48 protein-coding genes (1 of these 48 running past the window's edge) are annotated in these 57,671 nt (G+C 60.1%); 26 read left to right on the forward strand and 22 right to left on the reverse strand.

The features are described from left to right. Nucleotides 1–155: 155 nt before the first annotated feature. Nucleotides 156–1,322: an FAD-dependent oxidoreductase gene (locus EDC38_RS00005; RefSeq protein ID WP_123636783.1), complete on the forward strand. Its 1,167-nt coding sequence runs from the start codon at nucleotides 156–158 to the stop codon at nucleotides 1,320–1,322. Here EDC38_RS00005 and EDC38_RS00010 read toward each other — a convergent pair. Further along, nucleotides 1,309–2,214 carry a DUF2971 domain-containing protein gene (locus EDC38_RS00010; RefSeq protein WP_123636784.1) on the reverse strand — a complete coding sequence of 302 codons (906 nt, stop codon included), beginning with the start codon at nucleotides 2,212–2,214 and terminating at the stop codon, nucleotides 1,309–1,311. The genes EDC38_RS00005 and EDC38_RS00010 overlap by 14 nt on opposite strands. Before the next feature lie 156 nt (nucleotides 2,215–2,370). Here EDC38_RS00010 and EDC38_RS00015 point away from each other — a divergent pair, with 156 nt between their 5' ends. Further along, nucleotides 2,371–3,387, forward strand: coding sequence for an aspartate carbamoyltransferase (locus tag EDC38_RS00015; protein ID WP_123636785.1), 1,017 nt, complete (start codon nucleotides 2,371–2,373; stop codon nucleotides 3,385–3,387). Between the two features lie 11 nt (nucleotides 3,388–3,398). Here EDC38_RS00015 and EDC38_RS00020 read toward each other — a convergent pair whose 3' ends face one another. Further along, the gene (locus EDC38_RS00020) at nucleotides 3,399–4,682 is read right to left on the reverse strand and encodes a diguanylate cyclase domain-containing protein (RefSeq protein WP_123636786.1); all 1,284 of its coding nucleotides are present in this window, start codon (nucleotides 4,680–4,682) and stop codon (nucleotides 3,399–3,401) included. Nucleotides 4,683–4,911: 229 nt separating this feature from the next. On the opposite strand from EDC38_RS00020, the gene EDC38_RS00025 reads away from it, so the two are divergent. Genes EDC38_RS00025 through EDC38_RS00035 form a run of 3 tightly spaced genes read left to right on the forward strand, consistent with a single transcriptional unit; the run spans nucleotide 4,912 to nucleotide 8,515 of the window. Further along, nucleotides 4,912–6,063, forward strand: a complete 1,152-nt coding sequence (locus EDC38_RS00025) for a 1-acyl-sn-glycerol-3-phosphate acyltransferase (RefSeq protein WP_123636787.1) — start codon at nucleotides 4,912–4,914, stop codon at nucleotides 6,061–6,063. Between the two features lie 2 nt (nucleotides 6,064–6,065). After that, nucleotides 6,066–8,189, forward strand: coding sequence for an ATP-dependent DNA helicase DinG (gene dinG, locus EDC38_RS00030; protein WP_123636788.1), 2,124 nt, complete (start codon nucleotides 6,066–6,068; stop codon nucleotides 8,187–8,189). After that, complete coding sequence (locus EDC38_RS00035) at nucleotides 8,186–8,515, forward strand: YqcC family protein (protein ID WP_123636789.1); 330 nt, start codon at nucleotides 8,186–8,188, stop codon at nucleotides 8,513–8,515. Before dinG ends, EDC38_RS00035 begins: the two co-directional genes overlap by 4 nt. Here the strand turns inward: EDC38_RS00035 and argS are convergent. Continuing rightward, nucleotides 8,499–10,238: an arginine--tRNA ligase gene (gene argS / locus EDC38_RS00040; protein WP_123636790.1), complete on the reverse strand. Its 1,740-nt coding sequence runs from the start codon at nucleotides 10,236–10,238 to the stop codon at nucleotides 8,499–8,501. The genes EDC38_RS00035 and argS overlap by 17 nt on opposite strands. A gap of 124 nt (nucleotides 10,239–10,362) precedes the next feature. Here argS and EDC38_RS00045 point away from each other — a divergent pair, with 124 nt between their 5' ends. From EDC38_RS00045 to EDC38_RS00055, 3 genes are all read left to right on the forward strand, one after another. Then, nucleotides 10,363–11,175, forward strand: coding sequence for an SDR family oxidoreductase (locus EDC38_RS00045; protein ID WP_123636791.1), 813 nt, complete (start codon nucleotides 10,363–10,365; stop codon nucleotides 11,173–11,175). Nucleotides 11,176–11,288: 113 nt separating this feature from the next. Continuing rightward, nucleotides 11,289–11,630, forward strand: coding sequence for a 4a-hydroxytetrahydrobiopterin dehydratase (locus tag EDC38_RS00050; protein ID WP_123636792.1), 342 nt, complete (start codon nucleotides 11,289–11,291; stop codon nucleotides 11,628–11,630). Between the two features lie 202 nt (nucleotides 11,631–11,832). Next, nucleotides 11,833–12,702 (forward strand): diguanylate cyclase, encoded by an 870-nt coding sequence (locus EDC38_RS00055; RefSeq protein WP_123636793.1) that lies wholly within the window; start codon nucleotides 11,833–11,835, stop codon nucleotides 12,700–12,702. A 75-nt stretch (nucleotides 12,703–12,777) separates the two neighbouring features. On the opposite strand, the gene EDC38_RS00060 is transcribed toward EDC38_RS00055, so the two are convergent. Continuing rightward, on the reverse strand, nucleotides 12,778–15,354 hold the full coding sequence (locus EDC38_RS00060) for a glycoside hydrolase family 9 protein (protein ID WP_123636794.1): 2,577 nt from the start codon (nucleotides 15,352–15,354) through the stop codon (nucleotides 12,778–12,780). A 186-nt stretch (nucleotides 15,355–15,540) separates the two neighbouring features. On the opposite strand from EDC38_RS00060, the gene EDC38_RS00065 reads away from it, so the two are divergent. After that, nucleotides 15,541–18,186 carry a putative bifunctional diguanylate cyclase/phosphodiesterase gene (locus EDC38_RS00065; protein WP_123636795.1) on the forward strand — a complete coding sequence of 882 codons (2,646 nt, stop codon included), beginning with the start codon at nucleotides 15,541–15,543 and terminating at the stop codon, nucleotides 18,184–18,186. 8 nt (nucleotides 18,187–18,194) lie between these two features. On the opposite strand, the gene can is transcribed toward EDC38_RS00065, so the two are convergent. Next, nucleotides 18,195–18,824 (reverse strand): carbonate dehydratase, encoded by a 630-nt coding sequence (can, locus tag EDC38_RS00070; RefSeq protein WP_123636796.1) that lies wholly within the window; start codon nucleotides 18,822–18,824, stop codon nucleotides 18,195–18,197. A 101-nt stretch (nucleotides 18,825–18,925) separates the two neighbouring features. On the opposite strand from can, the gene sbcB reads away from it, so the two are divergent. Further along, nucleotides 18,926–20,386 carry an exodeoxyribonuclease I gene (sbcB, locus tag EDC38_RS00075; protein WP_123636797.1) on the forward strand — a complete coding sequence of 487 codons (1,461 nt, stop codon included), beginning with the start codon at nucleotides 18,926–18,928 and terminating at the stop codon, nucleotides 20,384–20,386. On the opposite strand, the gene EDC38_RS00080 is transcribed toward sbcB, so the two are convergent. Continuing rightward, nucleotides 20,383–20,931, reverse strand: a complete 549-nt coding sequence (locus EDC38_RS00080; RefSeq protein ID WP_024459472.1) for a YaeQ family protein — start codon at nucleotides 20,929–20,931, stop codon at nucleotides 20,383–20,385. The two genes, sbcB and EDC38_RS00080, sit on opposite strands and share 4 nt — an antisense overlap. A gap of 183 nt (nucleotides 20,932–21,114) precedes the next feature. On the opposite strand from EDC38_RS00080, the gene EDC38_RS00085 reads away from it, so the two are divergent. From EDC38_RS00085 to EDC38_RS00145, 13 genes are all read left to right on the forward strand, one after another. After that, nucleotides 21,115–22,335 carry an argininosuccinate synthase gene (locus tag EDC38_RS00085; RefSeq protein WP_024459473.1) on the forward strand — a complete coding sequence of 407 codons (1,221 nt, stop codon included), beginning with the start codon at nucleotides 21,115–21,117 and terminating at the stop codon, nucleotides 22,333–22,335. Nucleotides 22,336–22,564: 229 nt separating this feature from the next. Then, on the forward strand, nucleotides 22,565–24,016 hold the full coding sequence (ccoN, locus tag EDC38_RS00090) for a cytochrome-c oxidase, cbb3-type subunit I (RefSeq protein WP_123636798.1): 1,452 nt from the start codon (nucleotides 22,565–22,567) through the stop codon (nucleotides 24,014–24,016). Nucleotides 24,017–24,027: 11 nt separating this feature from the next. Then, complete coding sequence (ccoO, locus tag EDC38_RS00095; RefSeq protein WP_024459475.1) at nucleotides 24,028–24,639, forward strand: cytochrome-c oxidase, cbb3-type subunit II; 612 nt, start codon at nucleotides 24,028–24,030, stop codon at nucleotides 24,637–24,639. A 3-nt stretch (nucleotides 24,640–24,642) separates the two neighbouring features. After that, nucleotides 24,643–24,873, forward strand: a complete 231-nt coding sequence (locus tag EDC38_RS00100; RefSeq protein ID WP_024459476.1) for a CcoQ/FixQ family Cbb3-type cytochrome c oxidase assembly chaperone — start codon at nucleotides 24,643–24,645, stop codon at nucleotides 24,871–24,873. A 2-nt stretch (nucleotides 24,874–24,875) separates the two neighbouring features. Then, the gene (ccoP, locus tag EDC38_RS00105; protein WP_211331021.1) at nucleotides 24,876–25,784 is read left to right on the forward strand and encodes a cytochrome-c oxidase, cbb3-type subunit III; all 909 of its coding nucleotides are present in this window, start codon (nucleotides 24,876–24,878) and stop codon (nucleotides 25,782–25,784) included. Further along, nucleotides 25,768–27,186 (forward strand): cytochrome c oxidase accessory protein CcoG, encoded by a 1,419-nt coding sequence (gene ccoG, locus EDC38_RS00110; protein ID WP_123636799.1) that lies wholly within the window; start codon nucleotides 25,768–25,770, stop codon nucleotides 27,184–27,186. Before ccoP ends, ccoG begins: the two co-directional genes overlap by 17 nt. A gap of 26 nt (nucleotides 27,187–27,212) precedes the next feature. Further along, nucleotides 27,213–27,746 carry a FixH family protein gene (locus EDC38_RS00115; protein ID WP_123636800.1) on the forward strand — a complete coding sequence of 178 codons (534 nt, stop codon included), beginning with the start codon at nucleotides 27,213–27,215 and terminating at the stop codon, nucleotides 27,744–27,746. A 30-nt stretch (nucleotides 27,747–27,776) separates the two neighbouring features. After that, complete coding sequence (locus EDC38_RS00120) at nucleotides 27,777–30,212, forward strand: heavy metal translocating P-type ATPase (protein WP_123636801.1); 2,436 nt, start codon at nucleotides 27,777–27,779, stop codon at nucleotides 30,210–30,212. Between the two features lies 1 nt (nucleotide 30,213). Beyond that, nucleotides 30,214–30,438, forward strand: a complete 225-nt coding sequence (gene ccoS / locus EDC38_RS00125; RefSeq protein ID WP_123636802.1) for a cbb3-type cytochrome oxidase assembly protein CcoS — start codon at nucleotides 30,214–30,216, stop codon at nucleotides 30,436–30,438. Continuing rightward, nucleotides 30,438–31,160 (forward strand): sulfite exporter TauE/SafE family protein, encoded by a 723-nt coding sequence (locus EDC38_RS00130; protein ID WP_123636803.1) that lies wholly within the window; start codon nucleotides 30,438–30,440, stop codon nucleotides 31,158–31,160. The genes ccoS and EDC38_RS00130 overlap by 1 nt, the downstream gene beginning before the upstream one ends. A gap of 296 nt (nucleotides 31,161–31,456) precedes the next feature. Further along, entirely contained in the window at nucleotides 31,457–33,094 is a 1,638-nt protein-coding gene (locus EDC38_RS00135) for a BamA/TamA family outer membrane protein (RefSeq protein ID WP_123636804.1), read from the forward strand. 127 nt (nucleotides 33,095–33,221) lie between these two features. Further along, nucleotides 33,222–33,815: an OmpH/Skp family outer membrane protein gene (locus EDC38_RS00140; RefSeq protein ID WP_123636805.1), complete on the forward strand. Its 594-nt coding sequence runs from the start codon at nucleotides 33,222–33,224 to the stop codon at nucleotides 33,813–33,815. Between the two features lie 10 nt (nucleotides 33,816–33,825). After that, nucleotides 33,826–36,963, forward strand: coding sequence for an FG-GAP-like repeat-containing protein (locus tag EDC38_RS00145; RefSeq protein WP_170162819.1), 3,138 nt, complete (start codon nucleotides 33,826–33,828; stop codon nucleotides 36,961–36,963). Between the two features lie 43 nt (nucleotides 36,964–37,006). Here the strand turns inward: EDC38_RS00145 and EDC38_RS00150 are convergent, their stop codons facing one another. From EDC38_RS00150 to metG, 8 genes are all read right to left on the reverse strand, one after another. Continuing rightward, nucleotides 37,007–37,828, reverse strand: coding sequence for a mechanosensitive ion channel family protein (locus tag EDC38_RS00150; protein WP_123636807.1), 822 nt, complete (start codon nucleotides 37,826–37,828; stop codon nucleotides 37,007–37,009). A 97-nt stretch (nucleotides 37,829–37,925) separates the two neighbouring features. After that, nucleotides 37,926–38,642: an electron transport complex subunit E gene (locus EDC38_RS00155; RefSeq protein ID WP_123636808.1), complete on the reverse strand. Its 717-nt coding sequence runs from the start codon at nucleotides 38,640–38,642 to the stop codon at nucleotides 37,926–37,928. Continuing rightward, nucleotides 38,639–39,331 (reverse strand): electron transport complex subunit RsxG, encoded by a 693-nt coding sequence (gene rsxG, locus EDC38_RS00160; RefSeq protein WP_123636809.1) that lies wholly within the window; start codon nucleotides 39,329–39,331, stop codon nucleotides 38,639–38,641. The genes EDC38_RS00155 and rsxG overlap by 4 nt, the downstream gene beginning before the upstream one ends. After that, the gene (gene rsxD, locus EDC38_RS00165; RefSeq protein ID WP_123636810.1) at nucleotides 39,332–40,384 is read right to left on the reverse strand and encodes an electron transport complex subunit RsxD; all 1,053 of its coding nucleotides are present in this window, start codon (nucleotides 40,382–40,384) and stop codon (nucleotides 39,332–39,334) included. A gap of 3 nt (nucleotides 40,385–40,387) precedes the next feature. Further along, on the reverse strand, nucleotides 40,388–42,688 hold the full coding sequence (gene rsxC / locus EDC38_RS00170; RefSeq protein WP_123636811.1) for an electron transport complex subunit RsxC: 2,301 nt from the start codon (nucleotides 42,686–42,688) through the stop codon (nucleotides 40,388–40,390). Continuing rightward, nucleotides 42,688–43,308: an electron transport complex subunit RsxB gene (rsxB, locus tag EDC38_RS00175; protein ID WP_123636812.1), complete on the reverse strand. Its 621-nt coding sequence runs from the start codon at nucleotides 43,306–43,308 to the stop codon at nucleotides 42,688–42,690. The genes rsxC and rsxB overlap by 1 nt, the downstream gene beginning before the upstream one ends. A 39-nt stretch (nucleotides 43,309–43,347) precedes the next feature. Further along, entirely contained in the window at nucleotides 43,348–43,923 is a 576-nt protein-coding gene (gene rsxA / locus EDC38_RS00180; protein WP_024459490.1) for an electron transport complex subunit RsxA, read from the reverse strand. Nucleotides 43,924–44,266: 343 nt separating this feature from the next. Beyond that, complete coding sequence (gene metG, locus EDC38_RS00185; RefSeq protein WP_123636813.1) at nucleotides 44,267–46,282, reverse strand: methionine--tRNA ligase; 2,016 nt, start codon at nucleotides 46,280–46,282, stop codon at nucleotides 44,267–44,269. A 645-nt stretch (nucleotides 46,283–46,927) separates the two neighbouring features. Between metG and apbC the strand changes: the two genes are divergently transcribed. Continuing rightward, nucleotides 46,928–48,025 (forward strand): iron-sulfur cluster carrier protein ApbC, encoded by a 1,098-nt coding sequence (gene apbC, locus EDC38_RS00190; protein WP_123636814.1) that lies wholly within the window; start codon nucleotides 46,928–46,930, stop codon nucleotides 48,023–48,025. 67 nt (nucleotides 48,026–48,092) lie between these two features. Here apbC and EDC38_RS00195 read toward each other — a convergent pair whose 3' ends face one another. Further along, nucleotides 48,093–50,045, reverse strand: coding sequence for a family 16 glycosylhydrolase (locus EDC38_RS00195; RefSeq protein ID WP_123636815.1), 1,953 nt, complete (start codon nucleotides 50,043–50,045; stop codon nucleotides 48,093–48,095). Between the two features lie 302 nt (nucleotides 50,046–50,347). Here EDC38_RS00195 and dcd point away from each other — a divergent pair, with 302 nt between their 5' ends. Then, complete coding sequence (gene dcd, locus EDC38_RS00200; RefSeq protein WP_024459494.1) at nucleotides 50,348–50,917, forward strand: dCTP deaminase; 570 nt, start codon at nucleotides 50,348–50,350, stop codon at nucleotides 50,915–50,917. Here dcd and EDC38_RS00205 read toward each other — a convergent pair. The 7 genes from EDC38_RS00205 to EDC38_RS00235 all read right to left on the reverse strand — a co-directional run bounded on the left by EDC38_RS00205 (nucleotide 50,898) and on the right by EDC38_RS00235 (nucleotide 57,090). Further along, nucleotides 50,898–51,563, reverse strand: a complete 666-nt coding sequence (locus tag EDC38_RS00205) for an SCO family protein (protein WP_123636816.1) — start codon at nucleotides 51,561–51,563, stop codon at nucleotides 50,898–50,900. The two genes, dcd and EDC38_RS00205, sit on opposite strands and share 20 nt — an antisense overlap. 2 nt (nucleotides 51,564–51,565) lie before the next feature. Continuing rightward, the gene (locus tag EDC38_RS00210; protein WP_123636817.1) at nucleotides 51,566–51,910 is read right to left on the reverse strand and encodes a cytochrome C oxidase subunit IV family protein; all 345 of its coding nucleotides are present in this window, start codon (nucleotides 51,908–51,910) and stop codon (nucleotides 51,566–51,568) included. Nucleotides 51,911–51,918: 8 nt separating this feature from the next. Further along, nucleotides 51,919–52,599: a heme-copper oxidase subunit III family protein gene (locus EDC38_RS00215; protein WP_123636818.1), complete on the reverse strand. Its 681-nt coding sequence runs from the start codon at nucleotides 52,597–52,599 to the stop codon at nucleotides 51,919–51,921. A 4-nt stretch (nucleotides 52,600–52,603) separates the two neighbouring features. Further along, entirely contained in the window at nucleotides 52,604–53,290 is a 687-nt protein-coding gene (locus EDC38_RS00220) for a cytochrome c oxidase subunit 3 (RefSeq protein WP_123636819.1), read from the reverse strand. Beyond that, nucleotides 53,287–55,044: a cbb3-type cytochrome c oxidase subunit I gene (locus EDC38_RS00225; protein ID WP_123636820.1), complete on the reverse strand. Its 1,758-nt coding sequence runs from the start codon at nucleotides 55,042–55,044 to the stop codon at nucleotides 53,287–53,289. Before EDC38_RS00225 ends, EDC38_RS00220 begins: the two co-directional genes overlap by 4 nt. Nucleotides 55,045–55,069: 25 nt before the next feature. Beyond that, on the reverse strand, nucleotides 55,070–56,422 hold the full coding sequence (locus tag EDC38_RS00230; protein WP_123636821.1) for a c-type cytochrome: 1,353 nt from the start codon (nucleotides 56,420–56,422) through the stop codon (nucleotides 55,070–55,072). 113 nt (nucleotides 56,423–56,535) lie between these two features. After that, complete coding sequence (locus EDC38_RS00235; RefSeq protein WP_123636822.1) at nucleotides 56,536–57,090, reverse strand: NAD/FAD-utilizing enzyme; 555 nt, start codon at nucleotides 57,088–57,090, stop codon at nucleotides 56,536–56,538. A gap of 548 nt (nucleotides 57,091–57,638) precedes the next feature. Here EDC38_RS00235 and EDC38_RS00240 point away from each other — a divergent pair. Continuing rightward, nucleotides 57,639–57,671, forward strand: the start of a protein-coding gene (locus tag EDC38_RS00240) for a M15 family metallopeptidase (RefSeq protein ID WP_170162820.1). Its footprint extends 1,077 nt past the window's final position; only the first 33 of its 1,110 coding nucleotides appear in the window; the start codon lies at nucleotides 57,639–57,641; its stop codon lies beyond the right edge, outside the window.

Below are 57,671 nucleotides of genomic sequence, written 5' to 3' on the forward strand. Positions count from 1 at the left end.
GCTGTGCCCGTTCGCTCCGGGCGAACGGGTCAAGCTCTTAAATTAAAACGCCCTGTCGGTAACCCGGCAGGGCGTTTTTCTTGTGTGCCAGAAAAGTTCCTCTCCGCTATACTGATCCCTACACTGATAAAACGTCTTTCAAGGCTGGAGTTTCTATGCAATACGACGTTGTGGTGGTTGGTGGTGGTATTCAGGGGGTGGGCGTGGCGCAGGCAGCGGTGGCTGCGGGCTACTCGGTTTTATTGCTGGAGAAGACCGCCTTGGCGGCCGCCACTTCCAGCGCCTCTTCAAAGCTGATCCACGGTGGACTTCGCTACCTGGAATCGGTCCAGTTTGGCTTGGTTCGCGAGAGCCTCAAGGAGCGCGCGCTGCTTCTCGAGCTAGCGCCGGAGCTGGTCAAGCGCGTCGATATGCATATTCCGGTCTATCGCTCCTCGTCCCGTTCGTCCGGAAAGATCTCCATTGGCTTGTGGCTCTATCGGATACTGTCGGGCTTCGATGATGATTCGGAGTTTTCTCGCTTGCATCGGAGTCAGTGGTCGGCGCTGGATGGTTTGCGGACGGATGACCTGATGGCTGTGTTCCGATACCGGGAGGCGCAAACCGATGACGCCGCTTTGACCCGGGCGGTCTGGGGCTCGGCTGAATCTCTGGGGGCGGAGTTGGCGATGCCGGCCGAGCTGATATCCGCCGAGTGCCACCCCGCAGGTTGTGAGGTTGTTTATCGACAGGGAGAAAAGGAGCTTTCCGTTGAAGCGGGGGTGCTGGTCAATTGCGCTGGGCCCTGGGGAACAGAGGTGATCGGCCGGGTGACGCCGGCCCTGACCGGGCCTGAGGTGGATCTGGTTCAGGGGGCCCACCTACTATTGCCCCCGAGCCTGAAACACCACTTCTATCTGGAAGCTCCCGATGATCGGCGTGCGGTGTTTGCCTTGCCTTGGAACAACCGGTTATTGATCGGTACAACCGAAACGCTGCATAAAGGCGATCCAGCGAAAGCAGCCTGTACGCGCGAAGAGCAGGATTACCTGCTGCGGACACTTCAGCACTACTTCCCGTCACTGGATGTGTCGACGTCGAATGTAGAGTCCTTTGCCGGCTTGCGAGTGCTGCCCAAGGTGGAGGGTAGTGCGTTTGGTCGTTCCCGTGAGGTGCTTTTTCACGCTGACAATGAGGAGCAGCCTCGGTTGCTGTCAGTGATGGGGGGCAAGCTGACCACGTACCGCGCAACGGCTGAGCAGGTGATCGAGCGGTTGGCCCCGAGCCTGCCACGCCGCCGTGCGATGGCAAGCACGCGTGAACTGCCGCTTAATCCCGCTTGATTCGAGTAAACTCGATTTCGTATTTACCGGGAATGGGCGCGGCCTGGAACAGCTTGGCCTCGGGGTACTGCTCGCGCAGAATGCCCAGTAAACGCTGACGGGATTCGCGGGGCATAAAGGCGCCAAAATAAGCCGCTGACAGATCGTTTTTTTCAAACGGCCGGTCGTCGTACCACAGGCTGTCATCGGCCTCACGACTGCTGGCCTGGTCCGTCGCGTGATAAAAGATCCGCCACTCCTGCTCGGCTTCCGACATGGCGGGCTTGACCAGGAACTTGTCGGCAAAGCGGGATTGGGCGTTGACCTTTTCCTGGTGCAGAATCGCGTTGATCTGCTCCTTGAATGTGGTGATTTCCGGGCGGTTGAGACTGTATTCCACCGGCTTGGGGTCTACCAGCGTTGTGTACTCTCCGCAGCGGAAGCGCAGCGCGACCCCGCGGTGACGATCCGCTAAATACTGCCAGGAGGGGAGATTCTCGACCTTGGCGCTGAAGCAGCAAATACGCAGCTCGCGGGTAAACTTGCGCCAGTCGGCCATGAGTTCTTCAATGGCGATCTGGCGTTGGTCGACCATCCTGGACATGAGCTCTTTGAGCACGTCTTCGGCTTCCTCCGGGGATGCGAAACGCTCCTCGTCCCGCCAGCGTCGAATCACGGTGGCCAGTGGTGAGTTGCTCTTAGGCGTCTCACGGGAAAAAATCATGCTCGTGGCACTGCGAATCACCCCATCGAGAAGCGTCAGCGGATCGAATGACAATGGCGTCTGGTGTGTCAGCTCGAAAGGGTCTGCCAATAAGTGAGGCGCGCTCCACCGAAGGCGCTGGGAGCTGAGAATCTGCTCGGCGGTTTGAGCGGAGCAGAATTTCGCCAAGGTGTCAGGGTATTCGGCCACAGAGGTTCCTTTGTTCTCGAAGTCATGGTGTGCAGGCGGAGTATAACCAAAATCCCGCCGTCTGATCAGGTTATCGGCCAATTCCCCCATTTTTGAATGGCTCAGGAGGCGCTATACTGAGCGGCAGCTTCAATCTACCGCTTAAAGGATCCGCCCGTGAATTTTACCGGTTCGCATATTCTCTCCATCCAGCAGTTCGACCGTTCCGATATTGAGCGCATCTTCACCGTGGCCGATGCCATGGCCCCCTACGCCTTGAGACGCCGGGTGACCCGTGTTCTGGAGGGTGCCATTCTGGGCAATATGTTCTTTGAGCCCAGTACCCGTACCCGGATAAGCTTTGGTAGCGCATTCAATCTGCTGGGCGGCGAGGTGCGTGAAACCACCGGCATCGAAACCTCGGCGCTTGCCAAGGGCGAGTCGTTGTACGACACGGCGCGCGTGCTCTCCGGCTTCAGTGATGTGATCTGCATGCGCCACCCTCAGTCGGGATCGGTGGCGGAGTTTGCCGAGGCAAGCCGGGTACCAGTACTCAACGGTGGGGATGGCGCCAACGAACACCCGAGTCAGGCGCTACTCGATTTATACACAATCCGTAAGGAAATGGAGTCTCGTGGGCGGGGCGTGGACGGACTGCGAATCGCGATGATCGGCGACCTCAAGTACGGTCGGACGGTGCACTCCCTGTGCAAACTGCTGTGCCTGTACAAAGGTGTCCACGTGACTCTGGTGTCTCCGCGTGAGCTGGCGATGCCCGAAGCGATAGTCGAGCAACTGCGTGAGTCGGGACACTCGGTGACGGTTACGGAAGATCTGCCCAGCAGTATTGCCAGTGTCGATATCGCCTATTCCACCCGGATTCAGGAAGAGCGGTTTGACACGAAGGAAGAAGCCGACCTCTACCGGGGACGCTTTCGGTTGAATCAGGCCATTTATACTCAGTATTGCGAGCCAAATACCGTCATCATGCATCCCCTGCCGAGAGACTCCCGGCAGGAGGCCAACGAGTTGGATAACGACCTGAATCAGAACCCCAATCTGGCCATATTCCGCCAGGCGGACAACGGAGTGGTGGTGCGTATGGCTCTGTTTGCCCTGGTCCTGGATGTGGTTGACCAAGTGGATCTGCACGCTCGGGAGGTCAACTGGTTCAACTCCCTGCGTCGGCCCTGATCGGCGGGGCTTCAGTCCAGCAGCATTTGCACTTTGGTGCGCAGCTCGGCGGCGCTGAACGGACGTTTCAGCCAGCCCACCGGGCTCTGCCCCTCAAGATCTGACAGAAGGTTGGGCCGCTCGGGATCATCGGACACCACCAGTATCGGGGTGGACGCTGACTTGCTGCTCCGGGCCAGAAGCCGAAACAGGCTGTGGTCTTCGGCAAAGGCGCTCTCTCCGTCGCTGATGATGACGTCGGGCAGCACATCGCTGGCGATTTCCAGGCACTCTTCGGCGGTATCGGTGGTCAGGATGTTGCAGTGTTGCTGTAGCGGTTCACTGATCTCGCGGGTCTGGTCGCCCCCCTGAGCCACGATCAGCACGGTTTTGTGGGTGGCGACTTCTTCGATCAGTGCCGAGTCGCGTCCCTTGTGTTTGACCCGGTACAGGGCGCGATCGGCGCACTTGATGACCTCCTCCAGCGTATGCCCCATCGAATGATGACAAGTCGCCCCACCGATACTGACGGTGACGCAGTCACCGACCGGTGAGTGCCGGTGCTCCAGGGACAGCTCCCGCACGGCCCGATTGATGCACTGGCCAATATGGCGGGCGCCCGCCAGGTCGGTTTCCGGGAGTAGGGCGATGAATTCCTCACCCCCGTAGCGGCCCAGCAAATCGGAGGGGCGCTGCAGACACCCTTTTATCGCTTGCGTGATCTGCTTGAGACAGCGGTCGCCCGCCGGGTGGCCGTAGTGATCGTTGTAGGGCTTGAAGTGGTCGACATCGATCATCAGTACGCTGGTGGGGGTCTGATGACGCACCGCGAGTCGCCAGTGTTGGTTGGCCTGATCGTTGAACGTCCGGCGGTTGAGAATCTGGGTAAGACTGTCGAGTTGGCTGAGAGCTTCCAACTCCGCATTCAACTGGTTGAGCTGGTCGCGCATCTCGGCAATCCGGGCCATGGCCCGGATCTTGGCCTTGATGATCACGGGGCTGACCGGTTTGATCAGGTAGTCGTCGCCACCGGCCTCAATCCCTTCGCGATAGCTTTCGTCCTCGTTCTTCCCGGTCACGAAGATGATCGGCACCCAGTGTCCGCCGAGCCACTCCCGGATCAGGCGCGTGGTTTCAAAGCCGTTCAGGCCGGGCATCTCCACATCCATGATGATCAGATCGACCGGCGTGTCTTCCAGCAGCTGCAACGCTTCTTCTCCGCTGCGGGCAATGAGTGGCGTGTGGCCTGCCTCGCTGATGTACTGGGACATGGCGTGGCGCAAGGTGGCGCTGTCTTCGACCAGCAAAATCTTCATGAGCTGACGACTATCTCGCTTGTTATTGTTGAATGGACTTTTATGATCCTCTGTCCCGGGAATAAGTTTACGGGTTTACGGCTTCAGGGTCGATCGCCTTCGGTGGGAATTTCGATCTGGATCACGGCCCGGAACTGGCTTTTTCGCGGGGTTTTCGGTATGTTGTGCGACCATTTTCCCCGTAGCCGTTCCGGCCCTGATTTAACCTGACTCCTACAGACTGCCTGTGATGACCGAGTTCGACGATATTCGTCCCTATGATGATCATGAAGTTCGCCCCACCCTGGAGCGATTACTGACCAACCCTGAATTGGCAGACGCCGTAGCGCGTCTCAAGTTCCCTCGGGCGGCCGGTCCCCTGGGCTGGTTGTTGCGCCCGTTGGTGCAGAAAGCCATGCGCCGGCAGATGCGCGGTGTGGACACCGTTCTGGGCTTTCAGGAGGTGGTCAAGGGCTACATGCAGCGGATGATTGCCGATACCACCACCGAGCTCACCACCTCGGGGCTGGACCGACTGGACCCGAACGGCGCCTACCTGTTCGTCAGCAACCACCGGGATATCGCCATGGACCCGGCGTTTGTGAATTGGACCCTGTACCACGGCGGCTTCAATACCCTGCGCATCGCCATTGGTGACAACCTGCTCACCAAGGACTATGTGTCGGATCTGATGCGGCTTAACAAGAGCTTCATCGTGAATCGTTCGGCGCGCGCACCGCGGGAGAAGCTCAAGGCTGCGAAGAAACTGTCCGCCTACATTCATCACTCAATTGCCGAAGATCACGCCAATATCTGGATCGCCCAGCGCGAGGGGCGGGCCAAAGACGGCAAGGACAAGACCAACTCGGCGGTCGTGGGCATGTTCAGCCTCAGTCGACCCAAGAGCCAGCCCTTTGCCGAATACGTCCGCGAACTGAAGATCGTCCCGGTCTCCATTTCCTACGAGTGGGATCCCTGTGATGCCGCCAAGGCTCGTGAGCTGCATCAGCAGCGCACCAGTGGTGGCTACCAGAAGGCCGAGCACGAAGATGTGAAAAGCATCGCCATGGGCATTGCCGGCCAGAAAGGGCATGTGCATGTCGCTTTTGGGGACGTGCTCGACGGAGACTACGAGGATACCGACGCGGTGGTGGCGGAGATCGATCGGCAGATTCTGGACAACTACGTTCTCCATGCGACCAACTGTCTGGCCTGGGAGCGCCTGAATGGCGACTTGCCGGACATGGAGTACGGATATCCGCCCAAAACCTTCTCCCCGGAGGACTTGGGAGAAGTGCGTCAGCGGTTTGAGTTGCATCTGGCCAATATCCCGGCGGATCATCGCGCCTTGGTCTTGGACATGTACGCCAATCCGGTCGCGGCCAAGCTCGACCGGCGCTGAGTATGCTCACCGACGCGGTCAAACTACAGATTCAGACGGCCTACCGCCAGTTCCTCCAGAACCGGGAGCTGAACGCGCGCTACGGCCAGAAGCTGATGATCGCCGAAATCGCCCGTACCCTCGGTGGTATTGAGCTGAATGATGAGGGCGAGCGCGAAAGCCGGGGGCATGTCTGTGTGATCGAGGCCGGCACCGGCACCGGGAAGACGGTGGGCTACCTGTTGCCGGCATTGATCATCGCCAAGGCGCTGGGAAAAAAACTTGTGGTTTCTACCGCAACGGTGGCGCTACAGGAGCAGGTGGTGAACAAAGACCTGCCGGAGCTCAAGCGTCACAGTGAGCTGTCGTTCAGCTTCACCCTGGCCAAGGGGCGCGGGCGCTATGTGTGCCTGAGCAAGCTCGATAATCTCCTCAGCACCATCCACGAAGGCCTGGACCCGACCCGTCCGCTGTATGAAGACGAGCTGCCCGCCGTGGATGAGCGGGCGGTCAAAATCTATGACTCCATGGTCGATGCCCTGGCGCAAAACCGCTGGGACGGCGAGCGCGACAGCTGGCCCGACGGTATCGAGCAGGAGGATTGGCAGCGGGTGACCACCGACCACCGCCAGTGTACCGGCCGTCGCTGCTCGAACGTGTCGGTGTGCAGTTTTTTCCGGGCCCGGGAGGCGCTGCACACCGCCGACTGTATCGTCACCAATCACGATCTGGTACTGGCCGATCTGGCGCTCGGCGGCGGGGCCATTCTGCCCAGCCCCGAAGACAGCATTTACGTGTTTGACGAAGGCCACCAATTGCCCACCAAGGCGCTGAATCACTTTGCCCATCACAGCCGTGTGGTCAGCACCGTGCGCTGGCTGGATCAGTGCAACAAGGCGCTGGGAACCATGCTGGGCCACATCAGTGGCGCGGGCAATGTCGACCGCTTTGCCGAACAATTGCCGGCGGCCCTGATGGACTGCAAGCAGCGGCTGGAGCAACTGCACCCGGCCCTGGATGCGCTGGCGCAGGAAGTGGCCCTGGACGACCGACAGAGTCACTATCGATTCCCCGGGGGGCAGTTGCCGGAGTCGCTGGTGTTGCCCTCGGTCGAGCTGCACCGGGGCTTTGACCGGCTGTCGGACCTGCTCGATAAAATGGTCGCGGAAGTCAGTGAAGCCATGGAAGATGCCCACTGCCCGGTGCCCAAAGTGGACCTCGAACAGCACTATCCGGCGCTCGGGGCCTGGCAGGCCCGGGCCGAGGCCAACCGGGAGCTCTGGTTCAGCTACGCCACTCCGGACGACAAAGACGAGGTGCCGCGGGCGCGCTGGTTGACCCCCGTGGATGCGGGAGCCAGCATTGATATTGAGGTCTGTTCCAGTCCCATTCTGGCCGCGGGTACCCTGGCGAAAAGCCTGTGGTACCGCTGCTGCGGCGCGGTGGTCACCTCGGCGACACTGGCGGCTCTGGGGCGGTTTGACCGGTTCCAGATGCGCGCCGGTACCCCCAAGGATAGCCATTACGCGCAGATGCCCAGCCCGTTCGATTTCTCCCAGGCGAGCCTGGAAGTGCCGGCCTGGGCGGTAGAGGCGGGTGACGCCCTGCGGCACACCGAATCCTTGATCACCGGGCTTCCCGATCTGCTTGACCCGGGTGAGGGCAGTCTGGTCCTGTTTTCCTCCCGTCGACAGATGCTCGATGTATACGACCAGTTGCCTGATGAGTGGCGCGAGCGCATTCTGGTCCAGGGTGACAAGTCCAAGCAGGCCATGCTCGATACCCACCGGGAGCGGATCGACGCGGGGCAGGGCAGCGTGCTGTTTGGTCTGGCGAGCTTTGCCGAGGGGGTGGACCTGCCGGGCGACTACTGCCGGCACGTGGTGATTGCCAAGCTGCCCTTTTCCGTGCCGGATGATCCCATCGAAGCGGCGCTGGCCGAGTGGGTGGAGGCCCGGGGCGGCAATGCCTTTATGGAGATCACCGTGCCGGACGCCTCGCTGCGCCTGATTCAGGCCTGTGGCCGTCTGCTGCGCAATGAGAGCGACAGCGGCACGATCACGCTGCTGGACCGGCGCGTGGTCACCAAGCGCTATGGCAAGGCGCTGCTCAATTCATTACCGCCTTTCAAGCGAGTGATTGCATGACCGATATTCACAGAGAGTTGGCCGAAACCCTGTTTGAGCTTGAGCGCGAGTTGCGCGCGCTCGCCCTGTGGGATGAAACGCCGCCAACCCCCGAAGCCCTGGCCAGCACCCAGCCGTTCGCGGTGGATACGCTGGAGTTGTATCAGTGGCTGCAGTTCGTGTTCATTCCCAGGCTTTATAGGCTGGTGGAGCACCGGATGGAGCTGCCGGCGAGCTGTTCAGTCTCGCCCATGGCGGAGGAGTATTTCCGGCCTCGCCCGGAAAGCGGCGAGGCCGTGATTGCGGTGTTGGAGCGGATCGATATCCTGGTTACATCTGCTCCATAACCTCAATACCCAGCAGCTCCAGCCCCTGAGCCAACGTGCGTGACACCAGATCACACAGGCGCAGCCGGCTGGCGCGCAACTCGGCAGGAACCCCGTCTTTCAGCACCGGGCAGGCTTCGTAGAAGCGCATATACAGGCTGGCGAGGTCGTACAGGTAGGTGCACAGCAGGTGCGGCATGGCATCCCGGGCCACCTGATCCAGCGCCTCGCTGAACTGCAGCAGCTTGATGGCCAGCGCCCGCTCCTCGGATTCCACCAGTTGAATCGCCTCGGACAGACTGTCCGGTTGGACGCCGGCGCGCCGAAAAATGCTGCGCACTCGGGTATAGGCGTATTGCAGGTAAGGGGCGGTGTTGCCGTCAAAGCTGAGCATCGCATCCCAGTTGAAGACGTAATCGTTGGTGCGGGTTTTACTCAGGTCCGCGTACTTGACCGCACCGATGCCCACTTTGCGGCCGATCTCGGTCATGGCCTCCGGGCTCAATTCGGTGTTTTTCTCCCGAACCAGTGCGGCGGCCCGTTCGGCGGCCTCATCCAGCAGTTCGGCGAGTTTGACGGTGCCGCCGCTGCGGGTTTTGAACGGTTTACCGTCCGAGCCCATCATGGTGCCGAAGGCGTGATGTTCCAGGCTGACGTTCTCACCTACGAAGCCGGCTTTGCGGGCGACGGTGAACACCTGCTGCATATGCAGGGACTGGCGGGCATCGATAAAGTACATCAAGCGGTTGGCACCCAGTTCGCCCGCCCGAAAGCGCAGGGCCGCCAGATCGGTGGTGGCGTAGAGATAACCACCGCCCTGTTTTTGAATGATCACCGGTGAGGGGTTGCCGTCTTTGTCTGCCAGCTCCTCCAGGAACACCACTTTGGCGCCCTGATCCTCCACCGCAAGCCCCTTTTCCTCGAGCTCGGCCACCAGTGGGGCCAGATCGTCGTTGTAGAAACTCTCGCCGCGCACATCCTCCGGGCGGAGGGTGACATTCAGCTTTTCGTAGATCTCCTGACTGTGATCCAGGGAGACCGAGCGGAACTGCTCCCAAAGCGCCAGCACATCGCTATTCCCGGATTGCAGCTTGACCACATAGTCCCGGGCCTTGTCGGCGAACGCCGGGTCTTCGTCGAAGTGCCGTTTGGCCTGCTGGTAGAACACTTCCAGGTCGCTCAGGGCCATGGTGGCCTCGCGATTTTCCGCCAGTTGCTCTTCGAGCTCGGCGATCAACATGCCGAACTGGGTGCCCCAGTCGCCGACGTGGTTCTGGCGGATGACCTGGTGGCCCTGAAAGCTCAACAAGCGGGCCAGAGCGTCTCCAATGATGGTGGAGCGCAGGTGGCCCACGTGCATTTCCTTGGCCAGGTTCGGGGAGGAGTAATCCACCACCGCCGTCTGTGGCTCGGCCACGGGGGCAATGCCCAGGCGGGTATCATCGGCCGCCTTGCCCAACTGCTGGCTCAACCACTCGGGTGCCAGGTGAATATTGATGAACCCGGGGCCGGCAATCTCGACCTTCTCCGCAATGCCGTCCAGTTCCAGGTGGCGCATGATCTCACCCGCGAGCTCCCGAGGATTGGTCTTCATAGCCTTGGCCGCGCCCATCGCGCCATTGGCCTGATAGTCTCCGAAGCCGGGCTTTTTGCTCGGAGAGACCATCGGGGGGTGCTGGAAGGGGATATGAGCAGACAGCATGGCCTGCTGGACCTTGTGGTTCAGTAAATCGCGAATATTCATAGTCACTATGTGTGGTTTGGGCGAACGCGGGATTGTAACCGGCCAGCTCGGCGTGTGTCATCTATTGCTGCTACTATTCAGGCATAAATTGGCGGTCAGAGTGCAAACCGGAGGAAGACACCCGATGACTGAGCGACTGAACGGTCAGAATGGCCAGGCACCGACGGTCCTGGTGGTGGGCGGAACCAGTGGGATCAATCGCGGCATCGCCGAGGGCTTTGCTCGCGATGGGGCTCGAGTCGCCGTGGTCAGCCGTTCCGAAGACAAGGTACGCGCCACCCTGGAGGCGCTGCGAGCACTGGGCGCCGAGGCCGAGGGTTTCGCGGCGGATGTCCGTGACCCTGAAGCCCTGCAGCAGGGGGTTGCCGGGCTCTGCGACCGATGGGGACCTCTGGATGTGGTGGTCTCTGGTGCGGCGGGCAACTTCCCGGCGCTGGCCTCGGGTATGTCGGCCAATGCCTTTCGCTCGGTGGTGGAGATTGATCTTTTGGGCAGCTTTCATGTACTCCAGGCGGTATACCCCCACCTGCGCCGTCCCTCATCGGTTATTCAGATCTCAGCTCCCCAGGCGGTACTGCCCATGGTGGGGCAGTCCCATGTCTGTGCGGCCAAAGCGGGGGTGGACATGTTGACCCGAACCCTGGCCCAGGAATGGGGGCCAGAGGGCATTCGAGTGAACTCGGTGCTCCCCGGCCCGATTGCGCACACCGAAGGCATGAAGCGTCTCGCCCCCTCAACCGCGCTACAGGAACAGGTTACCGCATCGGTACCACTGAAGCGGCTTGGGCAGGCGGAAGACATCTATAGGGCCTGTCGGTTTTTGGCCTCCGCGGATGCCGACTTCATCACCGGCGCGGTGTTGCCGGTCGATGGCGGTTGGTCGCTGTCGGGCGCTTCACGGGTGGGTGATGCTCTGGGGCAGGCTTTGAAAGGCTGAGAGAGTTGTATCTACGCCGGTTGCTATGTGATGCTGGCGACTGACTCGACCGGTCGATGATGGAATATCGTACTGGAACGGAGTGACGATTTCATTTGCTACGGAGGTTCTCAATGAATGATTTAGCCGGACAAACCTGTGAAGCCTGTCGGTCCGATGCACCGAGGGTGTCAGATGCCGAGGTGGCCGAGCTGAAAACCGAAGTGCCGGACTGGCAACCGCTCACCGTAGACGGCGAACAGCGACTGAGGCGGGTTTTCAAATTCAAGAACTTTGCCGAGGCCCTGGCGTTTACTCAGCGCGTCGGTGACTTGGCGGAAGAGGCCGATCACCACCCGGCGCTGTTGACTGAGTGGGGTAAAGTGACCGTTGACTGGTGGACCCACAAGATCGGTGGTCTGCACCGCAATGACTTCATCATGGCGGCCAAGACAGATCGGGTCTATTCCTCCTAGACGGTCCTCTTAGCGGGTCCTCCTGGCGGGGCATTGCCTCGCTCCCGGAGGGCCGATGATCTGAAATACCCTTCGCGCTGACTCCCTTAATCCTGTCTTGCACTCTGGCGGTGCACGGCACGGTCTTCATGTTGTAATATGTGCCAAGTTGCCGGTCCCTGAGGCCGGTCTGTTTCATCATGGAGACCTCTGGAGGTCGGCTATGTGGCGAATTGTGGTTCCGGTGATCGGAGTCCTGGTTCTGTGGGCGGGTCTGGTGGCACCGTTGCAGGCTCGGGAAGTGCTGCATATGGTTTCCCGGGGCGATCACAACGCCCATTACACCGAAACCATGATCCGCCTGGCCCTGGCCAAAGCCGGCTATGCCTATACCCTGGAAATCCATCCGGGCAACCTGACTGCCGCCCGGCAGCAACGGGATACCCGGGAAGGGCGCATCGACATCATGTGGTCGGCGACCTCCCGTGAGCTGGAAGAAACCTTGCTGCCAGTGCGTATTCCACTTTACAAGGGACTGATCGGGCACCGGATATTCATCACTCACCCTGAGCATATCGAACAGCTGAAAGCGGTGGAAAGCCTCGAGCAGTTGCGAGCCTTCAGTTACGGGCAGGGAGTGGGCTGGCCGGATTCCCGGATTCTGAAAGACAATGGGTTCGATGTGCGCGAGGAAAGCTTTGATCGGCTGATAAAAATGGTGCACGCCAAACGCTTTCAGCTATTCCCTCGTGGAGTGCACGAGCCGTGGAGTGAGGTGAGCAACCGGCCGGAACTCGAGCTGAGCATCGACGCGCACATTATGCTGGTCTACCCCATGCCGTTTTACCTGTTTGTCACCCCCGAGCACCCCGAGTTGGCCCAGGCGCTTGAAAGGGGTTTGATGCGCGCCATTGAAGATGGCAGTTTTGACCGCCTGTTTCGAAGCAGTCCCATGGTGCAGTCGGTTATCAATCGGGCGGGGATTGCCCAGCGTAAGGTTTTCTACCTTGAGAACCGCGCGTTGACTGAGCAGACGCCGCTGAGTGACCCGCGCCTGTGGCTGTCTCTGGAAGAGCTGGTGCCGTCGTCCTGATCGACGCTGCGGGCCGATACGGAAAACGCCGCGCAAGCGCGGCGTCCAGTGGTCGGCTTGAGACGCCGGGCCCAGTCAGTCGGTCGGCTCAGCGTTGAGCAGCCGGTCGGCGGCCAGCGCGAGGAACATGAAGTTGCTGGCTCCGCCACCCAGTACATACTCCGATTGTTGCCAAAGGTAGGGAAACTCCTTCAACTCGGGAAAGTCCGGCTGGATCAGGGCCGTCCCCACAATCACACCGCCAGGAATATAGCTGTAATCCATGCGGTTCAGACCGTAGGCGGCGCGCTTGGACTTGGCGCCCACCCCGGTGGCGTAGGACTGGGCATTGGCCCCGGGGTTGGTGCCCAGCACGTAGTGCAGAATGTTCAGCAGATACTCCTTACCGAACGCCTCGGGGAAAGCCTTGTGTAAAAAGTACTGGGCAACGCCTTCGTGCTGCAATGTCCAGCCCCGGCCCCACAGCTGCATTTCAAAATCCAGTCCGTAGGGCGTGGCGTTCATTTTCTGTTGCAGCTCCCGATCGTACTCGGCGGCGGCGTTGCGCATGGCGCCGGTCAGGGCCGGGTCGTCCAGCTCGTGAACCACCCGGGCCACGGCCCAGCCGATCTGGCGGAACTGATCCAGAATATGATCGCGCTGATTCAGCAGGAACGAGCGGTACTCGGCTTTCCCCGTGGTGCGGAACAACTCGACGGCGGCTCGGATCTGCTCGTTGCGCTCAGTGGTGCTGTCCACGGCCCGCTCAACCCGCCACAAAGCTTCGGCCGCCGCCAGGGTACGCTCGGCCAGGTCATCGTCATAGCCGCGCATGGGGCCGACACTGGCGGCAATGTTGGCGATGGCATCGAACTCCCGGGCGGGATTCTCCTCAGTGAAGACCCACCGATCATCGGGTAGCCCCGAATGGGTAGCGGTGCGCTCCTGCCGGCCGAGCGTCTTGTCGTAGATCAGGTTGTCGGTCTGACCGGAGAAGTCGCCGCCCATGACGTATTGGGTAAGGGTGGGCACGATAATGCCCCGGTACAGCCGTCCGAGTGCCTCATAACCGCCCACGACGGTCAGCAGGCCGTGCTCAATCTGTTGCAGGATGTCGGGCCGTCCGTCGGGCTCGCGTAGTTCGGTCAGGCGCAGTTCCTGATCGATGAGTGTGTTGTCGTGCTGAATACCAAACTCGTCGTAGGCGGCACTGAGAGTAAAGACCTCGCCGGATTGGGACTCGATGCGGAAATCTTCATCCCCCGCGTCATACCAGCCGCCGCGGGTCAGCCCCGGGACATGCTCACCGGGGGCAAAGTCCGTCAGCGTGCTGCTGCCCTGAATATAGCCGTCAAAGTGGTTGATATCCGTTGGCGCCATCAGGGCATCGTCCCGGTGGCTGTCGTCATGCCAGAGCTTGTACTTTTCCTTGACCCGCATATGGCCCATTTGCACCGGCAGGAAGTACTCCAGGGTGGGCTGCCAGACATTCTGGTCATAGACATTGCGGGCGATGCGGAACGGGTGGCTGCGGGTGTCGCCGAGCGCCAACTGATACAGCCCCTCCTCCTGCACCGAGGAAAAGTCGAACTGGTAATAGCGGTAGCGCAGGAAGTCGCCCCACAGGGTGGGGGCCTGAGAGAAGACCTCCTGAGCGCCACTGGCGTCCAGCTTCAGCAACCGCACGGGGTCACCCAGTGGCGCGTCCGGATCGGTTTCAATCACCGCCACTTTATTCTGCTCGGGGTGATAACCCACCATGGAGTGCTGGATGACCGGTTCGCGGGCCCAGCCGTCCACCACGTTGGGGGTGATTCGCCAGGACACGGCATTGGTGGTGGCGCCCGCCTCGATCGGGCTGCGCAGAGTGAACCAGCCGTTCTGGTGCTGGACCCGGCCATCAAGCAGTTGCAGTTCACCTTTGAGGCTCTCAATCTGCAGGCGCATCGGGTCGGATTCCGGCGCTACGGTCAGCCTTTGGCCGCTCGCCAGAGGGGCGGGTTGGGCGCGGTGGTGCGCCAGCGGGACCAGGCCGGCCCGCTCACCGTCGGAGACAATTTTCGGTGCGGGCGTCGAGTCGACCGGCACGGTCACCCCGTAGGGTTGGCGCGGGAAAATACCCGTGGCGTCGTCCATGATCCAGCTCTTGCCAAACAGGTCGGCGGGGTAGAGTTCCAACTGAAAGCCCACCTTTCCGGCCCACTCCTCGGGAAGCGGCGACTTGAGATCAACCTGAACCAGAAGGTCGTCCCCTTCGGCTCGAACCCGCAGGTCGTACTCCAGGGTCAGGTCCGGGTAGTCGAGCGGATTGAACCCGGTGCGGTGCTGGCGTTCGTCGGGGTACTTCAGTGTCGCCACGATTTCGCCTTTTTCCCGGTCCACCGTGCGACTCAGCAGGCGGGGCACCGGAGACCATTGCCCCGGGGTCAACTCCAGGCGCAGGTCGCCATTGGACGCCAGGCGGTTGTCGTGACTGACCAGAATCAGTCCACTTTGTCGGCTCTCGGGCGAGGTGTCCTGGAACACCATAAGGCCGACGCCCTGTTGCTCGAAGTAACCCTGGTCGTTGAGGGCGAAGCCGCTCTGGGAGGGTGCCGGGGTGTCTGAGGAATTGCCGCAGCCGCTGAGCGCTGTGCTCAGGGCCAGACCGAATAGAATCTGCCGGGTATGCATGGGACTGGGTCTCCGGTTATTGGAATTATGGGTGTAGTGTAGTTGTCGGTGCGAACATAAGGCAGCTTTGGCGCGCAAGTCAACCTAGGCCGCTCTGTGGCTGGCCCTCAGAGCACTTGTCGCTTGCTAAGTTGGTGTATTTCGCTAATATCCCCGTCACTACCAGCGATGTATCCAGGGGGTTGAGTGAAGTCAGACGTTTCGGCAGAAGAAGTATTCCGGCAGTTGGCTGACAGTCTGGCACTCAACGACTCGCCCGATTTTTTTCTGAACCTTTGTCAGCGTCTGACCGAGCTTCTGGGTGTCGATCACGCTCTGATTGCCGAAGTGTTTCCCGAGCTGGCTCAGGCGCGCACCCTGGCCGTATGGTCCCGGGGGCAGCCCGTCGACAATTTTTCCTACCCTCTGGCGGGCAGCCCCTGTGACACCGTGGTGGGTTCCCGCGCCTGCCTTTACCCCGCGAGCGTATGCACCCGCTTTCCCGATGATGAAATGCTGCAGACAATGCGGGTGGAGGGTTATTTCGGGTTTCCCATGACTTCCCAGGACGGCTCGGCAATGGGGTTGATCGCCCTGCTGAGCGATGCGCCCATGGTGTTGCCCGGTGTGGCCGAGGAAGTGCTGCGTATCGCCGCCGCTCAGGCCGGCGCTGAGCTGGGGCGACGCCGCGCCGAGGAGTCGCTGCTGGAGAGCGAACGGCGGCTACACACCTTGATGAATCATCTACCCGGGATGGCCTACCGTTGCCGTAACGACGCCGATTGGACCATGGAGTTTGTCAGCCAGGGTGCGCGTGTACTGACCGGCTTTCCACCCGAAGCGTTGATTGAGAGTCGGCAGATCGCTTTTGTGCAACTCATTCATCAGGCCGATCGGGTCAGGGTGAATGAAGAAGTTCAGGCCTGCGTTACCGCAGGCAGGCCGTACCGGGTGGTCTACCGGCTGATCAATGCGCACGGAGAGGTGCGCTGGGTGTGGGAGCAGGGGCAGGGGGTGTTCAGCCCCGACCGAAGCGAGGTGTTGCTGGAAGGGTTTATCTCCGATATCACCGAGCAGCATGAATCCGAACGGGTTCAGGAGGCGGTTGTGCAGACGGCGACGGCGATTACCAGTCGTCTCGGCGCGGACTTCTTTCAGCAACTGGTGCTTCACCTGACTCGCGCGCTGGACGCCGACGTGGGGTTTGTCGCCACCCTTCAGGGTGACGATGAGATGGAGACGCTGGCGCGGGTGGTGGCCGGTCAGCCGGTGGAAAATGTTCACTACCGGCTGGAAGGTTCTCATTGTGCAGAAGTGCTGTCCAAAGGCGAGAGTGTCGGCGAATTCGATCCGCCAATCAGTATTCCCCATCCGAACGGCGGGGAGCCCGTTCTGGCCCGCAGCTATGTGGGGCGACGCCTGGACAGTGCCAGCGGTGAGCCGATCGGCTCCCTGATGGTGATTTATAGTCACTCCACCCCGGATCTGAACCTGGCGACGTCCGTGCTCCGAATTCTGGCGGTGGGGGCGGCCGGGGAGTTGGAACGCCAGACCAACGACCGGCGTATTTATCAGTTGGCTTATGTCGACGGTACCACCGCGCTACCCAATCGGATTCACTTCATGGAGCGCCTCGGCAGCGCCCTGCAGCACGCCGAACAATCCGGGGAATCCCTAAGCCTGGTTTTCCTCGACCTGAAACGGTTCAAGGAAATCAACGATGTCCTGGGCCACGATACCGGCGATCAACTGCTGGCCGCGGTAGCCCGTCGGTTGGAACAGGCATGCCGGGTCGATGAGTTTCTGGCGCGCCTGTCCGGTGATGAGTTTGCCCTGCTGGTACCCAATTTGGGCGCCGACGGCTTGCCCGCGGTAATAGAGCGCTGCCACCAGTGCCTGGCCCGCCCGGTCTACGCGGCAGGGCGGGAGTTCTCGCTCGATGTGAATATCGGGGCCGCCTGCTACCCGGTGGATGCAATGACCGCGGCCGATCTGTTCCAATGTGCCAGTGTAGCCATGCATGAAGCCAAGCGCAGTGGTGGCAATGCCTGCATCTTCGATGTGTCGATCGCCGAGGCGCTCAATCGCCGTAGAGCGCTGGCGGAGCGTTTCGCCCGGGCCCTGGTGGAAGACCGGTTGACCCTGCATTATCAGCCCCAGGTCGACCTGGTGACCGGTGCTCTGGTGGGTGCGGAAGTGCTCTGTCGCTGGAAGGATGAGCACTGGGGGTGGGTGAACCCATCGGAGTTCATTCCGCTAGCAGAGGAGCGCGGCCTGATACAGGAACTCGGACAGTGGGTGCTCAGTTCGGCGAGTCGCCAGTGGGTCGCCTGGCAGTCTCAGGGCTTGCGCTTTCCGGGGCGGTTGTCGGTGAATATCTCGGCGCTTCAGTTTACTGACCTGTCTCTGGCTGAAGAGATCAAAGCGATGGCGGCGCCGGTCCCCCCCGAGGCGATCGGTCTGGAGTTGACCGAAAGCGGGTTTATGCGTGATCCCGAGCTCGCGGTAGAAATCACCGAGCGTTTGCGCCAGGCGGGCTTTGCCTTGTCGATTGATGATTTCGGCACCGGCTACTCGTCGTTGAGTTACTTGCGCCGATTTGCGGCGGATACCCTCAAGATCGACATGTCGTTCGTGTGCGATATGCTCGAGAATCAGAGTGATTACACCATCGTGACCACGATCGTGGCCATGGCGCACAGCCTGGGCATGATGACGGTGGCGGAAGGGGTGGAAACCCGGGCCCAGGCGGACGCCTTGACCCGGCTAGGGTGTGATCGGGCTCAGGGTTTCCTTTACGACCGCCCCTTGGACAGTCAGCGATTCGCCGCGCGCTGGCTGACTCCCGAGTAGGGCACCGGTCAAATCATCCGATAGCGTTCGTCAACCTGTTCGATGCCGGTGATCGGCTTCATCAGGTTGCGCAGAATGCCGTCCTCAATACTGTAAATCCAGCCGTGAACGGTCAGCTCCTGACCGCGTTTCCAGGCGTTCTGTACGATGTTGGTGTGGGTGACGTTGGCCACCTGCTCCATGACATTCAGCTCGCACATCCGGTCCAGGCGCTGGGTGTCGTCGGCGATCTCATCCATCGCGTCCTGATGTTTCAGATACACCTCCCGGATATTGCGCACCCAGTAATCCAGCAACCCGTACTGCTGGTTGGCCAGTGCCGCTTTGACTCCACCGCAGCCGTAATGGCCAGTGACCATAATGTGTTTGACTTTAAGGTATTCGACGGCGAACTGCATGACCGAAAGACAGTTCAGGTCGGTCTGAATGACCAGGTTGGCGACGTTGCGGTGGACAAACAGCTCCCCGGGCATCAAACCGACGATTTCGTTGGCCGGCACCCGGCTGTCCGCGCAGCCGATCCAGAGATATTCCGGTGCCTGTTGCTTGGACAGGGTGGCAAAAAACTGCGGGTCTTCCGCCTTGATCTGGTCTGCCCAGGCACGGTTGTTCTGGAAAAGTTCTTCGAGTTCGGGCATGCAGCCTCCTTTACCGTCGTTCGGCGGATTATAGCAGCCGGTAGGCCTGAGCGGAGCCGGGTGGTAAAGTGTCGACACATTCTGGTGTGAGGAGCGCGGCGGTGAGTGAGTCCAAAACCCTGTATTGGCACGATTATGAAACCTGGGGTGAGGTTCCCGCCCAGGATCGTCCCAGCCAGTTTGCCGGCGTTCGCACCGATGAAAACCTGAACATCATCGGCGACCCCCTGATGCTCTACTGCCGACCAGTGGTCGACTGTCTACCCAAACCGGAAGCCTGCCTGGTCACCGGCATTACACCGCAAATGGCGCTGGAGAAAGGCGTCGCCGAACCGGAGTTTATTGCCACCATCATGGCGGAGCTGGGCCAGCCTGGCACCTGTGGCGTGGGGTATAACTCGATCCGTTTTGATGATGAGGTAACCCGCTATACCCTGTACCGCAATTTCTACGACCCTTATGAGCGCGAGTGGCGCAATGGTAATTCGCGCTGGGACCTGATTGATGTAGTGCGCATGACCCGGGCACTGCGGCCCGAGGGTATCCAGTGGCCGGATTACGACAACGGTAAACCCTGCTTCAAACTGGAGAAGTTGACCGAGGCCAACGGCCTGGATCACGCCGCCGCGCACGATGCACTCTCAGATGTGTACGCCACCATCGCCATGGCCCGCCTGGTTCGGGATCGGCAGCCAAAATTGTATGAGCACGCCTATCGCCTGCGGGACAAACGGTTTGCCGCCGGGTTTATTGATATTGATGGTCATCGCCCGCTGTTGCACATTTCCGGCATGTACCCGGCCGAACGCGGTAACGCGGCGCTGGTACTACCGTTGGCGCTGCATCCGGCGAACAAGAACAGCGTGCTCGTGTTCGATCTGTCGGAATCGCCCGAGGATCTGCTGTCGGCCTCGGAGGACTCCCTACGTGAGCGCCTGTTTACCCGCTCAGAGGACCTGCCGGAAGGCACGCGGCGGCCAGCGCTCAAAGAAGTGCACCTGAACAAGACGCCGATGATCGCCCCGGCCAACACCCTGGATGAGCGCACCGCTCGGCGCCTGGGTATCGACAAGGCTCAGGCGGAAGTCCATTGGCGGCAGCTGGCCGACCTGACCCTCAGTGAGCAGCAACGGCTTCGGGCCAAGTTGCAGAGCATCTATCGGGCGCCGGGCTTTGAGCCGCGCACCGATCCCGATCAGCAGCTATACGACGGCTTTTTTGATGACCATGACAAAAAGCTGATGACCGAGCTGCGCCGTGCTCAGCCCGAGGCGCTCGCGGCCAATGTGTTTGATTTTCATGACCAGCGCCTGCCGGAGCTGCTGTTCCGCTACCGGGGGCGGCATTTTCCGGACAGCCTCTCCGACGAAGAGCGTCGACAGTGGCGCGACTTCTGCTATCGGCGGCTGACCGATCCGGCCGCGGGTGCCGGGCTGACCTGGGACCAGTTACAGGCGAGACTTGGGGCGCTGCGCGCCGAAGGCGTGAGTGCAGAGCAGGAGCGGGTCCTGGTCGCGCTGGAGCATTACGCGCGCGGACAGCTCGACGCGATGGGCTCTTAGTCAATCTCCTTGAGCCACTCAAGGTGCACCCCGACGCTGTCTTTGTCGCTGGACACCCAGACATCCTGTTCACTGATGTTGAACTGCAGAACCATGCCGCGCTCCACCATGCCAGCGAGCTGCTGCAGCGCCTCATCTGGCAGGGCCCTGACACTGAGGTTGCGATAGCGTGCCAGGGCCCGCTCCTGTTGCTGCCACCAGACCCGGACGCTGTTCTCGCCGTAGGCGAACACCTGCACCTGTCTGGCGCGATTGCAGGCTTTACGAAGCCACTTCTCATCCGGAGTGCCAAAGGCCACCCACAGTTCGATGTCGCCCACCAGGTTCCGGCGGGACAGCTCCGGCTCTTCGTCCTCTGAGCTCAGACTGCTCGAAAAGGTCAGGTCATCGGAGGCATTGAGGGCAAAGGCCAGCAGCCGCACCATCAGGCGCTGGTCGTTTTCCGACGGGTGCCGGGCCAGGGTCAGGGCATGACTCTGGTAGTAGTGCCGGTTCATGTCGGCTATCTCAAGGCGTGCCTTGATCACGGTTGCATTGGTGGCCATGGGTCTCTCGCTGTCCGGACGCGGGGTTGGGAGAAGTGTACACGCTTCCCCGGTCAAATGCGGCGAATTCGCCCCCAGGGCTATGGGATTTCAAGGCAATCGCGGGTACAATATGCGCCGCTTTGAGGCCGTCCCCAGGGCGTGAAACCTCCATGAAGTACTGATTCTCAGCGGGAGCACTCTATGTCATCCATCAAGAAAGTGGTTTTGGCCTACTCCGGTGGCCTGGACACCTCGGTCATCGTCAAGTGGCTGCAGGAAACCTACAACTGTGAAGTGGTGACCTTCACCGCCGATATCGGCCAGGGTGAAGAAGTGGAGCCCGCGCGGGCCAAGGCCCAGGCGCTGGGTGTGAAGGAAATCTACATCGACGATCTGCGCGAGGAATACGTGCGCGACTTCGTCTTCCCGATGTTCCGCGCCAACGCCATTTACGAGGGCGAGTACCTGCTGGGTACCTCCATTGCCCGGCCGCTGATCTCCAAGCGCCTGATCGAAATCGCCAATGAGACCGGTGCCGATGCCATCTCCCACGGCGCCACCGGTAAGGGCAACGACCAGGTGCGCTTCGAGCTGGGCGCCTACGCCCTCAAGCCCGGCGTCAAGGTCATTGCGCCTTGGCGCGAGTGGGACCTGAACTCCCGCGACAAGCTGATGGCGTACTGCGAAGAGCACAACATCCCCGTGGATTTCTCCAAGGGCAAGAAAAAGTCGCCCTATTCCATGGACGCCAACCTGCTGCACATCTCCTATGAGGGCGGCGTATTGGAAGACCCCTGGACCGAAGCCGAGGAAGATATGTGGCGCTGGAGCGTCTCTCCGGAAGCGGCCCCGGATCAGCCCACCTATATTGATCTGACTTACGAAAAAGGCGATATTGTGGCCATTGACGGAGAGCGCCTGTCGCCCGCCACCGTGCTGGAGCGCCTGAACAAGGTGGCCGGTGACAACGGCATCGGTCGTCTGGATATCGTAGAGAACCGCTACGTGGGCATGAAGTCCCGCGGCTGCTACGAAACCCCCGGCGGTACCGTGATGATGAAGGCGCATCGGGCGATCGAGTCCATCACCCTGGACCGCGAAGTGGCCCACCTGAAGGACGAGCTGATGCCCAAGTACGCCGAGCTGATCTATAACGGCTACTGGTGGAGCCCGGAGCGTCAGATGCTGCAGACTGCCATCGATCAGACGCAGGAGCACGTTAACGGTGACGTGCGTCTGAAATTGTACAAAGGGGGCGTACACGTTGTGGGCCGTCGTTCGGCGGAAAGCCTGTTCGACGAGAAAGTCGCCACGTTTGAGGACGATGCCGGCGCCTACGACCAGAAAGATGCGGAAGGCTTCATCAAACTGAATGCTCTGCGCATGCGTATTGCCGCCAATAAAGGCCGCAAACTGCGTTAATACCCGGGGCGAGCGCCCCGGCTTCGCCCCGCTCCGCGGGGCAACCCACCACTAATAACAATTCCACAACGACTGACGAACCGCGTTTTTTTGACTAAGGTCAAGAAGGCTGGCTGCGCTTTGCGCGACAATGCCCGCGCCAGACGCCCGCCCGAGTTGTCGGCTCGGTGCTCGTGTGCGTATACGCTGGGTGGAATAACAATTTGATCTGCAATAATGGGAAAGACCTATGAGTAGTAATCTGACAGCGGCCGGGGATCATCCGGTGTACGACTATAAGGTCGTGCGTCAGTTCTCCATCATGACGATTGTCTGGGGCATTGTCGGTATGGGGGTTGGCGTGTTGATCGCAGCGCAACTGGTGTGGCCGGCACTGAATGATCTGGTGCAGCCGTTCACCCACTTCGGCCGGCTGCGGCCCCTGCACACCAACGCGGTGATTTTCGCGTTTGGCGGCTGTGCCTTGATGGCCACCTCCTACTACGTGGTTCAGCGGACCTGTCAGGCGCCGCTGTTTGGCGGTTGGCTGGTGCCGTTCACCTTCTGGGGGTGGCAAGCGGTCATCGTTCTGGCCGCCATCACTCTGCCCATGGGACTGACCAGTTCCAAGGAGTATGCCGAGCTGGAGTGGCCGATTGATATCCTGATCGCGGTGGTCTGGATCAGCTACGCCATCGTGTTTTTCGGCACCATTGCCAAGCGCAAAACCTCCCACATCTATGTGGCCAACTGGTTCTATGGTGGCTTCATTCTCACCGTTGCGGTACTGCATGTGGTCAATAGCGCGGCCATTCCGGTGGCCTGGTTCAAGTCATACTCGGCCTATGCCGGTGCCGCCGATGCCATGATTCAGTGGTGGTATGGTCACAACGCGGTGGGCTTTTTCTTGACCGCAGGCTTCCTGGGCATGATGTACTACTTCGTACCCAAGCAGGCGAATCGTCCGGTGTACTCCTACCAGTTGTCCATTGTTCACTTCTGGGCGCTGATCTCGGTCTACATCTGGGCTGGTTCCCACCACCTGCACTATTCCGCGCTGCCGGACTGGGCCCAGAGTCTGGGCATGGTGATGTCCCTGATCCTGCTGGCGCCGAGCTGGGGCGGAATGATCAACGGTATCATGACGCTCTCCGGTGCCTGGCATAAGCTGCGCACTGACCCGACCCTGCGTTTCCTGGTGGTGTCACTGTCCTTCTACGGCATGTCCACTTTTGAAGGACCGATGATGTCCATCAAAACCGTGAACGCCCTGTCCCACAATACCGACTGGACCATTGGCCATGTGCACTCTGGTGCCCTGGGCTGGGTGGCGATGATTTCCATTGGTGCCATTTATCACCTGCTGCCGATCCTGTTTGGCAAAAAGGAAATGTACAGCGTCAAGTGGATCAATATCCACTTCTGGTTGGCGACCATCGGCACGGTCCTGTACATCGCCTCCATGTGGGTCAACGGCATCATGCAGGGGCTTATGTGGCGTGCCTTCAACGCCGATGGCACCTTGACGTACAGTTTTATTGAATCGGTGATCGCCAGCTACCCGGGTTACTTCGTACGCTTTGTGGGCGGTGCCATTTTCCTGTCAGGTATGGTGTTGATGGCCTTCAACGCCTGGCGCACTGCCGCGAGCTCGACCTCTGTGGCGGGTGAAGACAACTTGACTCAGCCTCAAGCGGTTTAAGGGAGCGGTCCATGAAATATCATGATGTAGTTGAAAAAAATATTGGCTTAATGACCGTGCTGATGGTTGTTGCCATCAGTTTCGGTGGTCTGGTTCAGATCGTTCCGCAATTCTTCCTCAAGGAAACCACCGAGCCGGTGGCCGGGCTGAAGCCCTTGGCCCCGCTGGAGCTTGAAGGGCGGGATATTTATATTCGCGAAGGCTGCCACGTCTGTCATACCCAGATGGTTCGTCCCCTGCGCGCGGAGGTAGAGCGCTACGGGCACTACTCGGTGGCCGGCGAACACGTTTACGAACACCCCTTCCTGTGGGGCTCCAAGCGCACCGGGCCGGATCTGGCGCGAGTGGGTGGTCGGTACTCCGACGACTGGCACAAAGCCCATTTGTACAACCCGCGCACCGTGGTGCCTGAGTCCAACATGCCGGCTTTCCCCTGGCTTTATGACAACAAGCTGACCGGCGAACATACCGAAGCGAAGATGCGCGGTTTGCGCAAAGTGGGTGTGCCTTACACCGACGAGGATATCGAAGGTGCGGGTGAAGAGGTCAAGGGCGTAACGGAAATGGATGCTCTGGTCGCCTACCTGCAGCAGTTGGGCACTTTGCTGACCGAGAAGCGGTGATTTATGGATCAGGGTACTTTGGGCGCAATATCAACGGTTCTGGTCACCATCGCTTTCATCGGCATCTGCTGGTGGGCTTTTTCGCCCCGTCGGAAAAAGCGCTTTGATGACGCGGCCAATTTGCCCTTTGCCGATGAAGACCAGAACAAACAAGCTTCGGAGTCGCCCGACTCCGAGGAACAGAATGAACAGGCGGATCATCACGCCGGTGATGAGACTGACAGGCGGAACTGATTATGAGTACATTTTGGAGCCTTTGGATTATTGTCCTCACCCTCACCAACCTGGCGCTGCTACTGTGGGTACTGCTCGCCAACCGGAAGGTCGCGGTACGGGATGATGAAGACCCGGAAAACCGCACCACCGGGCATGTGTATGACGGCATTGAGGAATACGACAACCCGCTGCCGCGTTGGTGGTTCAAGATGTTTATTGCCACCTTCATTTTCGCGGGCGTCTATCTGATTCTGTACCCGGGCCTTGGCAGTTTCCCAGGGGTGCTCGGCTGGACTCAGGAGAAAGAGTTGCGCGGTCACCAGCAGCAGGCACAGGCGCGCTTCTCCGAGCAGTTTGGTGAGTACGCCAAAACCCCTATCGAGGAGCTCGCACGGGATCCTCAGGCCATGAAAATGGGCTTGCGCCTGTTCGCCAATAACTGCGCGGTCTGCCATGGCTCGGACGGTGGCGGCAACTGGGGCTTTCCGAACCTGACCGACGATGCCTGGCAGTGGGGTGGTTCCCCCGAGCGCATCAAACAGACTCTGGTGCAGGGGCGCAAAGCGGCCATGCCCGCGTGGAGCGCGAGCCTGGGTGAGCAGGGTATTGCCGAAGTGACCGAGTATGTTCAGAGCATGGGTGACCGCGAGCACGATGCCGAATTGGTGTCCGCCGGTGAGCAGAAATTCATGCGCAACTGTGCCGCCTGTCACGGAGCCGATGGCACCGGTAATATCAATCTGGGCGCGCCCAACCTGACCGATGATGTCTGGCTGTACGGCGGCGAGCCGAGCGACATCCGCCAGACCCTGCGGGTCGGGCGCAACGGTGTGATGCCCGCCCAGGGCGAGCTGCTCAAAGACGATCGGATTCATATTCTGGCCGCCTACGTCTACAGCCTGTCACTGAACTATGACGAACAAGAGTAAGCAAACGGAGCAGGAACAGGATACAGGGATACGCTATGTAAACCTCTATGAGGCCGACGAAAAGGTGTATATGCGGCGCATTACCGGCTTCTACCAGAAGCTGCGCCGCTACACCGGCATGCCTCTGTTGGCCGCTTACCTGTTGATGCCCTGGCTGGTCATCGACGGCCGCCCCGCCATGCTGTTCGATCTTCCCGAGCGGCGCTTTCACGTTCTGTGGCTCAGCTTTGGGCCTCAGGACGGTATGTTTCTCGCCTGGCTGCTGATCATTGCCGCCTTCATGCTGTTTACCGTCACGGTCCTGGTGGGTCGTGTCTGGTGCGGTTTCACCTGCCCGCAAACGGTCTGGACCCAGATGTTCATCTGGGCCGAGTTTCTGTGCGAGGGCGATCGCAATAAACGCATGAAGCTCGATGCACGGCCCTGGGGGCCGGAGAAGGTTGCCCGCAAAGGCGCCAAGCACGGCATCTGGCTGTTGATTGCCCTGGTGACCGCACTCACCTTCGTGGGTTACTTCGTTCCCATACGGGATTTGTTGGTCGGGCTGGCCACCATCGACGTTCACCCCGCTGCGGCCTTCTGGGTATTCTTTTTCACTGCGGCCACCTATATGAACGCCGGTTTTCTGCGCGAACAGGTGTGCAAGTACATGTGCCCCTATGCTCGCTTTCAATCGGTGATGTACGACAAAGACACCCTGACGGTGTTCTACAACTACGTGCGCGGTGAGCCGCGCGGCCCTCGCAAACCCACCGATGATCCCAAGGAAAAAGGGCTGGGCGATTGCATTGACTGCTCCTGGTGTGTGCAGGTCTGTCCCGTGGACATCGACATTCGCGACGGTCTGCAGGCTGAGTGTATTGACTGTGGCTTGTGCGTGGATGCCTGCAATCAGGTGATGGACCGCATGGATTACCCGCGCGGTCTGATCAGCTTCACCACCGAAGATGCCATTGAAAAAGGCCACACCAAAGTGTTCCGCCCCCGACTTCTGGGTTACGGTGCTGTGTTGCTGGTCATGCTCAGTGTGTTCGCCTATGCGCTGAGTGCCCGACTGCCTGTTGGCCTGGACGTATTGCGCGATCGGGGGATGCGGATGTACCGGATCAGTGGTCCCGATGTGGAAAACGTCTACACCCTGAAAATCAACAACAAGGATCGGGACACGCACATCTACGACCTCTCGGTCAGTGGCGACTACCCGTTTGAGCTGGAAGGTTATCGGCCCCTGCCGGTGAACGAAGGGGAGGTGTTGACCTTGCCGGTGCGGGTGGTTGTGCCCAGAGAGGCCCTGGATACCGTGAAAACCTCGGTGACTCTGCGAGTCGAGGCGCGGGAAAACCCGGAGATCTACACCGAACATACCACCACGTTTATTGGCCCGGCGCTGCGCGATCAGTAGTGCCAGCCTCAACGCAAAGGTTGACTATGACCGACAAGACCCCCGTAGCTCCCTGGTATCGGCAACCCTGGTTCTGGTTTGTCATGTCGCCGCTCATACTGGTGGTTTGTGTTTCACTGAGCTTCGTGACCGTGTCGGTGTTCTATGCCGATGACCGGGTAGTGGACAACTACTACAAGCAGGGTCGGAGCATCAATCAGAGCTTTGAACAGGAGGCCCGGGCCCGGGCGCTCAATCTGGCCGCTGAGGTGGTGTTCGATCCGGTCACCGGGGAAATTCTGCTGAATCTTTCGGGTGACGGAGCGCTGCCGGAGGTGTTGCATCTTCTGGTAGGGCACCCGGTCAACGCCGATCAGGATCAGCGGGTGTTGCTTCAGAGAGTGCGCGATGGTCACTATCGCGGGGATCTGACCCAGGCGGTCAGCCACCGCCGCTATCTGACGCTGCTGCCGGACCATGATGCCTCTCAGATGCGCTCTGCCGAGTGGTTGCTGCGCGGCGAAATCCATTTCGAGCAGCGCAATCGGATTGAGCTTCGCCCCACCGATCGCGCGCCCTAACGCGTCCTTCGCCTTGCCCGAGTCCACTTCATGAGTGAGCGTCCCTGCTATCACTGCGGCCTGCCGGTTCCTGAAACGGCGGACTTTGCGGTCACCGTCAACGGTGAGCGCCAGCCCATGTGCTGCCCTGGCTGTCAGGCGGTGGCCACAGCCATTGTGGATGGCGGGCTGGAGCGTTTTTATCAATACCGCTCGGAAGCCAGTGAGCGCCCCGATGAAACCGCCGCCGCAGCGGCCGAGTGGGAGCTCTACGATAGCGACGCACTGCAGGCGGATTTTGTCAGTGCCGGAGAGGGCAGCGAGCGTCGCGCCCAGTTGTTACTGGAGGGCATGACCTGCGCCGCCTGCAGTTGGCTGATCGAAACCCATCTCAAACGCAGCCCCGCCGTCCGGCAGTTGTCAGTCGATGTCACCACCCACCGCTGCACCCTAACCTGGGACGCCGACCAGCAGCCTCTCAGCGAGCTGATGGCCGAACTGGCGCGCATCGGCTACCGCCCCCGGCCGGCTACCGACGAGGCTCACCGTGCCCTGGCACAACAGGAAAACCGCCAGGCCCTGCTACGCCTGGGGGTGGCCGGGTTCGGCATGATGCAGGCGGGCATGGTGGCGGTAGGCATGTACACCGGTGCCGTGGACGAGTGGAAGCTGTTTCTGCGCTGGCTCAGTTTTCTGGTGGCCACTCCGGTGGTCTGGTTTTCGGCGGCGCCGTTTTTTCAGGCCGCCTGGCGCAGTCTCAAGGCCCGGCAACTGATCATGGATGTACCGGTGGCCCTGGCCATCGGACTGGCCTATGGCGCCAGCGCCTGGGCGACCATCACCGGGCGGGGGGATGTCTACTTTGAATCCATCGCCATGTTTACGTTTTTCCTGTTGGTGGGACGCTATCTCGAAATGCGCACCCGGCATCGCAACCGCCTGGCCTATGGCAATCTGGCGCAGCTGATGCCGCTCAGCGCCCGGCGGCTTGAGCAGGGTAAAGAGGTGTCGGTGCCGGTTAAAACCCTGACACTCGGCGACCGGGTGCGGGTCAAGAGCGGCGAGACCTTCCCTTGTGACGGACGGGTGATTCAGGGCCAGAGCGATGTCGTGGAAGCGCTGTTGACCGGTGAGTCCCGGCCGATACCCAAGGGGCCGGGCGATCGGGTGGTCGGTGGCACCCTGAACGGGGAGAGCGATCTTGAGCTGGAAGTGACGGCCGTCGGAGGCGACACCCAGCTGTCCGCCATCGAGCGCCTGGTGGTGCAGGCGGAAGCGGAAAAGCCCCGCCAGGTGGCTCTGGCCGATACCGTGGCCCGCTACTTTGTAGGCGCGGTGCTGGTGGTTTTTGCCCTGGTCTGGGGCGCCTGGATGCTGATCCAGCCCGAGCGCGCATTCTGGGTAGCCCTCTCGGTGTTGGTGGTGACCTGTCCCTGTGCCCTGGCGCTGGCGATGCCTACGGCGCTGACTGCCGCCACCGCCAATTTGCGACGAAGGGGCTTTCTGATTGCCCGCGGCCATGTGCTGGAAACCCTGGCCAAGGTGGATCGGGTTATTCTGGACAAGACGGGTACCCTGACACTGGGGCAGTTCTCGTTGCAGTCGGTGAAGAATGTATCCCGAGCTAAGGATCATCACCCCGACGAGTATTGGTTGGCCATCGCCGGTGCGCTTGAGGCGCCGGCGCGGCACCCGCTGGCGGTGGCCTTTCGTCCCTGGTTCGACCACTTCCGAGCGCAAGAGACTCGCCAATATACGGCGGCCGGAGTCGAAGGTACGGTTGATGGCGAACGCTATCGCCTGGGCAGTTCCGCGTTTGCCGGGGCCCTGTATCAGGCGACCGAAGCGCCGACGCCACCGGATGATGAGGCACTGTGGTTACTGTTGAGCAACACCCGGGGACCGCTGGTCTGGTTCTCGCTGGAGGACGAGCTGCGCCCTGGCGCCCAGGCACTGATATCGACCCTGCGTGCCCGCGGTCTGGCCCTCGAGCTGCTGAGCGGAGACTCCTCGGGCGCGGTTGCGCGCTTGGCTGAAACCCTCGGCATCGACACTTACACCGCCGGGGCCCGCCCGGAGGACAAGTTGCAGCGTCTGCAGGAAGTGCAGGCGCGCGGGGAAAAGGTAGTGATGGTGGGCGATGGTATCAATGATGTGCCGGTGCTCTCCTCCGCGGATGTGTCCGTGGCCATGGCGTCCGCCTCGGATCTCGCCCAGACGAGGGCAGATGCGGTGTTTCTGAATTCCGATCTGGCCGTTCTGGCGGGCATCTTCGAGCTGGCCAAGCGCACCCGGCACGTGATCCGGCAGAATCTGTTGCTTTCGCTGGGCTACAATGTGGTGGCTCTGCCTCTGGCTGCCGCCGGCCTGGTGCCGCCCTGGCTGGCCGCCATTGGCATGACCAGTAGTTCCCTGGTGGTGGTGTTCAACGCGCTGCGCCTGCACAGGGCGCCCGCCACCGAGATCGCCCCACGCACAGGAGGTTGATGTGGAAAGTCTGTTTTTATTGGTGCCCATCGCCCTGATTTTTGTCGCTATTGCTCTGAAAGTGTTTTTCTGGGCAATCAAGAGCGGCCAGTACGACAATCTCGATACCGAAGCTCATCGCATTCTGTTTGATGATGACGAGCCCGATGAGGCACAACGCACCGCCCCAAAGACCTCTGGACGGCATCCCGAGTCCGACAACCAGACCGATGGAAAAGGTTCGTGATGGCGGCCGACGCATCGGTTTGGGGAAGCTGGTTGGCGGCCTGGATGCTGGGGCTGTTCAGCAGTGCCCATTGTCTGGGCATGTGTGGCGGCATCATGGGCGCGCTGTCCGCCGCGATTCCCGCCGAGGCCAGGGGGCGTCGCTGGCGACTGCTGCTCTCGTACAACGTTGGACGCATTGCCAGCTATACCCTGATGGGACTGCTGGCAGGCCTGGTAGCCGGCGGCATTACGCCGTTGGATCCGGTGCTACGCCTGCTCGCGGGGCTATTGCTCATTGCCATGGGGCTGTACCTGGCGGGCTGGTGGCGAGGGCTGACCTGGCTGGAGCGGGGGGGCGCGGTGGTATGGCGCCGGCTGCAGCCGCTGGGTAAATCCCTATTGCCGGTTCGCCGCGCGCCCCAGGCACTGTTGCTGGGCGCCTTGTGGGGCTGGTTGCCCTGCGGACTGGTGTACACCGCGTTGGCCTATGCCCTCGCCCAGGGCAACGTCTGGGCCAGCGGCGGGACCATGCTCGCCTTCGGTTTGGGTACCCTTCCGGCGGTGCTGGCAGCGGGTGTGATGGCGCAGCAACTTACCCGGCTGCTGCAGCGGCGTGGCCTGCGGGTATTCATGGCTCTGGCCATCATTCTGTTCGGACTCTGGACCCTGTGGCCGGCCGTCGGTGGCGGTCACGGGGACGCTGCCCATAACCTCGACGCCAATCACTCCCATCACCACTGACGCGGACGCGCAACCCGGGGGCGTTTCTGTGGTCCAAGCGCCGAGAGTGGGTGCTCCGTCTCTGTCCGCCAAGTTTATCCGTGACGCTACGGTTTCTTCCGGTATATGATGGGGCCTATTGTTGAATGGATGCCTGGCAGGCATCCCGGTGGGCGAGAACTATAACTGTTGTGAAAATATGGAAGCCAGGTAGTCACCGATTTTTGCTCGGATCGCGTCCTATAGTGCCAAAGTGGTGGCGGTTAGCGTACTTGCTCAGCAGCTGCTGCCTGCCCGGCATGGTGCAGGCGACTCCCGTGAGCAAGGACTCGGTGGCCGGTGAGGGCGGTCAGGCCTGCGAGCACTTTCAGTATGAGTATCGCGACCTGGCGGAGCAACGGGAAAGTCGCCTGGTGTTCGATGCCTTTAATGAGCACGAAGGCAAAACCATTCGCCGCATTCAGTTTGACAGTCGGGCCATTTTTGATGAGTCGGACCCCGCCGAAAACAATTGGCTGTACCGAGGCTTCAACCGCCTGCACATCAATACTCGCGAACCCGTCATCGCCAGCCAACTCTTGCTGCAAGAGGGCGATTCCCTGCGTCAAAAGCTGGTCGCGGAATCCGAGCGGATTCTGCGCAGCCGCAATTACCTGACCAGTGCCTATATCGTTCCCGATGTGGTCTGCCCGGACTATATTGACCTCCGGGTCATTACCCGCGACTCCTGGGTGACTGAGCCCGAGCTGACCTTCAAGCATGAAGGGGGCGAAACCGAATCCGGCATTGGCCTTAAAGACGGTAACTTTCTGGGTACCGGTGATGCGATTGCCCTTCGTTATTCGCAAAATATTGAGCGCTCCAGTGTCGGTTACGAGTATAAAACCGACCACTTTATGAAAACCCGGTTGGCGACGCGGCTGTATTACGCGCAAAAGAGTGACGGGGAAGATAAAGCCTTCAGTCTGGAGCGGCCCTTCTATTCACTGGAAACCCCCTGGGCCGCCGGTGGTTTTACGGAGGATGTGGCCGAAGTTCGCACCATTCGCGAGGCGGGTGAGGATATCAACGAGTTCCGGCACCGCACTCGAGACAGTGAGATTTACTTCGGGGTGGCGGCCCGGGCCGATGAGCGGTTTACCCGGCGTTGGCGCCTGGGTATCACCCGAGAGGAGGATATTTTCAGCGCTTCGGATGAGACGGTGCTGGGGGTTCCCGAGAACCGCAAGGGCAATTACGGTTGGTTGGGGCTGGAAGTGATTGAAAACCGCTTTGCCACCTACAAGAACCTCAATCAGATTCAGCGTACGGAAGACGTTGCCATGGGCGTCAACTACCGGCTAAGACTCGGTTATGGCGGCTCCCAGCTCGGTAACGACCGGGATCTTATCCGCTATCAGGCCGCTTACAGCAACGTTATCGGGGTGGGCGAGCACCATATACTCCGGTTGCTGGGCGATCTGGACGGCCGCCACTATAAAGGTCCCAACCCCATCGACAGCGGGGTGGTGGGGCTTGAGGTCAATTACAACTGGTTTCGCGACGACCAGAACCGCTGGTACTTGAACTTGCGCTATGACATTGGTGAAAACCTGGAGCAGTTTGAGCAACTGACGCTGGGGGGCGCCAATGGTCTGCGTGGTTATCCAGTGGATTATCAGCGCGGTAACCGTCGCTATCTTCTGAATATCGAGCGCCGTTATTTTTCCGATCTTCACCTGTTTAACATCGTCCGCATGGGGGCGGTGGCATTTTTTGATGCCGGGCGGAGCTGGGGCGGGCAGATTGACGGCGAACCCAACCCACACCTGTCCAACGTGGGCATTGGTCTGCGTTTCAGCTCCAGTAAAACCAAGGTGGGTAACGTTCTGCACATCGATTTTGCCGCGCCGCTGGCTGAGCGAGGCGGGCTGGACAGCACACAGGTGCTCATCAAGGCTGAGGGGGAGTTCTGAGCCTTATGCCGAGAGTGGCCCCGTCACAGTCCTGCCTTTTATTGAAAACAGTGTGAGTTAAGTGTAATCTCTGTCTGCAAGGCCACTTTTTTCAAGTGGTTTTTGATATTCAGCAGAGTGAATAATAATGGCTCATTCGCAACTGTTCCCACGAAATGCCGGCTTCCTGGTCGGTACCTCCAGATCGTTCAAAGCCCACTGTATCGGGATGGTTGCCCTGTTGGCCTGTGCCTGCACGCGGGCAGAGCCCACGTTCGCCGTGGTTGACCTCACCGATGCCGTATTTGCAACGAAGGTGGCTGTCGCCCGATTGGAGGCGCTGCGTGACAATCCAACCTTTCAGCAGTACCAGTCCGCCCTTGAGAGCGCCGAAGCTGACCTGCAGAACCTTGACCGCCGGGCGCAGGCCTCCGGGTTGAGCGAGTCGCAGCGGGAAATGGTGCAGGGTCGGATCGAGCACATCCAGCGGGAACTGATCGATACGGGGCAGGACCTCGAGCGATGGTTACAAGCGCAGAAGCGGGCCATCTTTGAGGAACTATCGCCGCTTGCCCGAACCGCGCTGGATGAGCTTGCCCGGGAGCGCCAGCTGGATCTGATTATCGCCGAAGATGCGATCATTTACGCTCAGGCGCGATGGGTGTTGACGCCGTCGCTGACGGAGAGAATTGATCGGGGTACGGCGCCCAGTGGCGCAATGTCTGAGCTTTCTGATGAGTAGGGCCCTAACCATGTCTAAAGCCTATCTGTTGTGGGGGCTGGTGTGGGTCAGTGCGCTTTGCCAGGCCCAATCGCCGGTGGAACTGATTGATACCGAGGCCGGGGCTGAATCTCAGGCCGATGCCTCGGCGCCGACGTTGCCCACCGAGCCGCGCCAGGTGCTCGAGGCGCTCCGACAGCGGGTCAATGCGCTGGGGCTGAGTGAGGAGCCGGTGCCGGTTGAGGGCTCCAGGACGCCCGAAGGCGATCTGTTCGAGCTGGGTAAGCAGTTGTTCTTCAGTCGCTCGCTGAGTGAGCAACGGGATGTTGCTTGCGCCTCTTGTCACCACCCCTTGCTGGGAGGCGGGGATGGTCTGTCGTTGCCGGTGGGCGTCGATGCAGTCGAGCCGCAATTGATTGGTCCGGGCCGGGTTCACAATGGGTATCGGGCGCAGGATCCGCTGGCCGATGGTGGGCCGAACGTTCCGCGCAACTCACCGACCACCTTCAATTTGCATGTCTATCAGCGGCGGCTGTTCTGGGATGGACGGGTTGAGGTGACCGATTATCACCACGACGGAGACGGACAGTCGGCCGCAATCCGCACTCCCGACAGCCTGCGCAATCTGCCGGATCCACAGGCCGGGCATGATCTGGCCGCCGCCCAGGCGCTGTTTCCCCTGGCGTCAGCCAATGAAATGTTCGGTCGCGAGGCCGGCAAGGTATTGAGCAATCAGGACAAGCGCCGACTCCTTGAGCGGCGCCTGCAGGGGTCGGGGCCGGAAGACGAAAACCCCTGGTTGCCACTGTTTCAGGCCGCCTTTGAGGATCCGCGAAAGAGCCCCGAGCAGGTGGTGACCATGGAGCGGGTCGGTCTGGCGCAAGCCCACTATCAACGCTCACAGGTGTTTCTTGATAACCCCTGGTTCAGGTTTGTCGATGGCGATGACGACGCCATTTCCGAGGACGCGCGCCTCGGTGCCTTGCTGTTCTACACGCCGCTGAGTGAGGGAGGCTATGGATGCAATCAATGCCACGCCGGGCGTCGCTTTACCGATGAGTCGTTTCACAATCTGGCGGTTCCCCAGTTTGGACGTGGTAAGGATCGTCACGGATTTGATCTGGGGCGAATGCTCGAGAGCTCTCACCCGGATGACCGATACGCGTTTCGTACGCCCTCGTTGCTGAACGTCGCGGTAACTGGCCCTTGGGGGCACACCGGGGCATTTCTCTCCCTGAGTCAGGCGATCCGCCATCATATGGATGTGGAAACCTCGGTGCTTGCCTATGACTACAGCCTGCAGAGCAATCCGCAGTTCAAGGGCATCCCAACCGACCGGGAGCGCTACCGGAATCGCTCCCTGGAGGCGTTGGAGCAGGCCAGGGCCGGCGACAGTTGGCAGTACCTGTCGCACCGTCGCTTTGACCCGGTGCATGCCCAGTATCTCGAAGCCTTTCTGGAGACCCTGACCGATCCCTGTACCACGGACCCGGAGTGTCTGGCACGCTGGCTGCCCGATGCCGATGATGATGGTCCGGATGGCGAGCGGTTGTACGCCCGCACCGGATCGTTCGTGGGGCAGCCCGTGACTTTCCAGCCCGCGCTACCGTCCCCGGCGCAGAGCCAGGCGCGAGTCGAGCCCGAGCCCATGCGGGAATCCTGGTTTGTGGATGCGACCGTAGCGACGGGACTGGATTATTCACTGCCGGTCGTGGGGAATGGCGACGAGCAACACCGGGTTTCGGGTGGGATAGCGGTGGGGGATTACGATGGTGACGGCTGGGATGATCTGTTTATCAGTCATTCGGTCTTGCCTGGAAAGCTGTATCGCAACCAGGGTGATGGCACCTTTGAGGAGACCACCGAGCTTGCCATCGGCACATTGCGCAGTCAGCAGTTCGGTGCACTCTTTTTTGACTATGATCAGAACGGACATCGGGACCTCCTGCTCGTGGAGGACAACCGTCACGATGATTTCCTGAGGGTTTATCAGAATCAGGGAGACGGTTTTTTCCTGCCGGATCCCTTCAAAGCCGGTATCGGATTCAATCGGTTTACGCACAGCCTTTCTGCCGGCGACTTCGATCGGGACGGCCGGATTGATCTGTACGCAGCACATTGGGGATTCACGGCTGGCGCGGACAATAGTGGGTATTTATGGCGCAATAAAGGCGAAGGTCAGTTCGTCGATGCGAGTGATCTGTTACCTCCCACCCGGGAGTCTCCCCAGACGGGAAAGCTAGGACTCGTCTTTACCGCCGTGTTTACGGATCTCAACAACAACGGCTGGCCGGATCTGTTGCTGGCCGGAGACTTTCTGACCAGTCAGGTACTGATCAATGACTCGGGGAGTGGGTTTGTCGATCGGACGGAGACAGTGATCTCGGACGAGAACGGAATGGGTATGGCCGTCGGAGACTATGACAATGACGGCGATTTTGACTGGTTTGTGACGTCGATATGGAACCCCCTCGAGCAAAAGGCTTACGTGGGAGGAGCGTCCGGCAACCGGCTTTATCGGAATGATGGTCAGGGGCGCTTCGGTGACGTAACCGATGAGGCGGGAGTGCGTCATGGGTTCTGGGGGTGGGGCGCCTGTTTTGCTGACTTCAATAACGATGGCTGGCTGGATATTTTTCACACCAATGGTATGACCAGTAAAAATGTCGCCAATGAAGCCATCTTTGCCCAGTTCATTCACGATCCCAGCCTGCTGTATATCAACAATGGCGACGGCACATTCACAGAGCAAGCGTTAGAGGTTGGGTTGAATCATACCCGACAGGGGCGTGGCGTCAGCTGTTTTGATTACGACCGGGACGGTAAGGTGGATATCTTTATCAGTCACAGTGGTGAACCCGTAACTGTATTTCGCAATGTCGCCCCAACGGATCACCACTACCTCACAGTCAGGCTTCGAGGTGGACCAACCAATCTGGATGGCATCGGGGCCAAGGTCCATGTGCGTAGCGGTCAATTGTCACAGGTGAGAGAGATCCGGCTGGGCTCCAACTATCTGTCGAACGATCCGCTGGTAGCCCACTTTGGGCTCGGTGAAAGCAAGCAAGTCGATGAGCTGAGAATCGTTTGGCCGGACGGCACAGAGCAACGGGTGGGGGCGCTTGAGGTGGACCAGTATCTGGTTGTCGAAAAGCCCGGTCCGTTGTGAGGTGGTGTGCAAGTGGGGCGCCGTCTGGCGGCGCCCCTGTGCCTCAGGCTTTTTCGTTGAAGATATGGAGATCGCGCTGGGGGAACGGAATGCTCATGCCGTTGGCTTCCAGCTCCACCTTGATCTTCTCCGTCATATCCCAGTACACCGGCCAGTAATCCTCGGTTTTCACCCAGGGTCGGACGATAAAGTTGACACTGCTGTCCGCCAGCGCCGAGACCGCCACATTGGGGGCCGGATCTTCCAGTACCCGCTCGTCCGAGGTGAGGGCGGCCATCATCACTTCTTTGGCTTTCTTCAGATCATCGCCGTAGCTGATGCCGAACACCATATCGACTCGGCGGGTGTCCCGGGCTGAATAGTTGACGATATTGTCGCTGTAGATTGAGCCGTTCGGAACGGTGACTTCTTTATTGTCAGGCGTGCGCAGAATGGTGGAGAAGATACTGATTTTTTCCACCATGCCCGCGGTGCCGGCGGCCTCTACATAGTCACCAGCTTTGAACGGGCGCAGGACCAGCAGTAGAAAACCGGCGGCAAAGTTCTGCAGCGAACCCTGCAAGGCCAAGCCGATGGCCAGGCCGGCGGCACCGAGAACGGCAATCAGGGAGGTGGTGTTCACACCCAACTGGTCCAGAGCGGCCACGATGACAAAGATCAGCAGCAGGACTTTGGCAATGGTCTGAGTGAACTCAATCAGTATGCTGTCGAGCTTGGTGCGCCCCATGACCTTACCGAGAATGCCGATCAGGATGCTGATGACGATCCGGCCTATGATGAAGATCAGCAGGGCGGTGACGATATTGATCGACCAGGGTATGACGTAGAGACTGATCAGTTCATTGATTTTTTCGGTGTCGAACATGGACGTATCCCTCGATAGGTGATGAACGGTAGACACTAAGTCTAACGGATATTTCATCACTCTGCCGAGAGATTGCCGGGCGGTAGGGCGTGAGGGCTTAGCTGATATTCCCGGTGGTGCGTACCCGCTTGCTGCCCTTGACCGGCTTGGCGGTTCGCAAGGCTTCGCGGCGCTTCAGCTGCGCATCGACGCTGTTTTTCAGCGCGATCAGAAAACCGGTCACGATAAAGGCCCCGGGTGGCAGTACCGCCACCAGAAAACCGGGATAGTGCTCAAAGGGCTGCCAGGTCCAATCCCGGGCGCTTTCGCCCAGCAGAAGGTGCATATCATCGAACAGGGTGCCGTTCCCCAGCAGTTCGCGCACGGCGCCCACCGCGAGCAGTACAAACATGAAGCCCAGGCCCATCATCAGTCCGTCAGCCGCGGAGGGCAGCACCGGATTCTTGCTGGCGAACGCATCGGCCCGGCCCAGAATGGCGCAGTTGGTCACGATCAGCGGAATGAAAATCCCGAGAATCGTGTACAGCTCGTAAGTAAACGCTCGCATCAGCAGTTCGATGCAGGTGGTCAGGGCCGCAATGATCATCACAAAAGCGGGCAGACGCACCGCATCGCTGACGCCCTTGCGAATCAGGGACACAATAATGTTCGAGCTGGTCAGTACCAGCAGGGTGGCCAGACCCAACCCCAGGGCGTTGACCACGGAACCCGTCACCGCCAGCAGCGGGCACAATCCGAGCAGTTGTACCAGCGCCGGGTTGTTAGTCCAGAGGCCGTTTTTGGAAATCGCTTGATAGTCGGCGGCGTCACTCATTGCGTCGTGCCTGTATTTTCAGAGGATTCAGGAGCGGTTTCAGCGGTGTTGTTCGGGGCATCTTCCAGCGCTTGCTCAAAGAGCACCGCGTGGTGTTGGTCCACAAATTCCAGAACGCGTCGAACCTGATTGACCACCGCCCGCGGGGTAATGGTGGCTCCGGTGAACTGGTCGAACGCGCCCCCGTCTTTTTTCACGCGCCAGTCTTCCACGCTCGGGTTCCCGAGGGAGCGGCCGTGAAAGCCCAGGATCCAGTCGCTTTTCTTCAGGTCGACTTTATCACCCAGCCCCGGCGTTTCATTGTGGGTAAGTACCCGCACACCGGCGATCTGGCCGTCCCGTTGAACCCCCACAATCATCCGGATGGCGCCGCTGTAGCCGTCCGGAGCGATGGCGGGGACAATCACCGCCTCAACCCGTCCGTCCCGGCGGGCCAGGTGGATGGCTTCGGACTGGCGCAAGCCCAGGGTATCCAGCGCATCCTGCGGCACCGGCAGGGTGTCGGAGAGTAGGTCGTTATCGTGCTGGTCTCTGGGAATGATTTCCAGCAGCGCGGCGGCCGCTGCCTGTCGCTCGGCCTCGGCAATTTGCTCCCGGGTGGCCTGGTAGGTGCCGGCGAGCACACCGGCGGTCACCAGGGCGAAGGCCCCCAATAACAGGCTGTTCTTACCAATCGACCAACCGAACATCTAGTGCTCCTCCTTTTCGGTCGCGCGGCGCGCCTTGGTGTGACCGTAGGTGCGGGGCAGCGTGTAGTAATCGATAAACGGTGCAGCGAAGTTGGCCAGCAGCACCGCAAAGGCCACCGCATCGGGGTAATTACTCCAGGCGCGCATGACGTACAACAGCACGCCAATCAGAGCCCCATAGACCAGCCGACCACGAACACTGACCGCGGAACTGACCGGGTCGGTGACGATGAAGAAGGCCCCGAACATGGTGGCCCCGGACAACAGATGGAAGACCGGCGAGCCATTGCTGGCCGAGCTACCATCAAAGAATAGTACAGACATGACCGTCAGGGCGACCAACATGGCCACCGGGGCGTGCCAGGTGAACACCCGCTGGTACAGCAGGAAGGCGCCACCGAGCAGGAAGCCGAGGTTGACCCACTCCCAGCCGGCGCCCGCCAACCAGCCGGCGCTCAGCGTCGGATCACTGGCGTACAGGTCAGCCATGGTCTGGCCACTGTTCTGTTTCATCACATCCAGCGGGGTGGCCGCCGTGTAGCCGTCCACCGGAACGCCAGCCACAATCTGCTTGAAGCCCTCGGCCAGGCCCATCAGCGATTGGCCCTCAGCCAGGGTCGCCGCCGGGGCGGCCCACTGGGTCATCTCCACCGGGAAGGAAATAAGCAGCACCACATAACCAACCATGGCGGGATTGAACGGGTTGTAGCCCATGCCGCCATAGAGTTGTTTGGCCAGAATGATGGCAATGCCACTGCCGGTTACCACCAGCCACCAGGGGCAATAGGGCGGCAGCGCCAGACCGAGCAGCACGCCCGTGACCAGGGCACTGCAATCGCGCAGATAAAACAGCACCGGCCGCCCACGCAGTTTCATGACCAGCGCTTCGAACGCCAGGGCAGACGCGCTGGCCAGAAGGACATTGAACAGGCTTCCCCAGCCGAAGGCCAGGGTCATGGCGACCAGGCCGGGCAGCGTGGCGAATACCACCAGGCGCATCAGTTGCCCGGTACTGCGGGTACTGTGTGTGTGCGGGGAAGTGACCCTCAGCATCGGTTACCGGTCCTCGGTCAGTTGTTGCAATTTGTCTTCCAGCTTAGTGAGGCCGGTGCGAAACGCGTCCACGTTTTCGTCCTGCTCCGCCTCGGCTTTTTCCAGTCGCTGGCGGGCCTTCTCAATGCGGGCCTTGAGCGATTCAATCTGGGCCCGCTGTTTGTCTTCGGCGCTCATGGTTTCCATCGCGGCGGCTTTCGCCTTGGCCCGTTCAATGGCCATGCTGGCGACGTCGTCGGTATGGCGTGAAGCGGAGCTGGGTTCGGCCACCGTGGACGGCGCCAACTCGGACAGCTCCTGCTGGGTGTCGGCAATCTTCTGCTTGAGTTTGTCGACGCCCTGTTGCAAGGCATCCGCCTTGTCATCACCCGACTCCTGCGCCGCCTTGGCCTTTTCTTCAGCCTTCGCCAGGCGCTTGTAGAGTGATTCCAGGCTGGATTTGAGCTTGTCCTCCGGGCTCATGGTCATCTTCGCCTGAGCGCGGGCGATCGCGGCAGAGACCGGGTCGTCAGCCGGTTTTGTATCGCTGGCTTCAGGCGCCTTCGGTGCGCTGCTGTCTTGCTCCAGGTGTTGCAATTTTTCTTCCGCTTCCCGGACTTTGAGCTCCGCCTGTTTGATGCGCGCTTTCTGCTTCTCACGCTGCTCGTCGGTCACCTCGGCACCGGGCTCGCCCGGCTCCAGAGGGCGTTGGGCTTTTTCCAGGCGATCCTTGGCCGCGGCCAGGTTGCGTTCCAGCTTGGCCCGCTGCGCCTCGGGGGATTGTTGCTTGGCCTGAGCCCTGGCCAGTGCATCTGCTACCGGGTCGGCCTTGGCGGCCGGCGCGTCGTCTTTTTGTTCGGCCAACTTGCGCTTGGCTTCCTCGGCGGCCTTTTTGCGAGCCTCGCGTTTCGCGGCCTTTTCGGCCTCCTCTTTGGCGATACGCTCCTGCCGGAACTCAAAGCGGCGACGGGCCCGGTCGGACTTCTCTTTCTCGTGCTGCTGCTGGCGAATCGCCCCTTTTGAGGCGCGGTAGTACTGCACCAGCGGAATATGGCTGGGGCAGACATAGGAACAGGCCCCGCACTCAATGCAGTCAAACAGGCTGTGCGCTTCGAGTTTTTCGTAATCTTCCGCCTGGGCGTACCAGAACAGCTGTTGCGGCAGCAGGCTCGCCGGGCAGGCCTCGGCGCATAGGCCGCAGCGGATGCAGGCCTGCGCTGGTTGAGGTGGCGGCAATTCTTTTTTGGTGGGCGCCAGAATGCAGTTGGTAGTCTTGATCACCGGCACGCTGGGCTCCGGCAGGGCAAACCCCATCATGGGTCCGCCCATCACCAGGCGCGAGGCTTTTTTGGCCTCGAAGCCATGCTGCTCCAGTAGAAAATCAATGGGTGTGCCCAACAGCACTTCGACGTTGCGTTGAGTTTCCAGGGCTTCGCCCACCAGGGTGGTAATGCGGGACACCAGGGGCTCGCCGTAACGCACCGCCCGATAGGCCGCCACGGTGGTGCCCACGTTCTGGCACACTACGCCAATGCTGGCCGGTATCTGGCCGCTGGGGACCTCTTTGCCGGTCAGAATCTGGATCAGTTGTTTTTCGCCACCGGACGGGTACTTGGTCGGGAAAGACACCACCTGCACCGGCGTGCCTTCGGCGGCTTTTTCAAGAGCGGCGATGGCCTTGGGTTTGTTGTCCTCGACACCGATCAGCAGCGCGTCCGGGTGATCGAGCAACTTGGCCAGCAGCAGGGTGCCGGCGACAATCTCATCCGCCTTGACCTGCATCAGCATGTCATCGGCGGTGATGTAGGGCTCACACTCGGTGCCGTTAATGATCAGGGTGTGAATTTTGTGGTCCGCGCGCGGGCTCAATTTCACCGAGGTGGGGAAGCCCGCACCGCCCAGACCGGCGACACCGGCGCCGCGAATTTTCCCGAGCAGCTCGCTTTTATCCAGCGCGTCGTAATCGTCGCAGCGCTCCAGCGGGACCCATTCGTCCTTGCCGTCCACGTCGATGACAATGCTCGGGGCCGAGTAGCCGGAAGGGTGGGGAATCAGTCGATCCTCGATGGCACTGATAACGCCGGAGGTGGGCGCGTGTACCCGGGCGCTGAACACGCCTTCGGCCTCCGCGACCAGCTGGCCGCCCAGCACCCGATCGCCGACCTGCACCACCGGTTTGGCGGGCTTGCCAATGTGCTGGTTCAGCGGCAGGGTCAGCACCGGCGGCAGGGGCATTTTGGCCAGGGGCAACTGCAGGGATTGCGCTTTGTTCTCCGGCGGATGAACGCCACCGGGAATGTCCCACACTTTGATTAAACTACCCATTACGCCGCTTCACCTGTGGTGTCTCGATCAGTGGCAATCAGATTGACCGCCTGCGCTTCGGCCGGAGCCGGTTTCGCCCACTTCCACTCGTTCAGCCCGGTTTCCACCGGGATCATGTCGATGCAGTCCACCGGGCAGGGCTCAACACAGAGGTCGCAGCCGGTGCACTCGTCAGCAATCACCGTATGCATCTGTTTGGCCGCGCCGATGATGGCGTCCACGGGGCAGGCCTGGATGCACTTGGTGCAGCCAATGCATTCGTCTTCCCGGATGTACGCCACTTTTTTCACTTCGGACTCTTCGCCGTGCTCCGCATCGAGGGTGGGGGCTTCCACATCCAGCAGGTCGGCCAGCGAGTTGATGGTGGCCTGGCCGCCCGGCGGGCACTTGTTGATGGCATCGCCGTTGGCGATAGCCTGGGCGTAAGGACGGCATCCGGGGTAGCCACACTGACCACACTGGGTCTGGGGCAGAAGGTCATCAATCTGCTGGATGACCGGGTCTTCCTCCAGGCGAAAGCGCACGGCGGCATAGCCCAGAATGGCGCCGAAGATCAGCGCCAGGCTACCGAGCGCAATCAGCGCCGAGGTAATCGGATTTTGTACGATCAGATCCAGCATAAGTCGATGCGAGTCAGTCGGTGAACGGTCGGTTTGGCGCTAGACCAAACCACCAAAGCCCATAAAGGCCAGGGACATCAAACCGGCGGTAATCATGCCGATGGCGGCGCCTTTGAAGGGGGTCGGCACATCGGCGACGGCCAGGCGTTCGCGCATGGCGGAAAACAGAATCAACACCAGGGAAAAACCGAGCGCGGCGCCAAAGCCGAACACGGTGGACTCAAAAAAGCCGTGGTCCTTGGTGGTGTTTTGTAACGCCACCCCGAGTACCGCGCAGTTGGTGGTGATCAGGGGCAGAAAAATACCCAGTACCCGGTACAGCAGGGGGCTGGTTTTTTCGATGAACATTTTGGAGAACTGCACCACCACGGCGATCACCAGAATGAACGAAATGGTGCGCATGAAACCGATGTCCAGGGGCATCAGTATCCAGGTGTTGATCAGGTAACTGCACACCGAGGCCAGGGTCAACACAAAGGTGGTGGCCCCGGCCATGCCAATGGCGGTTTCCAGTTTGTTGGACACGCCCATAAAGGGGCACAGTCCCAAAAACTGAACCAGTACGAAGTTGTTCACCAAAATGGCGCTCAACAATATGATGGCGAATTCGGTCATGCCTGTCCTTACCTGGGAAGTGCGCCCACTAAGGCGCACATTATCGTTAACCCGCGGGAGCGCTTCAATCTAAAAGCCCCGGCTGGTTAGGCTGTTTCAGCATATGCTTATGCCGCCTCATGGTTACGGCGGATGCGGCCTTTGGCCTTATCCGCCCTACGCGACCTGTGGCACTTAGGCGGGAGAGGGGTAGATCGTTTGGAGACTCTCGAAGGCATGGATGCCGACGCGAAGCCTACAGGGATGTATTCACGGCGGGTCTCCAAACGATCTACCCCTCTCCTGCCGGTCGTGATGATGCACCCAAGCTCTGTTACTTGGGGCGCATCCGCCGTAACCCCACTTACATCACCCGCTGACCGGGCTTGGCACCACTATGGGGCTCCAAAATATGAATATCTTTGCCCCCGGGCCCAGCCGCCAACACCATGCCTTCGCTCATGCCGAACTTCATCTTACGCGGCTTGAGGTTGGCGACCATGATGGTCAGCTTGCCCTGGATATCTTCCGGGGCATAAGCACTCTTGATGCCCGCAAACACATTGCGGGTTTCGCCCCCGAGGTCGAGTGTCAAGCGCAGCAGCTTATCGGCGCCCTCGACATGCTCGGCCTTGGCGATCAGGGCCACGCGCAGATCCACCTTGGCAAAGTCGCCAAATTCGATTTCCTCGGCAATCGGCTCGTCGGCCAGAGGGCCGGACGCTTTCTGGGCCGGGGCGGCTTCTTTGCTGGCTTCAATCATGGCGTCTACGTGCTCCTTCTCCACCCGGGTCAGTAGGGGCTTGAATTTCTCGATGCTCTCACCGCCACGGAAACGCAACGGCTGACTCCAGTCCAGTGTCTCGTTCAGGAAGGCCTCGGCCTTCTCCGCCAGTTGCGGCAGTACCGGCTTGAGCCAGGTGACGAGCGCGCGGAAGCAGTTCAGGCCCTGGGTGCAGATGGCCAGTACCTCGGCCTCGGTGCCTTCCTCTTTGGCCAGTTTCCAGGGCTCTTTGGCCGCGATGTACTCGTTGGCGGCATCGGCCAGGGCCATGATTTCGCGCATGGCCTTGCTGAATTCGCGGTTCTCGTAGTGCTCGGCGATGCTACTTTCGGCATCCACAAACCGCTGCCAAAGCTCGGGCTCGGCAATGTCGTTCGCCAGGGTGCCGCCGCTTTTCTGGACAAATTTGGCGGTACGGCTGGCGATGTTGACCACTTTGCCCACCAGGTCGCTGTTCACCCGCTGGATAAAGTCGTCCAGGTTCAGGTCCAGGTCGTCCACCGCACCGGTCAGCTTGGCGGCGAAGTAGTAGCGCAGGTATTCCGGGTTCAGATGGTCCAGATAGGTCTGACCATTGATGAAGGTCCCGCGCGACTTGGACATTTTTTTGCCATTGACGGTGACAAAACCGTGCACGCAGATTCTGGTCGGGGTGCGGAAACCGGCCGAGTGCAGCATCGCGGGCCAGAACAGGGCGTGGAAGTTGATGATGTCCTTGCCGATGAAGTGGTACACCTCGGCGTCGGAGTCTGGCTTCCAGTAGTCGTTCCAGTCCTTGCCCTGGGCGTCCAGCAGATTTTTCAGGCTGGCGATATAGCCGATGGGGGCGTCCAGCCAGACGTAGAAGTATTTGCCGGGTTGGCCGGGAATTTCAAAACCGAAGTAGGGGGCATCCCGGGAGATATCCCACTCGTGCAGGTCCGAATCCAGCCACTCGGACACTTTGTTGGCCACTTCGTCCTGCAGGTGGCCCGCGCGGGTCCACTGCTTCAGGAAGTCGGCAAACTCAGGCAGCTTGAAAAAGAAGTGCTCGGACTGCCTGGGCACCGGTGTGGCACCGGACAGGGCGGACACCGGGTCGATCAGGTCCATGGGCGAGTAAGTGGCGCCGCAGGCTTCGCAGTTATCGCCGTACTGGTCTGGAGTTTTACATTTCGGGCAGGTGCCTTTGATGTAGCGGTCGGCCAGGAACAGCTCTTTTTCCGGGTCAAACGCCTGGGTAATTTCGCGCCGGGCGATATGGCCATTGGCGTCCAGGCGGGTGTAGATAAGCTCGGCCAGCTCGCGGTTTTCCGCGGAGTGGGTGCTGTAGTAGTTGTCGTGCTGGATCAGAAACCCTTCGGACACGGCTTTATGGGCGGTGTGCATCCGCTCGATGTGCTGCTCGGGGCTCAGGCCCAGTTCTTCTGCCTTGAGGGTGATGGCGGTGCCGTGGGCGTCGTCGGCGCAGACGTAGAGGCAGTCGTGGCCACGCAGTTTCTGGAAGCGCACCCAGATGTCGGTCTGGATCTGTTCCATGAGGTGCCCGAGGTGTAGGTCGCCGTTGGCGTAGGGGAGGGCACTGGTCACGAGGATTTTGCGGGCGGCTTGGCTCATGGTCTCTGCGATCGTCTGATGGTGAAAAAAGGAGGCGCACTATAGCAAATTTTGCCCGTTTCTTCAGGGGGTTAGCCGGAAAAGTTGACCACAACACTTGGTTTTTCCCAATTCGATGCAATAATGTGGTCACTGAAACTCATTTATTGATGACTTGGGTGGTTGTCGTAAAGTCCGGCAGCAAAGGGGTATAGGGGTTGGAGACCCGCCGTGAATACATCCCTGTAGGCTTCGCGTCGGCATCCATGCCTCCGAGAGTCTCCAACCCCTATACCCCTTTGCTGCCTAAGTGCCATTTGAAACTCGGTTGGTATTCTGCTGGTACAACTATGCCTCCGTTTTAAACCATACGTTGGCGTAGGGCGGGTAAGCGCAAAGCGCGCACCCGCCGTAACCCAGCGTGAAGTTGCTGTTTCACCGCACTGCCAAATTGGCACTGAGGCCTCTGGAGGGGATTACCCATTGGAGACTCTCGGACGCCTACAGGGATTGTAGGTGTTAGAGCGACGCAGGAAGCCAAAGCCGAGGCAGGGAGCCGACGAGAAGCCTACAGGGATGTATTCACGGCGGGTCTCCAATGGGTTTCCTCCCACCTAGGCCGGACTGGCTAAAAGCCACCCAGCAACTCAATGGAATCCAGGATTTATGTCTGAAAAAGCTCAAACCAACATCGAAAACGCCGTAAAAACCGTCAAAGACCCCACAACTGGTCTGTCTTTGGGTGAATTGGGCGTGACCCCCGAACTTCACCTGGACGCCGGAGAAGCCGAAATCTCTCTTACCCTGGGCTACCCCGCCGAAGGTGTCGCAGAGGAATTGGCGGGCGCAGTCAATGAGGCTGTGTCTTCAATTGATGATGTCGACTCAGTCGCGGTCAATATCGACTGGGCCATTCCCGCCCGGGGCGGCGCCAATACCGGGGGTGAAATCCCCGGGGTGAAGAACATCATCGCCGTCGCCTCCGGTAAGGGTGGGGTGGGCAAATCCACCACCGCCGTCAATCTCGCCTTGGCTCTGGCCGCCGAAGGCGCCCGGGTGGGTATTCTCGATGCCGATATCTACGGCCCCAGTCAGCCCAAAATGCTCGGTGTAGGCCAGCGCCGGCCCGAGGTGGTGGAAGTTGACGGTAAACAGATGATGGTGCCCATCGAAGCCCACGGCATTCAGTCCATTTCCATGGGTTACCTGGTCACCGAGCAGACCCCTATGGTCTGGCGTGGGCCCATGGTCAGTGGGGCGCTGCAGCAACTGCTGACCCAGACCCGTTGGGACAATGTCGACTACCTGATTGTCGATATGCCGCCGGGCACCGGGGATATTCAACTGACGCTGTCTCAGAAAGTGCCGGTTACTGGTGCGGTGATTGTCACCACTCCTCAGGATATTGCCCTGCTGGATGCCCAGAAAGGCATTGAGATGTTCCGCAAGGTGAAGGTGCCGGTGTTGGGCGTGGTGGAGAACATGGCGGTCCATGTCTGCTCCAACTGTGGTCACGAAGAACACATTTTCGGTGCCGGGGGCGGTGAGCGCATTGCCCGGGATTACGACACGCGGCTCTTGGGGTCGCTGCCTCTGGATCTGTCCATTCGGGAAACCACTGACAGCGGTACACCCACGGTGGCCGATGACGCGGACTCGGCGATCAGTCAGCGCTACCGCGCTATTGCCCGGACGTTGGGGGCTACCTTATGGCAGCAGTCCGGTGTCTCGGGCGGGCCCGAGATAGCCGTTGTCGAAGATTAACGGGGTGAGAAAAACCTGTCCGGCGACCAAAGTCACCGGACAGGTAGGTGTGACCCTTTAACGGGGATTATTGACAGGTGCCGGTGCTGTTGGCGCTGTCGAAGGTCAGTGTTGTGTCGGTGATGTCGCTGACACAGAAGTTGACCGTGACACCGCCACTGGCGGTGGTGCTGGTAATAAAGCTGGCCACGCCATTGGCATCGGTAGTAGCGGACTGGGTCTCACTCCAGGTGCCGGAGAAATCACCGGTTACGGTGGCGCCGCTGACCGGGTTGCCCAGATCGTCCGCGATGGTCACGGTGGCGGTGCCAAACTTCTGACCGCGTCCGGCGCTTTCGGTGCCGGTGCTGACGCTGCTGACCACAACAGAGCTGGCCTGTTCGTCGCCACTGCCACCATCACCACCGGTGGAACCACCGGCGCCCAGGATCGCAATGTTGTCGATCACATAGGTGTCGGACGTAAAGGCATCCGGATCAATCAGGAAGATGACGGAGTCGACATCAGTGTTGGTCGTTTCGCCGTCGATTCGGTCGGCCAGGCGGAAACGCAGGGTCTGGGCGCCGTTGGAATGCTCAACGAAAGCTTCATACTTGCTGTGACGACCGGTGGGGTAATTGTCCGGAGTGGCGGTGGCCGTGTTTTCCAGCTGAACCAGGATCTGCTTGCCCACCAGGCTCGGATCGGTGTTGTTAATGTCCATCACGAAGGCTTTATCGCCGCTCAGGAAGGGTGCAACATCCGGCAGAGCGTTGGTGGTGGTAGCAATCACATCCCACTGGCTGGCGCCATCGCGGGTATAAGTCAGAACACCGCCGGTGGTATCAAACGTGCCGGTATAGCTGGTGTAGGTCAGTGCGCTGTTTCCGTCGAAGTCATCCAGTACGGTTTCAACCCCGTGGTCCGGTTCGATGAATACCGGAATGTTCAGCGTGTGAGTGCCGCAGCTGTTGGAGACCTCAACGGACAGGTCGCCCGAGGTTGCACCGGTGTAGTCCACCTGTGCGGTCGCCGTACCCTGGCCGGATAAGGTCGCCCCTGCCGGTACGCTCCAGGTATAGGTGCTGTCGGTGCCGATTTCGCCTGTCAGCTCGTAAGTGGCCTGCTCGTTCGGCGCCACAATGTGCGGTCCGTCGATGGCCGGCTGGCCCTGGTCATAGACGCGAACGTAGTCCACCTCCATGGTGACCGGGAAGATGCTGTCATCGGGCGTGCCGCCCCAGGTGCCGCCGACAGCGAGGTTCAGCAGGAAGTGATACTGGTAGTTTTCAAAGGTCCACCAGCTGCTGTCTTCCAGGTCAGAGGAGGAGATGGTCGAGTAGAGGATGTCATCGACGTACCAGCGCATTTCAAAGGGGGTCCATTCCACCGCGTAGGTATGGAAGTCGTCGGACCACTTCGCCGGTTGGCTCAGGATATGGGCGCCGGTAAAGGAGTTGTCGGGCCAGGGTTCGCCGTAATGAATGGTGCCGTGGGCGAGCATGGACGCTTGGCCGGTAGACTCGAGAATATCGATTTCACCGCTCATCGGCCAGCCCACGTCCGGGTCGGTGGGCAGCATCCAGAACGCTGGCCACAGGCCCTGACCTTCCGGCAGCTTGAGGCGCGCCTCAAAACGGCCATTGGTCCACTGGCCGCTGGCCGGCATATTCGCTGTACGAATGCGTCCAGAGGTATAGTTCAGAGCCTTGACCCGTTCCTTGCGGGCGGTGATCTTGAGAGTGCCGTTGGAGACGTCAAGGTTGTTGGCGCTGTAGGACTGCAGCTCATTGTTGCCCCAGCCGCAGATACCGTACTGGCAGCCGTCACCTTCCTGGATATCCCAGGCGCTGGTGTCTAACTGGGAGCCGTCGAACTCGTCACTCCAGACCAGGTTCTGGCACTGCTGGGCCTGGGCGGTGCCGGCCGAAAAGGCCAGAATGCCCGCCAATGCAGCGGATAGCCCCAGGGAGCGTTTGACCGATGGCGTGTTGTCGCGACGTTGGGCGTCGGAGACAGGTGTCTTATGGTTATATCTCATGCCGTTTTACCTTTGTTATATATGAAAATGGTATCGCGGTTGTTGTGCGGCCCTGCTCAAAAAACCGCAGTGTCAACTTACGCCCCGGCCGGTAGTGGGTCGTCCCACTTTGGCGTGTGAATCAAAGAGGGACATGGCCCGGCGTAAAGTGGGACACCGCATATTCCCGCCAGGGCTGTGTTTTCGGGCATTGGGTGTTGCGTCGGCCGAACGGGGCCTTGCAAAGGTGGGATTTGGGCGTGAAAACCGCTATGATGCGCTCCCTTCATTTTCAACTGAATCGCCCTCTGTGGGAGAACCCGATGAGTATCAAGTCTGACAAATGGATGCGCCGCATGGCGGAGCAGGAAGGCATGATTGAGCCCTTTGAGCCGGGGCAGGTGCGCTATGACGCAAACGGCGAGCGGATGATTTCCTACGGCACCTCCAGCTATGGCTACGATGTGCGCTGTGCCGACGAGTTCAAGATCTTTACCAATGTCTACTCATCGGTAGTCGACCCCAAGAACTTTGACGATAACAGCTTTGTCGACGTCAAGAGTGATGTGTGTATCATTCCGCCGAATTCCTTTGCCCTGGCCCGGACCGTGGAGTACTTCCGGATTCCGCGCAACATTCTGACGGTGTGTCTGGGCAAATCGACCTACGCCCGCTGCGGCATAATAGTCAACGTGACTCCACTCGAGCCCGAGTGGGAGGGCCATGTGACCCTCGAGTTCTCCAACACCACGCCCCTGCCGGCGAAAATCTATGCGAACGAAGGCGTCGCCCAGATGCTGTTCTTCGAGTCCGATGAGGTGTGCGAGACGTCTTATCGGGACCGGGGTGGGAAATACCAGGGCCAGCGCGGCGTCACTCTGCCCAAGACCTGATCGCGTCGGCCTGGGTTGCGTAATAGTCCCGCACAGCGCGGTAATCTTTCAGTAGCTGACTCACGCTGAACTGATAATTACCGCGCTCGTTGCGCTGGGGTTTGAATACCGCCTGCAGTTGCGCCCTCGGGTTGAGTAAAAACAACATCAGCCCGTGCTCCACACCCTCCGGCCCCACTCGAGCCATTATCCCCAACCCCTGCTCAAAATTCTTATGCTGTCGGCGGCTCTGCTCGGCGCGGGTCAGACCAATGAACTGTGGATGAAAGTAGGGCACATACTGCGCGAGCACCTCGGGCCGGTCCCGGTCCCCATCCACGCTGTAAAACAATACTCTCAGGTCCTGATAGTCTTCCGTCTGCTCCAATAACGCCATCATGTCCGCTACCTGGACCAGCGTGGTGGGGCATATATCCGGGCAGTGGGTATAGCCGTATGAGATCAGGTGCCACTGCCCCTTGAGGTCCGAGCGGTCGAAGGGCGAACCATGATGGTCCAGCAAAGTGAACGCGTCGAGTTTTCGGGCGGGCTGTAGGTACGCGCCCTGCAAGGTTGGCGGCGGGGCATAATGGGTCAGGATGTGATAACCCGTGGCGCCGGACAGAATCAACAGCAGGCCTGTGGCGACCAGGATCCAGCGGCGCATGGTCAGGGGCTCCCACCGCTCCACCGGAAACTGAGAAACGTCAGGCGGCTCCAGTCGATGTAGTTCGCTTCGATGGCCATCAGGGCAATGAAAACCAGGATGGCAAACAGTGGCACGATGACGATGAACTTGAGCGCGAAGCGTTCCCAGGCAAAGTGCATGAATATTGACACGATCAGGCCGGCCTTGAGCATCATGAACAACAGAATCAGGGACCAGCGCAACGTCCCTTGCAATTGAAAATAGTCCACCAGGTAGGAGAACAGGCTCAGGACAAAGAGCAGTAGCCATACCTTGAGGTAAAGGCCGATCGGGTGCTGTTGGCCGACGGTTTCCACATGACTCATAACTCACCTCACCATAGATAGAAGAAGGCGAAAATAAACACCCAGACCAGGTCGACAAAGTGCCAGTAAAGGCCTGCGATCTCGACGATTTCGTAGCCTTTTTTTTCGTAGTCCCCGCGGCGGACCTTGAATGCCACAATCGCCAGGTAGATGACGCCGCCGGTAACGTGCAGGCCATGAAAGCCGGTGATCATGAAAAACACCGCGCCGAACTGCTCGGCGCCAAACGGGTTGCCCCAGGGGCGAATGCCCTCTTCGACAATCAGCTTGGTCCACTCAAACGCCTGAAGCCCGACAAAGCTTGCCCCGAGAAGCGCGGTCAGCAACATGAATATAAAAGTCTTCTGCCGCTCGCGTCGATACGCCCAGTTCACCGCCATGGCCATGGTGCCGCTGCTGGTAATCAGAATGAACGTCATGATGGCGATGAGTAACAGCGGAAGGTGGGCGCCAAACAATTCCATGGCGAAGATTTCGCTGGCCGGGGGCCAGGGCTCCGAGGCTGACATGCGCACCGACATATAGCCGATCAGAAACAGGCTGAAAATGAAGGTGTCACCGACGAGAAACACCCACATCATCAGTTTGCCCCAGGGCATATCGAAGGCCTGCTTGTCGGCCGACCAGTCGACGACCAGACTGTCCCAGCCAGAGGGGTTGAGAGGAGTGTCGGGTTTATCGGTGCTCATGGAACTAGGCCTCCAGTCCGCACAGGATGGCCAGGGCTCGATAGGTATCCGCCGAACGGGTCAGAAGCCAGAACAGCAACACCCAGACCGCGAGCAGATAGTGCCAATAGAGCGCGCACAGGCGCAGACTGTCGATGATGGTCCGGGCCGCTTCGGCTCGCCACATATGTCGCAGCGGCCGATACAGGACACCCAGCCCGATCAACAGATGAATACCGTGAACGCCGGTGAACAGGAAGAAATAACTGCTCGCCGGGTTGCTGCGTACCCCATACCCCATGTCGCTGAGGATCTGCCATAACCACACCTGGGCAATCAGGAATTGCAGTGCGAGAAAGCCGGCGCCGAGTAAGGCCGCCAGACTCAGGCCGGGCTGACTGGCCCTGGCCGCGTTCAGGGAAACCTGCATCAGCACACTGCTGAACACCAGCAGCCCCGTATTCACCCAGAGCCGCGTCGTGTTGCTCAGCGGGCGCCAGGCGTCCCCGGCCAGGGCTTCAAAACCGGGGTATTGGGAGTGGGTCAGAAAAGTCACGGCAAACAGGGAAAACAGTACCGTGGCGATCGCCAGAAACAACGTCAACGCGATCCGGCGACTCTGAAACTCCCGCTGCGGTGAATCAAACGGAGCGTTGGCTGGCACGGATTCTTCGAGCCAGGATTTTTCCGTCAGTGCGTGCCAGAGTTTCATGACGACGCCTCCTGTGTTGGATGTTTGCGAACCTGATCCGGGGGCAGGTTCTGGGGAAGGTAATCGTCCTCGCAGTCCGGAACGCTGTAGGCATAGGCCCAGCGGTAGACCTTCGGGCTCTCCGGCCCCCAGTTACCATGCCGGGGTGGCATATCGGGGGTCTGCCACTCCAGTGTGGTGGCGTGCCAGGGATTGCGCTCGGACGGCGCGCCCCGTTTCAGACTCCAGAACAGGTTGATGATGAAGATTAGCTGGGCCAGGCCGACGATCAGCGCCGAAACGGTAATGCCCGCGTTGAGGGTCTGGGCGGAGTCCGGCACAAACCCCGTCTCCCCCATGGCGTAATAGCGGCGGGGCACGCCGAGAAACCCCAGGTAGTGCATGGGAAGATAAATGGCGTAGGTGCCGAGAAAGGTCACCCAGAAGTGCAGTTTGCCCAGCCCCTGATGCAGAATGCGCCCGGTGATCAGGGGGTACCAGTGATAGATAGCGGCGAACAGAACCATGATGGGGGAAACCCCCATGACCATATGAAAGTGCGCCACCACAAAGTACGTATCGGACAGCGGCAGGTCCACCACCACATTGCCGAGGAACAGGCCGCTCAGACCGCCGTGAGTGAAGGTAAAAATAAAACCAATGGCAAACAACATGGGCACCGTCAGATGGATGTTGCCCCGCCACAGTGTCAGCACCCAGTTGTAGACCTTGATCGCGGTGGGTACGGCGATGATCAGGGTGGTGGTGGCAAAGAAAAACCCGAACGTCGGGTTCATGCCGCTGACGTACATATGATGCGCCCAGACGACGAAGCTGAGCAGCCCGATAATGACAATGGCCCACACCATCATTCGGTAACCGAAAATGTTTTTTCGCGCGTGAGTGGCAAGAATGTCGGACACGATACCGAAGGCCGGCAGGGCGACGATGTACACTTCCGGGTGACCGAAAAACCAGAACAGATGCTGGAACAGCAGCGGGCTGCCGTCGGAGTAGTCCAGAGACTCCCCGAGGGATACCAGGGCGGGCATGAAAAAGCTGGTGCCTACGGTCTTGTCCAGCAACATCATGATGGCGCTGACCAGCAGGGCGGGGAAGGCCAGCAGCCCCATGATGGTGGCAATGAAAATGCCCCACAGGGTCAGCGGCATGCGCATCAGCGTCATGCCGGCGGCGCGCGCCTGCAGAATGGTGGTGACGTAGTTGAGCCCGCCCATGGTGAAGGCCACGATGAAAATGGCCAGCGAGGCGAGCATGCAGATGATGCCCCACTCATACCCTGGCGTGCCTTTGAGAATGGTCTGCGGCGGGTAGAGTGTCCAACCCGCCCCGGTGGGACCCTCCGGCACAAAAAAGCTTGCCATCAGCACAATAACTGCCAGCAGGTAGGTCCAGTAGCTGAGCATATTGAGGTAAGGAAAGACCATATCCCGGGCGCCGATCATCAGCGGGATCAGATAATTGCCAAAGCCGCCCAATAAAATCGCTGTCAGCAGATAGATCACCATGATCATCCCGTGCATGGTGACAAACTGCAGGTAGGAATTCGGGTTGATGAAGTCAAAGGTGTCCGGGAAACCCAGTTGCAAACGCATCAGGGCCGATAGCGCCAGAGCCACCAGACCGACAAACACGGCGGTCAATGCGTACTGAATGGCAATGACCTTATGATCCTGACTCCAGATGTACTTGCTGATAAATCCGGTGGGCTCGTGGGTGGCCACCGGTTGATCGGCCAGAGCGGTGTATTTCATACCCGATCCTCAGACAGTGCTCGGTTCACAATTGATTGATGTAGGCCAACAGGTCATCAATGGCCTGCTCGTCGTGCAGGGTTCTGGCCATCAATGTCATCTGGGTGCCGTAGTAGTCGCCCTTGTGGCTGCCTCGTACTCCCTGCTTGAAGTGCTCGAGTTGGCGGCGTAAGTACCAGTCGTGTTGACCGGCCAGTGCTGGCGCATTGGTGGCGTAGTTTCCCTCGCCCCGATCGCCGTGACAGCTGCTGCAGTTGCGATACAGGCGCTCGCCCCGCTGTGCATCGCCAGTCACGCTGGTGTCGGGAGTTTCGCTGGTCAGGGAATCGATATGCGCGGCTACATCCCTCATTGCCTGTCGATCCGGCAGTGTGGCCATCATGCCGGCCATCTGCTGACCGAAACGGTCCGCTTCGTGACTGCCGCGCACGCCGGTTTTGTAAAAGTGCAATTGCCGTTCGAGGTACCAGGGGTCGAGGTGGCTGAGCCGTGGCGCGTTCATGTTCGCGTTGCCGCCGCCCTCCGGACCGTGACAGCTGGCACACACGCCATACAGTTGGGCGCCCCGCTGCGGATCGGCGCGATCGTCGTCCTGAGTGTCAGCAAAGGTCGGCTGGCTGGCCAGCCAGCGGTCAAAGTCCTCCCGCGGCTCGATGACCACCTGACCGCGCATGGTGTGGTGGGCCATGCCACACAGCTCCATGCACAGAATGTCGAAGCGCCCGTCCCGCGAGGGCTCGAACCACAGATAACTCACCATACCCGGCACCATGTCCATTTTGACGCGGAATTGGGGGACACCGAAGTTGTGGAGCACATCTCGGGAGCGCAGCAGGGCCTTGACCGGCTGATTGACCGGCAGGTGCAGTTCGTTGTTGAACACCAGCCGATCGTCCTGGCCGGCGGGATCGCCCGGATCCAGACCGAAAGGGTTCTGCTCACTCATGAAGTGCGGATGGGTGCGGCCCAACTGGCCGTCCTCACCGGGGAAGCGGAACGTCCAATGCCACTGTTGGCCGAGCACCTCAAAATGCGCGGCGTCCTCGGGAGGGTCCACAAATTTGGCCCAGACAAACAGCCCCGGCGCCAGCATGGCTGCCACCCCGACGCTGGTTATGACGGTCAGCCACAGCTCCAGTGGCTTGTTCTCGGGTTCGTAGTGCGCTTTGCGGTCCTTGCGGAATCGATGGCGGAATATGGCATAGGCCATGAACAGGTTGACCGCAATAAACACAAAACCGGTCACCCAGAAGGTGATTTCAATGGTGCTGTCGATATTGCCCCAGTTGGACGCCAGGGCGGTAAACCACCAGGGGCTGACGAAATGAAACAGCAGGGTGCCTGCAACCAGCAACACCAGAACGATTACCAGAACCATGGCGGTGCTCCGCTGCCTTTGTTATCGGTTGGGGCGGCAGACCGGCCGGGGGCCGGGGGTCGCCCGACGGTGGCGACCCCTTCGTGGATCGCCGAAGGAAGAGAGTCGGCCTGTCAGGGTGCCCAGCGGACAAACTTGTGCCACTGTTTCTGGGCACCGACCAACCAGCCCGGTACCGACTCGCCCAGACCCATATCCTCGACATTGGGGTGATCGGCGATGATTTTCATCAGCCGCTTTTCCTGCCCCGGGTCCACATCCACAATCAGCAGGTGCCGCCCGGAGTTGATGGCGCGCTCAAATTTCAGGTACTGGTGGTTTGGTCTCTGAATGCCGATCAGACCGCCCTCCCAGGTACAGAAGCCCAGCAGGATGATCGACAGGAAGATCACCGGAATCCACAGGTAACCTTCGCTCAGCCCGACAATGTAGGCGACGACCAGGGGAATGGCCGCGGCAACCAGGCCAACCAGGAAACCGATTTTGCCCGAGTGAATCACGTCCTTGCGCAGCAGTGATTCCACCTGATGGAGGTGGTGGGACTCCAGACCAGCGTCGTTATTGCTCAGGATATGGATCTGTGGGCGGGCAATGCCCCGAGCTTCCAGGTCGCTCTCCAGGCGCTCAAGGTCATCCAGGTCGTCACTCAAGTAAAAATGGCGTCTCATGCGTGTCACCTCTGGTTTGGGTGTGGATGCACTGGCTCCGGGGCTGACAGCTTGACGGCCTCAGATGAAGTATAGCAGCGGCGTTGGGGGCTATTTCAGCGCCGTGGGGGCCAACTGGGGGGCTTGAATGATTGGGTATAAGGGGTTAGTGAGCTTACATCGTAAGCGTATAAAAGCCCCCGATTTTTGCGGTTTTTATGATGTGGCTTTGTTAGCCGGCCGGTGGTTATGAAAAGATCATCTAGCCGGGCCCTTCTCGGGGCAAAGCTAAAGTTTTCAGGGCCCTGGCCGCCAAATCCTGTGTTAAGAACGTTCTTTATAGATATCGGTGATAACCAGCCGAATTGATATAAGCGACCGCTGAAAAATGGCTGGGAATACGCTATAGTTGGGCCATGAGTGTGACGTAGGCGGTTGTTTTTAGCGCTGATTCGTGATCCCGGCGATCCGCCGATGCGTCGAGCTCAACAAGAATGAACTATCGGTACCCGCCAACCGCGTTTGGCGGCGCGTCAATTAAAGAATGCAGCAAGTTCGAGAGAGGAACGGTGAAACGCAGAGATCTACTGGTTGGCTTTGTA

The sequence above is a fragment of the Marinimicrobium koreense genome (assembly GCF_003762925.1).
GTDB lineage: Bacteria > Pseudomonadota > Gammaproteobacteria > Pseudomonadales > Cellvibrionaceae > Marinimicrobium > Marinimicrobium koreense.

Coding starts and splice junctions, on each gene's coding strand:
- ccoO (WP_024459475.1), top strand. CDS start 24,028: ATGAAATATCATGATGTAGTTGAAAAAAATATTGGCTTAATGACCGTG.
- can (WP_123636796.1), bottom strand. CDS start 18,824: ATGCCCGAACTCGAAGAACTTTTCCAGAACAACCGTGCCTGGGCAGAC.
- EDC38_RS00025 (WP_123636787.1), top strand. CDS start 4,912: ATGACCGAGTTCGACGATATTCGTCCCTATGATGATCATGAAGTTCGC.
- EDC38_RS00035 (WP_123636789.1), top strand. CDS start 8,186: ATGACCGATATTCACAGAGAGTTGGCCGAAACCCTGTTTGAGCTTGAG.
- EDC38_RS00020 (WP_123636786.1), bottom strand. CDS start 4,682: ATGAAGATTTTGCTGGTCGAAGACAGCGCCACCTTGCGCCACGCCATG.
- EDC38_RS00050 (WP_123636792.1), top strand. CDS start 11,289: ATGAATGATTTAGCCGGACAAACCTGTGAAGCCTGTCGGTCCGATGCA.
- EDC38_RS00080 (WP_024459472.1), bottom strand. CDS start 20,931: ATGGCCACCAATGCAACCGTGATCAAGGCACGCCTTGAGATAGCCGAC.
- argS (WP_123636790.1), bottom strand. CDS start 10,238: ATGAATATTCGCGATTTACTGAACCACAAGGTCCAGCAGGCCATGCTG.
- ccoP (WP_211331021.1), top strand. CDS start 24,876: ATGAGTACATTTTGGAGCCTTTGGATTATTGTCCTCACCCTCACCAAC.
- EDC38_RS00055 (WP_123636793.1), top strand. CDS start 11,833: ATGTGGCGAATTGTGGTTCCGGTGATCGGAGTCCTGGTTCTGTGGGCG.
- dinG (WP_123636788.1), top strand. CDS start 6,066: ATGCTCACCGACGCGGTCAAACTACAGATTCAGACGGCCTACCGCCAG.
- ccoN (WP_123636798.1), top strand. CDS start 22,565: ATGAGTAGTAATCTGACAGCGGCCGGGGATCATCCGGTGTACGACTAT.
- EDC38_RS00205 (WP_123636816.1), bottom strand. CDS start 51,563: ATGCGCCGCTGGATCCTGGTCGCCACAGGCCTGCTGTTGATTCTGTCC.
- EDC38_RS00005 (WP_123636783.1), top strand. CDS start 156: ATGCAATACGACGTTGTGGTGGTTGGTGGTGGTATTCAGGGGGTGGGC.
- EDC38_RS00120 (WP_123636801.1), top strand. CDS start 27,777: ATGAGTGAGCGTCCCTGCTATCACTGCGGCCTGCCGGTTCCTGAAACG.
- EDC38_RS00150 (WP_123636807.1), bottom strand. CDS start 37,828: ATGTTCGACACCGAAAAAATCAATGAACTGATCAGTCTCTACGTCATA.
- EDC38_RS00195 (WP_123636815.1), bottom strand. CDS start 50,045: ATGAGATATAACCATAAGACACCTGTCTCCGACGCCCAACGTCGCGAC.
- rsxG (WP_123636809.1), bottom strand. CDS start 39,331: ATGTTCGGTTGGTCGATTGGTAAGAACAGCCTGTTATTGGGGGCCTTC.
- EDC38_RS00145 (WP_170162819.1), top strand. CDS start 33,826: ATGTCTAAAGCCTATCTGTTGTGGGGGCTGGTGTGGGTCAGTGCGCTT.
- EDC38_RS00085 (WP_024459473.1), top strand. CDS start 21,115: ATGTCATCCATCAAGAAAGTGGTTTTGGCCTACTCCGGTGGCCTGGAC.
- EDC38_RS00210 (WP_123636817.1), bottom strand. CDS start 51,910: ATGAGTCATGTGGAAACCGTCGGCCAACAGCACCCGATCGGCCTTTAC.
- EDC38_RS00225 (WP_123636820.1), bottom strand. CDS start 55,044: ATGAAATACACCGCTCTGGCCGATCAACCGGTGGCCACCCACGAGCCC.
- rsxA (WP_024459490.1), bottom strand. CDS start 43,923: ATGACCGAATTCGCCATCATATTGTTGAGCGCCATTTTGGTGAACAAC.
- EDC38_RS00155 (WP_123636808.1), bottom strand. CDS start 38,642: ATGAGTGACGCCGCCGACTATCAAGCGATTTCCAAAAACGGCCTCTGG.
- EDC38_RS00140 (WP_123636805.1), top strand. CDS start 33,222: ATGGCTCATTCGCAACTGTTCCCACGAAATGCCGGCTTCCTGGTCGGT.
- EDC38_RS00100 (WP_024459476.1), top strand. CDS start 24,643: ATGGATCAGGGTACTTTGGGCGCAATATCAACGGTTCTGGTCACCATC.
- EDC38_RS00130 (WP_123636803.1), top strand. CDS start 30,438: ATGGCGGCCGACGCATCGGTTTGGGGAAGCTGGTTGGCGGCCTGGATG.
- rsxD (WP_123636810.1), bottom strand. CDS start 40,384: ATGCTGAGGGTCACTTCCCCGCACACACACAGTACCCGCAGTACCGGG.
- rsxB (WP_123636812.1), bottom strand. CDS start 43,308: ATGCTGGATCTGATCGTACAAAATCCGATTACCTCGGCGCTGATTGCG.
- EDC38_RS00220 (WP_123636819.1), bottom strand. CDS start 53,290: ATGAAACTCTGGCACGCACTGACGGAAAAATCCTGGCTCGAAGAATCC.
- metG (WP_123636813.1), bottom strand. CDS start 46,282: ATGAGCCAAGCCGCCCGCAAAATCCTCGTGACCAGTGCCCTCCCCTAC.
- EDC38_RS00235 (WP_123636822.1), bottom strand. CDS start 57,090: ATGAGACGCCATTTTTACTTGAGTGACGACCTGGATGACCTTGAGCGC.
- ccoG (WP_123636799.1), top strand. CDS start 25,768: ATGACGAACAAGAGTAAGCAAACGGAGCAGGAACAGGATACAGGGATA.
- EDC38_RS00215 (WP_123636818.1), bottom strand. CDS start 52,599: ATGAGCACCGATAAACCCGACACTCCTCTCAACCCCTCTGGCTGGGAC.
- EDC38_RS00045 (WP_123636791.1), top strand. CDS start 10,363: ATGACTGAGCGACTGAACGGTCAGAATGGCCAGGCACCGACGGTCCTG.
- EDC38_RS00115 (WP_123636800.1), top strand. CDS start 27,213: ATGACCGACAAGACCCCCGTAGCTCCCTGGTATCGGCAACCCTGGTTC.
- apbC (WP_123636814.1), top strand. CDS start 46,928: ATGTCTGAAAAAGCTCAAACCAACATCGAAAACGCCGTAAAAACCGTC.
- EDC38_RS00060 (WP_123636794.1), bottom strand. CDS start 15,354: ATGCATACCCGGCAGATTCTATTCGGTCTGGCCCTGAGCACAGCGCTC.
- rsxC (WP_123636811.1), bottom strand. CDS start 42,688: ATGGGTAGTTTAATCAAAGTGTGGGACATTCCCGGTGGCGTTCATCCG.
- dcd (WP_024459494.1), top strand. CDS start 50,348: ATGAGTATCAAGTCTGACAAATGGATGCGCCGCATGGCGGAGCAGGAA.
- EDC38_RS00230 (WP_123636821.1), bottom strand. CDS start 56,422: ATGGTTCTGGTAATCGTTCTGGTGTTGCTGGTTGCAGGCACCCTGCTG.